Origin of the sequence: Staphylococcus kloosii, from assembly GCF_032139365.1 — a bacterium.
Taxonomy (GTDB): domain Bacteria; phylum Bacillota; class Bacilli; order Staphylococcales; family Staphylococcaceae; genus Staphylococcus; species Staphylococcus kloosii_A.
In genome coordinates, this window is the sequence record NZ_JAVTDB010000085.1 from 1 (window position 1) to 41809 (window position 41809).

The following is a 41809-nucleotide window of genomic DNA, read 5'->3' on the forward strand; positions in this document are numbered from 1 at the left end:
TTATACAGGCCGGCCTAGCTCAACTGGTAGAGCAACTGACTTGTAATCAGTAGGTTGGGGGTTCAAGTCCTCTGGCCGGCATCACATGGAGGGGTAGCGAAGTGGCTAAACGCGGCGGACTGTAAATCCGCTCCTTCGGGTTCGGCAGTTCGAATCTGCCCCCCTCCACCATTTATAATTTAATAGGGGCATAGTTCAACGGTAGAATAGAGGTCTCCAAAACCTTTGATGTGGGTTCGATTCCTACTGCCCCTGCCATGGCGGTTGTGGCGAAGTGGTTAACGCATCGGATTGTGGTTCCGACATTCGTGGGTTCGATTCCCATCAACCGCCCTTAATATTAATGGGCTATAGCCAAGCGGTAAGGCAACGGACTTTGACTCCGTCACGCGCTGGTTCGAATCCAGCTAGCCCAGTAAATTGGCGGCATAGCCAAGTGGTAAGGCAGAGGTCTGCAAAACCTTTATCACCGGTTCAAATCCGGTTGCCGCCTCCATGTGATATGCGGGAGTAGTTCAACACTTAGAACAGGTTCCTTCCCGGAACAAGGTATAGGTGCAAATCCTATCTTCCGCTCCATTTAATTTAATAATAAATGCGGGAGTAGTTCAACACTTAGAACAGGTTCCTTCCCGGAACAAGGTATAGGTGCAAATCCTATCTTCCGCTCCATTTAATTTAATAATAAATGCGGGAGTAGTTTAACTCTTAGAACAGGTTCCTTCCCGGAACAAGGTATAGGTGTAAGTCCTATCTTCCGCTCCATTCAATTTAATAACAAATGCGGGAGTAGTTTAATTCTTAGAACAGGTTCCTTCCCGGAACAAGGTATAGGTGTAAGTCCTATCTTCCGCTCTATAATTGCTTCCAAAGGGAAGTTTTTTGTTTATCTATTGGGCCGGTGTGGCGGAATTGGCAGACGCGCGGGACTCAAAATCCCGTTCCTTCATTGGAGTGTCGGTTCGAACCCGACCACCGGTATTTCATAATACTCAATTTACCTCACATAAAGTGGGGTTTTTTAATTTCTTTAATAATTTAATTTTTTATATATAAAAAGCCTCTGTATAGAGGCTTTTTTTCATGTGTTTGATGTTGATACTTTTATTTTGTTTCTTAAAGCTGTTGTTAATACTAATGATAGCCAAGTTAACACGACGACAATTTTCACTGTGATTATAGCATTTCCATTATTTATAAATATTGATGCTAATGAACTTATATTTGTATAAACAATCAGGCCACCAACCCCTATAGCAAGAATATTTATCGGTAACGATTTTACTAGCCAAGCTGATATTGGTGCTGCGATAACGCCTCCGATCCCTAAGACTATGACCAATATCCAATTTATTGAAGCCCAATTTAGAAAAATTAAAAAGCTTAGTGATGACGATATAGTTACGAAAAATTCACTTGCTGATACCGTACCGATTACATAACGCGGTTCAATTTTTTTACTCGAAAGTAACAAGGGTGTGTTAACTGGTCCCCAGCCACCGCCACCAATAGAATCTAAAAATCCTGCAATAGCTGCTTGAGGCAACAGTACAAAATTGGATACCTTTTTAAAGCCAGCATTTTTGTTTAATTTTTTATCACTTTTGAAAAGAAATTGGTAAATAATATAAATTCCTAATAATAATAGAAATACTGATATTATTGGTTTCATAAAGTCTCCGTTTACATTACTTAAAAACATTGCCCCTATAAAAGCAGCGATTGAACCTGGGATCGCTAGTTTCAATACTGAAGGTTTATGTACATTATTAAACTTCAAATGTGATGTGCCTGCTGCAGCAGTCGTTAGTATTTCTGAAAAATGCACTGTTGCTGATGCTATAGCAGGAGTAATCCCAAATGTTAATAAAATAGATGATGCTGAAGCGCCATATCCCATACCTAGTGAACCATCTACTAATTCAGCTAGAAATCCAGCTAAAGCAAATATAATAATTTTTTGCATAATAACACTCCTTTAAATTTACTTTTAACATTCTTATCAGAATACTAAGGATTAAGTCTAAAAATTTGAACTCTAACTTTATTTTGAGCTGAGTTCTGGTGAATACAAACTTTGTATTAGAATTTTCTGAATTTATATTAAAATATATTACATTTATAAATACGCCATGTCAATACTTCATTTTAGTTAAAATTTAAAATAGAAGAAAAGTTTAATTATAGGTAACTTTAACTTATATTTTTGAAATATAAAATAAAGCATGAACGTAATAATACGTTATATCTTTTATTAGAGTAATTGCATCACTTTTTTTACAAATATTTTGATTAATTTTACTTTCGGTTCAAACAATCTTTCTATCTTTACTGGTCTTCTATATAATAATTTCGAAATGTTTATATAATTTTTTTATAGTAATAAATATATATCTATGTGTTATGTACTCATTTTACTTTATTGAATAAGGGAGTAATCTATTGTGAGAAGTTATAAAGCACACATTTCAACTACAAAGCATAGGTATGCTATTCGAAAATTTAGTATTGGTATTGCTTCAATTTTAGTAGGTAGTGCACTCTATTATGGTGGTAATCAAGAAGCACAAGCATCAGAACAAGTAAGTCAAAGCAACAATGTTAGTAGTAATCCAAGTGATGTCGTACAAAGTAGTAGGGAAAATGATGTAACAAATAGCACAGGCGAAGAAGCTGTCAATGAGCTGAGCGATAATGTACATAATCAGTCTTCAAACAGTGATAATGAAAATACACAAAGCAATCATTTGCAAAAGATAAGTCAGGTTAACGAAAATAATGATTCATCAGTTTCTTCTCAATCAAGAACACAGCAAAGTCAATTAGTAAATGGAGCCATTGATAGATTGGGGGAATCACAAGTAAATAATAACCCTCAAGCGTCAAACGCAACTACTAGCACAAATGAAGCAGTTACTAATACAATACATCATGATCTTGACGTTAATCATAGTATAGAACAAAGACCTCAGCACAATGCTAATCATAGTAACGTAAATGTAGGTAAACCAAAAATATATCCAGTTCAGGTGGTTAGGAAGTCTGTGAGTGCGCAGACGAAAGATGTAGATGTATTAAAAATTGTTGAAAGTCATAGTAAATATCTTTCTGACGAAGAGCGTAAATACTTTTTAAGAATGGTTAGTCGTAATTCTTCTTTCCAACCACGTGACTGGAAGCATATTTATAGAAAAGACTATAATGGTATTTCTGCCACTGTAAACTCGAGAGTAATAGGTGCTAACAAAGTAAATATCAATAATAAAATTATTAATGCTATGTATGATTTAATAGAAAACCGTAACAATGATAGTTATTACAGAGAATTATCAGGGAAAAAAAGTGTTAATTATTATAAAATAGATAAATACATTCAACGTGAACAGGATCAACAAATTGTTAAAATACCAATAAGTAAAAGTACTAAAAAGATTTCTGAATATAAAGGTGGGAAATGGATACCTTGGAATCAACGTTATGAACAATGGGGGTTAAGAACAAACGAATCATTGAATAATAAAATAGAACAAGTTTTCGTAAAATATCGTTGGAAAGGCCAAGATTATAAAGATGTTTTAACACGAAATAATAAAGGATTTTATTGGTTTAAAGAAGATGAGAAATTTACTGTTGGTAAATCACATATAGGTGGAGGCGTAGATTTCTTTATCAAATTTAAAAAGAATGTAGTGTTAGACAAAGCTAAAGATTTACTTTGGGGTTATATTATTAGTGATACGAAAGAGAATAGAACTATGTTAGGTTCAAATATAGGATTTAAAAAATTAAACCTAGGGGAAAGTAATTTAGATACACGATTCAATAACTTTGCGTTAAATAAGTTTAAAGAAAAAATCACTACTAAATTAAATAATCCGAATAGTGTTTTTGCTACTTCGGTAGGGAATAAATCTTATTATTTGAATTTATTAAATAAAGCTACTGAAAATGTATCGAGTAGTTTAGATTATCAACGTGCAATTTTGTCATTAAATAATTTAGAAGCACGTTTAATTTCTGCAGACAATGAAGTTAAACCTACTACTTTAACTAATCAACAAGTAAGTACGGATACGCATGTAGTAGATGTATTTAAATATATTAATGCCCATGAACAACATTTAACTGATGAAGAGCGTCTCCTATTTTTACACACAGCAATACGTTATACATCATTGACAGAAATTGATTGGAATAAAGTATATAGTAAAAATTATGATACCTTATCATCAACTGCGAATACGTGTAAGTTAAATGCTGCACAAGTGACTAATATAAATAAAACGTTAAATGCACTATATGATTTAATCCAAAATCGAAATAGCGATAACTTTTATAAAGAATTGGCAAATGATTCTAAAACGGGTGGGATACAAAATCACTTCTCTGTTAAAAATACTATTCAACAAATTGAAGGACATCAAGCTTTAGAGTTTGCATTCAGTAAAAATAAGATGCAATTATCTCAAAATAAAAATGGATGTTGGCAACCGTTAAATCTTCGTTATGAACAATGGGGATTAAGAACGAATGAATCATTAAATAATAAAATAGAACAAGTTTTAGTCAAATATCGTTGGAATGGTAAAGAACAAGAAGAAGTTTTAAAGAGAAATGATAAAGGATTTTATTGGTTTAAAGAGGATGAAAAATTTGCTATTGATAAATCAAATGTAGGCAGAAGTTTAAACTATCTAATTAAATTTAAAAAAGGTGTTACTTTAGATAAAGCAAAAGATGCCGCATGGGGTTATATTATTAGTGACTCTAAAAATCTTAGTACTGTGGCGGATGCTAATATTGGCTTCGAAAAATTAACTTTTAACGTTGTAGAACAGAATTTTAATCAACAAACTATCTTAAATTTAAAACAACAATTAGTCGATCATATAAATAACCAAAGTAGTAAATTAACGTCACAAGCGAATGATGTTCAAACATATATTGATCAAGTTAACGCAATTACTGCTTCTACAGCAACACCTCAGTCGGTAGACGAAGTTAAAGCTCAACTTAAAACTGTGTTACAGCAAATTATGCAAGCAGTAGAAGCAAATGAACAACAAAATAATATTATAAAAGTGCCAAGTAATAAACGACATTTAAAATTATTTGCGCAAAGTAATAAAGATGTTAATTTCCATAGTTTCCAATCTAAAAATACAAAACCCGCCAATTCTATAAATGCGGACGGTTCATTGACTTTAAAACCTAAAGGATATTTCTTCTATAACTTAAAAACTGTTGATAAGTTGGCACCTGGTAAACAAATTAACATCAAAGTATTAGCAGATAAAGTTGATGAAACTACTAAATTTGAATATAGTGTACAGCGTAAAGATAATACGTATTTGGTAGTTGTATCTGATATACCGAAATCAAAAGAAGGATATTATGAATTGAAAAACTTTGTTGTTCCAAAAGATGCGGAAAGAATATCATTACGTTTAGATAATAGAACGGGGACTACTGAAGCACAAATTAAATCATTTACTGTGACATTAGCAAATAGTGTGACAAATGATTTATTTGAGAAAAATTTAATTGTAACACCTACCAATCAACAACATATTGGTAAATATGCTAAGCATATCAAAGATAAATACTTTTATAGTTTCCAATCATTAAAAACGGGTCCCGTTAATTCTATAAATCCTGATGGCACACTTACTATAAAACCTAAAGGGTATTTGTTCTATAGTTTAAAAGCAGTAGATCAATTAGCACCTGGTAAGACATTTAATATTCAAGTAGGTGCAACACAAGTAGATGACAATACTAAAGTAGAATATGCTATTTATGATGCGCAAAATAATTTATTAGCAAAAATTACTGATATCCCTAAAAATGAAGATGGTACGTATAAATTAGAAAATGTTGTTGTTCCTGACAATGCTAGTAGGATCGCTGTAAGAGTGGATAATAGAAAAGGTACAAGTAACACACAATTATCGGGTTTATATGTAGTGCCTGCGGATAAAATATGAAAATAAATAAATTATAAAAGACAGTCATCTGATATGCACATCAAAAGTTGGACTAATAATTTAACTTATGGGGTGCATATCAATCTTTGGCTGTCTTCTTTATTATTTTTAAAATAAATTATACTTTTTGTTAGATAATAAATTGACTGATTGCTCAGAAAATGGTAACTTAAAGTTTATTAAAATACTCGGAATAGTAAGGTTTTAGGGGGAATAGAGTTGAATAGAATGAAATTAGGCTTTTTTATGGCTGGTTATGGGCATCATGTCGCTAGTTGGAGACATCCAGACGTAGCAAAAAAAGGTACGATGGACTTAAATAGTATTATTGAAAATGTGAAAACTGCAGAACGTGCGCATTTTGATTTTGTGTTTATTTCAGATGCATTGTTTGTTGATAAAAAAACACATCCCGATTTAATGACAAGATTTGAACCTATTAATTTAATGTCAGTTATTTCTAGAGAAACGACAAATATAGGACTTATAGTGACAGCTTCAACTACATTTTCACAACCATTTTTACTTGCTCGTGATTTCGCAACTTTAGATCATATAAGCAATGGTAGAGCGGGTTGGAACATTGTCACATCTGGTGTGAATGATACGGCTCAAAATTTTAATGGCGCGCAAAATATGGAACATGATTTACGTTATGACCAAGCAGCTGAATTTGTCGATGTGACACAAAAACTTTGGCATTCTTGGGATAATGTAACTTTTGATAGAGATCAACAAAATGGTCAGTTCATTAGTAAGGAAGAACCAGAAGCGATTAATCATAAAGGACAGTTCTTTCAAGTCAAAGGCCCATTAAATGTTGAGCGTTCGCCTCAAGGTCATCCATTAATGATACAAGCAGGGTCATCGAAAAAAGGTGTAGCATTTGCATCAAAAGTAGCTGAAGTTATTTTCACTGCACAAACTGATGTAGATGATGCAACTAAATTTGCTGATGAAGTTAAAGAGAAAGTGTATCAAGAAAGAGGCGAAAATCAAGAAGTTGTAATTATGCCTGGGATATTTCCTGTTATTGGAGATACAGACGCAGAAGCAAAAGCAAATTACGAAGAATTGCAAGAATTAATACTACCGGAAATTGGTTTAGAATTATTATCTTCTTATTTAGGTGATATTGATTTGAGTGGTTATGATTTAAACACACCTTTTGAACAAATTAATTTAGACTCAGGTAATGGTATTCAAAGTCGTATAAGTATTATTCAAGCGCATGCAAGTAAACATAATTTGACTTTGGATGATGTTATGAAATCTGTTGCTGGGGCCAGAGGTCACCATATTATAATAGGTACTCCAGAAAAAATAGCAGATAATATGGAAGAGTGGTTTACTAAAGGAGCTGCAGATGGTTTTAATGTCATGCCGCCACTGATACCTACTCAGTTTGATTTATTTGTTGAAAAAGTGGTTCCTATTTTACAAGAGAGAGGCCTAGTACAAAAATCATATAATGCAGGCACATTGCGAGAAAAACTTGGTCTCGAGACTAAATAATACGTTATTTTAAAATAAAATATTTAGAACTGGTGCCTTAAATTTTAGGAAACTGGTTCTTTTTAAACTACCAATTATTATAGTAAAATTCAGACAATTATTAATGTGTTAATTAAAGAAAAACTTTAATTACTAAATTAATTGTAAGTATTTGTTTGAACTAGTTATTGGTAGTTTTATTTTTGAACAAAGGGGAGAAGTAACATGAAAATAACGTTAGCACAAATACAGCCTGACGTTGGGGATTTATCTACAAACGTTAATAATATTTGTACTATATTAACTGAGGCGAGTAGGCATCACGGTGAACTTGTTTTATTTCCGGAATTATCATTATCTGGATATGTGACGAATCAACTAACTTTAGAAGAGACAGCGATGAGCGATAGTGATTATTTAATTATGAAAATCAAACAAGTATGTAATCAAGTTAATATTGATGCCATTATCTCGTTTCCTGAACTAGCTGAACAAAATTTTTATATTACGTCGTTATACATAGACCATAATGGTGAAGTTTTAGCTAAATATCGTAAAACGCATTTATTTGCTGATGAACAAAAATTATTTACTAAAGGTGAAGATTATCCAGTTTTTAATACGCAATTTGGTAAATTAGGCATGATGATCTGTTATGATTTAGAATTTCCAGAAGTTGCGCGTTTATTAAAACTTCAAGGGGCGGAGATGATCTTAATCTCTACAGCAAACATGCAACCATATGAACATCATCAAGATGTGTATTTAATGAGTAGAGCGCTTGAAAATGAATTGCCGGTAGCAATTGCGAATCAAGTTGGCATTAATGAGCCACATCACTTTTTTGGTCATAGTGCAGTAGTTGATCATAATGGTCAATTTTTACTAAAGCTTGATAACGTTGCTCAATCGCAACAAGTTAGTGTTAATTTAAATATTAATAGAGATGCTGATTTAGATTACGTAAATAATTTACATTCTAATATTTATCAAAAACTCTCTTCAATTAAGGAGAGTGTGTAATATGGAACAAGGTAAACTACAACAGTCTTTATCCCTCTATCAAGTTATCATGTTTGGACTCGCCTATATGGCTCCGATGATTGTATTTGGAACATATGGTACATTATTTGAAACAACACAAGGCTTTGTACCTTATGCTTATTTATTTGCAACAATTGCCATGTTATTTACAGCATATAGTTACGGTCAGATGGCAAAGGCTTTCCCTTCAGCTGGATCTGCATATACATTTGTTTCGAAAAGTATGAATCGTTCATTAGGTTTTATGATTGGATGGACAATTTTACTGGATTACTTATTTTTACCACTTGTTATTTGGTTAATAGGTGCTGAGTATTTAAGTACAGCATTTCCTATCGTACCTAATTGGTGTTGGATAGTCATATTTATCATTGTTACTACATTAATCAATATTATTGGTATTAATACAACGACAACGATGAACTTGCTTATCATGGTATTTCAAATATTAGTCATCGCTATTTTTATTATTCTATGTGTATGGAGCGTCGTACATGGTATGGGTGAAGGTCATTTAGTTAGTAAAAATGTCTTCGTTTTACCACAAAGTCATATAACACCTGTTTTAGCCGGGGCCTCTATTGCATGTTATTCGTTCTTAGGATTTGACGCGGTAACAACTTTATCAGAAGAAACAAAAAATCCTGAGAAAACGATCCCAAGAGCCATAATGTTAATTACATTAATCGGTGGTTTTTTATTTATAGTAGTAGCTTACGTACTTTCAATTACTATACCTAATTTCGATGCTATTCAAAATACAGAATCAGCTGCATTTGAAATCGCTAAGATAGTAGGAGGAAACTTTTTATCAGCTTTATTCCTAAGTGGATTAATACTAGCTCAGTTTGCTTCTGGTTTATCTGCCCAAACAAGTGGTGCGAGATTATTGTATGCGATGGGTAGAGACGGCGTATTAAATAAGAAAATATTTGGTTTCGTCGGTAAAAGAAGCCAAACACCATTATTTAATTTAATGTTTATCGGTGTAGTTGGACTTATTGGTATTTTAATGAGTATTAGCACATCTACCTCATTTATTAATTTTGGAGCATTTATATCATTTACGTTCGTTAACTTAGCAGTTATTATTCACTATTTTGTCAGACAACGACAACGTAGTGGCGTAAAATTAATTCCGTACTTAATTGTTCCAATCATTGGTGTTATTTTAGACGTTAGTCTGTTCGTAAGTCTCGATAAACATGCACTAATACTAGGTTCGTTATGGACTTGTGTTGGTTTTGTTTATTTACTATGCATTACAAAATGCTTCTCAAAAGCACCACCAAGTTTATCATTTTAATATACAAAAGCTCAAAACCTCTATAGATGGTTTTGAGCTTTTATTGTATTAACTATAACTAAATTCTTTATCAATTCAATATTGTAGTTTCATAAGTAATATAATATTATTAGGTCTAAGATACATATAGAGGAGATAGTCTTATGAGCAAAACTAAAGTTGCCCCACAGCAATTTTTTATGAATATTTTAAATGCGGTAGGGGCTGGAGTTGTTATAGCCTTAATTCCGAATGCCTTATTAGGTGAATTATTAAAATTTTTTAAAGAAGGCAATGATTTATTACAAACTACATATGACATTGTCGTAGTTATACAATCGTTTATGGCATTTATTATTGGTGTTTTAACTGCCCATCAATTTAAGTTTAGTGGCGCTGGTGCAACGATGGTTGGTGTTGCTGCAATGATTGGTAGTGGTGCGGTAAAATTATCGGGAAATGGCATCTCATTGAATGGTATTGGCGATATTATCAATATCATTATCGTTGTAATGATTGCGAGCTTGTTATTTTTAATTTTACAAGACAAATTAGGCTCATTAGAAATGATCATTTTACCAGTATTGATTCCTGTAGTTAGTGGCATTATAGGATTATACACTTTACCATACGTATCCAAAGTCACTAAAGGAATAGGACATGTTATTAATTCTTTTACAGAACTCAACCCAATGTTAATGTCAGTTTTAATATGTGTGGCATATGCATTATTAATGGTGACACCAATTTCACTTGTGGCTATCGCTACTGCAATTGGTTTAAGTGGATTAGGCAGTGGTGCTGCTAATATGGGTATCGTCGCTTCATGTGTAACTTTCTTATTTGGATCTTTGAGAGTCAATTCTACTGGTGTGAATTTAGTATTAATTATTGGAGCAGCTAAAATGATGATACCAGTATATTTGAAAAATCTTATCATAGCAGTACCTTTAGCAATCAATGGTATCATATGTGGATTAGTGGCATATTTTATAAATATACAAGGAACACCGATGTCCGCTGGATTTGGTTATACCGGTCTTGTAGGACCTATCAATGCTTTCAATAGAATGTCTGGAGATCCAACTACAAACATTATATTGCTTGTTTTCGGTTACTTTATTATTCCGTTTGTAGCAGGTTTCTTCGTTCATGAGTTATGCAAAAAATTTATAAATAGATACAGTGATGAATTGTATAAATTTGAAATACCAGAACAATAATATTAGAACTAGGAAGGTTATAGCTGCAGCGCGTATACTTTCCTAGTTTTTTATATATTTTTTATGATTTCTTTTAAAAGTTATCTAAAATCTCATTGAATATATTTACGTAATTATGTATAATAATAAAATAATTGAGAAAGGGGTCATGGTTTATGAAAGTATTTGGGAAAATTATGTTGGCAGCTATTATTATATTAAGTTCAATCAGCCTTTATCTTAAGCCAACAACACATGCTGCAGAAGATAAGCAGTGGGAAAAAATAAAAAAAAGAGGAGAATTAAGAGTAGGTTTATCTGCCGATTATGCCCCTTATGAATTTGAACATAATGTTAAAGGGAAGACGCAGTATGCAGGGATTGATATTGAATTAACTAAAAAAATAGCTAAAGACAATAATTTAAAGTTAAAAATTGTAAATATGCAATTTGATAGTTTATTGGGAGCTATTAAGACAGGAAAAATTGATTTGATTATATCTGGTATGACCCCGACTCCTGAACGTGAAAAGGAAGTTGATTTTTCGAATCCGTATATGACAGTTACGCAAAAAATGATTATTAAAAAAGCGAATGAGGATAAATTAAAAACGCTAGATGACTTTACAAATAAAAGAATTGGTGTTCAAAAGCAAACACAACAGGAAACGATAGCTAATGAAGAAATCAACAATGCACAAGTACAGTCTTTAACGAGAGTTCCTGAAGTCATCATGTCATTAAAAAGTGGTAAAGTTGACGGCATGGTTATTGAAGGACCTGTTGCTGAAGCATACTTAAAACAAAACCCAGATTTAAAATTTGCAAATGGTGTTAAGTTTAAAGAGGGTGAGAAACAAACTGCGATAGCACTACCAAAACATTCACCAACATTGATGAAACAATTAAACTCAACAATTAAAGAAGTAAAAGATAAAAATTTAGTTGATAAATATAAAGATAAAGCAGCCGAAGCTATGAAAAAAGATGACGGAAACTTCTTTACTAAATATGGTAGCTTCTTCTTAAAAGGTATAGGAAATACGATTCTTGTGTCTATTGTCGGTGTCGTTTTAGGTGCATTATTTGGCGCAATTATTGCATTGTTTAAATTAAGTAAATTTAAACCACTAAGATGGTTAGCATCTGCATATATAGAATTTTTAAGAGGCACGCCATTACTCGTACAAGTGTTTTTAGTTTATTTTGGTTCGACAGCCGTTTTAGGACTTGATATTTCAGCATTGATTTGCGGTATGATTGCGCTCGTGATTAATTGTTCAGCTTACATAGCAGAAATTATCAGAGCTGGTATTAATGCTGTTGATAAAGGTCAAATGGAAGCAGCGCGTAGTTTAGGTCTATCTTATGGCCAAACGATGAAATCGGTCATTTTACCTCAAGCAATTAAAAATATATTACCGGCACTAGGCAATGAATTTGTAACTGTTATTAAAGAATCATCTATCATTTCAGTTATTGGTGTAAGTGAAATTATGTTTAATGCACAAGTTGTTCAAGGTGCATCATTCGATCCGTTCACGCCATTACTAGTAGCAGCAATATTATACTTTGTACTTACATTCACGTTATCTCGTGTCATGTATTTCTTCGAAGGGAGATTAAAAGTCAGTGATTGATATTAAAAATTTAACTAAAAATTTTGGCCAAAACGAAGTGTTAAAAGGGATAGACTTAACAGTAGAACGTGGTGAAGTAGTAGCAATTATTGGACCTTCAGGTAGTGGTAAAAGTACTTTGTTAAGATGCATGAACTTATTAGAAACTCCGACTAGTGGAGATGTAATATTTGAAGGCAACAATTTAATGGACAAACATACTCAACTTGAACAGTTGCGTCAACAAATGGGTATGGTGTTCCAAAACTTTAATCTTTTTCCACATAAAAAAGTAATCGACAATGTATTATTAGCGCCATCATTATTAAAAAAAGGTGATGCCAACGCATTGCGTAGCGATGGTTTGAAACTATTAGAAAAAGTAGGATTAGGTGATAAAGCCGATGCATATCCTGCTCAATTGTCTGGTGGTCAAAAGCAAAGAGTTGCTATTGCACGTGCCTTAGCTATGAATCCAAAAGTATTGTTATTTGATGAACCTACATCTGCTTTAGACCCTGAAGTTGTAGGAGACGTTTTGGCGGTAATGAAAGATTTAGCCAAAGAAGGGATGACAATGGTTGTCGTTACACATGAAATGTCATTTGCTAGAGATGTTAGTGATAAAGTTGTCTTTATGGCAGACGGCGTAGTTGTTGAATCAGGCACTCCAACTAAAGTATTTGACAATAGAAAACATGAGAGAACTAAGTCATTCTTAGCTCGAGTATTATAAATAAGTTTAAAAAGACAGTAATATCTTATTATTTTAAAAATAAGATATTACTGTCTTTATTTTATGTTTTTGTAATGATATTCATTTATTCTCTATACATTTGTGATGTGTTACACTAATATATGTATGTTTTTTTAATGGAGTGAGTAAATGGATATTAAGCAATTAAAACAAGATGTTATTACATACGCACATTCGATTGGTATAGATAGTATAGGTTTTACAACTGCAGATCCATTTGATGAATTAAAACAAAAACTTATAAATTATCATGAACAAGGTTATGCTTCTGGTTTCGAAGAATCAGATATTTCATTGCGTACTGAACCTAAGCTTTCATTGCCTACAGCAAGATCTATTATAGCTATCGCAGTAGGATATCCCAATAAATTAAAAGGTGCGCCTAAGAGTGTAAAAGGTGATAGAAGAGGTATGTTTGCTCGCGCGTCATGGGGTCAAGATTATCATACGATAATGAGAAATAGACTTGACAAGCTAGCTGAGTATTTAAAAACCAAAGTGCCTGACGTGGAAGTTCAATCAATGGTAGATACTGGCGTGCTATCTGATCGCGCTGTTGCCGAAAGAGCTGGTCTTGGTTTTGCGGGAAGAAATGGTTTTGTCATTAATCCCGATTTAGGTACGTGGACATATTTAGGTGAAATGCTAGTCAGTATACCATTTGAACCAGATGATCCTCTTATGGATAGTTGTGGTGATTGTACGATATGTGTAGATAGGTGTCCCACTGGTGCATTAGTAGGTGACGGTCAATTAAATAGCCAAAAATGTATTAGTTTCTTAACCCAAACCAAAGGCTACATGAAAGACGAATATCGTTATAAAATTGGCAATAGATTATATGGTTGCGATACTTGCCAACAAGTTTGTCCTAAAAATAAAGGTATCAATACGCAGCACGACGATATCGTATTAGAACCTGAAATCTTAAAACCAAGATTAGTGCCACTATTAAAAATGAGTAATAAGGAATTTAAAAATACTTATGGTCATCTAGCCGGTGCTTGGAGAGGTAAAAAGCCAATCCAACGAAATGCAATTTTAGCTTTAGCTCATTTTAAAGAAACTACAGCAATTCCTGAGTTAAAAGACGTTGCATTAAACGATCCAAGACCAATGATTCGAGGTACGGCATATTGGGCAATTGGGCAAATATTGGGTGATGAAGCAACTGAATTTATAAACGAACATTATGCTTCTGAAATTGAAGAAGTACAACAAGAAATGATTAAAGGATTAGAACAGGAGAGTTAACCTTATGACGAATCACATCGTATTATTTCAACCTGAAATACCAGGAAATACAGGTAGTATCGCTAGAACTTGTGCTGGCACATATACGCATTTACATTTGATAAAACCATTAGGCTTTAGTACAGATGATAAAATGTTAAAACGTGCTGGTCTTGATTATTGGGATAGTGTTAACATTACTTATCATGAAAGTATTGAAGCATTTTTCGACGACACTGAAGGAAATTATTATCTATTAACAAAATTTGGGAAGAAGACTTATTCCAATTTTGATTTTTCTAATAGTGCAGAAGAACATTACTTTATTTTCGGACGTGAAACGACAGGTTTACCAGATTGGGTAAAAGAAAAGTATCAAGATACTGCTTTAAGAATGCCAATGAATACTAACATCAGATCATTAAATTTATCTAATACGGCATCGATTTTAATTTATGAAGCTTTAAGACAACAGGATTTTCCAAATTTAACATAATTGATGTAATTAAAATAGTGAAATGACAAATAAAGACTTGTATAATTATGATATTAAGAATGATAAAATATACAATGATGTTAATAATGGTATAAACAATGCGTTTATCTGCTTACAAACTAGGGTAGTAGTAAAGCAATATAAGCGTCTATATTTAATGGATAACAAGGAGTGCAAACACTATGGCAATGAACTTTAAAGTTTTAGAAAATGAAAATATTGTAGCAGAATATGTAGCTGATATTTTAAGAAAACAATTCAATAATAATCCGACAACTATTGCTGGGGTACATCTTACAAAGGATAATGCGCCTGTTTTAGATGAACTAAAGAAAAATGTTGATACACACGCTGTAGATTTCAGTCAGATTAATATTTTAGATTATGATGACCATAAATCATATTATGAAGCATTGGGTGTACCGGAAGGTCAAATTTACAATATTTCATTTAGTGAAGATACTGAGTCATTTATCGGCGATAAAATCAAAACAAAAGAGAATAAAGGTAAATTAATTTTACAAGTAGCTTCAATTGATAGCTCAGGCAAATTAGATGTTAGTATTCGCCAAGGATTATTAAATGCGCGTGAAGTATTTTTAGTTGTTACTGGTAGCGATAAAAAAGAAGCGGTGCAAAAATTATACGCAGAGAATGGTAAAACAAGTTATGAACCCGCAGATTTAAAAGCGCATAGAGTGGTCAATGTTATTTTAGATGAAGCTGCTGCCGAAGGTTTACCTGAAGATGTACGTCATTATTTTACGGCAAAATTTGCGTAAGTTAATACTATGAGTTAGTTATGAGAGGTGAATTATAATGACTCATGAAAATACACATCAACATTATGAAGATGATGAAAACATTGAAAATGAAATGGTTGATGATTACTCAGATTTAGTCGAATTAGGCAAAGAAATGGAACAAATTTCGGAAGAAAATGATGAAGATAAACTTAACAAAACGCATGATCCAAAGACACGTTCCGATTTAGACTAAATATGATTAGAGCCTGAGACAATAATATTGTCATCAGGCTCTATTTTTATATCGGCAGTAGATGACTGAATTGAAAAATGCGCTTATATCCAGCTTTTCTCAACTTTAGTCATCCTTGCTGGGGCGGGAATACTAAATCTTCTTATTAAAAATAAGATTTTTGTCCTGCTCCTTTTTTATTAACTCAGCAGTCATCATTTTGTTATACATATGTTATGATTAAGACAATAAATTGGTTAAGGAGAAAATAAGAATGATAGCAAAAAATTGGAAATACATAATGGTAGCGGCTGTCGTTATTAATTTAATTTCAATAAAAGGATTCCCAATGGCAATTGGAGCGATATACTTACCTATTTTATTCAAAGTAATAAAAATGCAAATTAATTTATCTAAAGGATTAGTAGATAATGTAAATCCTAAAACATTTATTAAATCAAACCAAACTGGTGTCATTATAAGTGTTATTTGTTGTATTGTAATATCAGTTTTATTAATGAAGCCATTAAATAATTTTTATAGTAATCTAGATGGATTTTTAGGTGCATTAATAGCAATAAGTCCGTTAACAATGACCATAGGGGCGATATTATTAATATTAACAGCTATTGGCGTAATTCAAGCTGCTAAAAACTTCTATGCTCATAGTACGGTGACCGACAATAATTAAATAGAAGTATTGAGACAGAACAATTTTTCAAAATTTCATTTTGACTTATTTGTTCTGTTTTGTTGTCTCAATATAATAATTTTACGCTTATTATGAAAACGCTATATTATGTCATTGCCCGACTAAATTAATTAATGATATACTAAAGTTGAACAAAGATAATCACAGGGGGAGAGACACATTATGTCTGTAAGAATTGAACATGATACATTTGGAGAAATAGAAGTGCCAGCTAATAAATATTGGGGAGCGCAAACTGAGCGTAGTAAAAGAAATTTCCCTGTCGGCAAAGAACGTATGCCTATCGAAGTTGTTTATGGCTTCGCTCAATTAAAAAGAGGTGCAGCGCTAGCTAACCATGAATTAGGTAAATTATCCGATGTTAGAAAAGATGCAATTGTGCATGCTTGTGATCGTATTTTAAATAAAGAGTTAGACGAACATTTCCCATTAGTTGTTTGGCAAACAGGTAGTGGAACGCAAAGTAACATGAACGTAAATGAAGTTGTAAGTTATGTTGCCAATCAATACTTAGAAGAGCAAAATGAACCGGCAGATATTCACCCTAATGATGATGTGAACAAATCACAAAGCTCAAACGATACATTCCCAACAGCAATGCATGTTGCGCTGTATACTGAAATAGAAACTAAACTTGAACCAGCGCTAAAAACTTTAAGAGATACATTTAAGGATAAAGAACAACAATTCCAAGAAATTATTAAAATTGGACGTACACACTTACAAGATGCGACACCAATTAGGTTAGGCCAAGAAATTAGTGGTTGGAGATATATGTTAGATAAATGTGAAACGTTATTACATGAATCTAAAGCACATATTTTAAATCTAGCTATCGGTGGTACTGCTGTAGGTACTGGAATCAATGCGCACCCTGAATTTGGCAACAAAGTAGCGAAATTTATTTCTGAAAATACAGGATATCCATTCGTATCATCAGAGAATAAGTTCCATGCTTTAACTTCTCACGATGAAGTTGTGCAATTACATGGTACTTTAAAAGCATTAGCAGCCGATTTAACTAAAATTGCTAACGATGTACGATGGTTAGCATCAGGTCCACGTGCTGGCTTAGCTGAAATCTCTATACCTGAAAATGAACCTGGTTCATCAATTATGCCTGGTAAAGTAAATCCAACACAATGTGAAATGTTAACTATGGTTGGCGTTCAAGTTATGGGTAATGATGCAGCGGTAGGTATCGCAAGTTCACAAGGAAACTTCGAATTAAACGTTTATAAACCAGTGATTATGCATAATACATTACAATCTATTTATTTATTAGCAGATGGTATGCAAACATTTAACGATAATTGTGCAATAGGTATCGAACCTATTAACGAAAACATCGACAATTACTTAAATCAATCATTAATGTTAGTAACGGCTTTAAATCCACATATTGGTTATGAAAAAGCTGCACAAATTGCTAAAAAAGCACATAAAGAAGGCTTAACATTAAAAGAATCTGCGATACAATCAGGTCACTTAACTGAAGAACAATTTGAAGCGTGGATTAAACCAGAAGATATGGTGGACCCTAAATAATTAAGTTATTAAATAAAAACGTTACCGCGTTATAGCGGTAACGTTTTTTATAAATGTTATTTATCATCTAATGATACAGAAATAAATGTTTGTGTAAGTGGATGTGTAAATTCAATTTGATGACTGTTTAGTTTTAATTGACGTAAGGTAGAGTTTCCGTACAGTGGATCGCCTATAACGGGATGTCCAATTTGTGCTAAATGTACACGAATTTGGTGTGTACGTCCGGTATCTAATTTTAAGTCTAATTCACATACATTCTCTTCTATCATTTTAGAATCAATAATGTGCGTAATCGCACGTTGTCCGGTAGTTGAAATTCTTCTACGATTTGGATGGAACTTATCTTTGCCAATTGGCATATCAATCGTTTGAGGTTTAATAGGTAATAAACTATGAACGTGTGCTTTATATATACGTTCTATTTTATTTTCTTCTAGCATTTTATCTAATATTTTTTTCATTATTGGATTTTTAGCTACGATAAGTAAACCTACAGTTTCTTGGTCCAGTCGATGTATGGGTTCGACGTAATCACTATCAATTGTGTAAATGACATGGTTCATTAGCGTATTACTTTCTTTTAAATCATTTGGGTGTGTTTTTACACCTTTAGGTTTCATAATAACGGCAATATCTTCGTCTTCATAGTAAATTTGTGCATATCTATAACTTGGGAGATAATTACTTTTTTCGTCTGGCGTTGGGATATAGACTACATCTCCAGCATAAACCTTAGTCGTAAATGTGCTCATTTCACCATTTATTGTAATTTCTTTCGACATATTTAATAAATGTAAATCTTTTTTTGGTAATGTTAATTCTTGAAATATCTCTCTTAACGTTTTGCTATCATAGCTTTGTGGGATTGTAAATTTCATAACTTCCTCCTCAATATTCTTTATTATCATACCATATTCATATCGTTTAAAAAATTAACTTTAAGAAATATATGAGAAAGTTAACGGACTATTTTCAATAATAAAATTAACATTGTATAATGTTAATTAATTGAAAAGTGTTCAAGACTGGGGCGGTAAAATGGAAAAACCAACGCGTTTGGCATTGCTTAAAGAAATAGCAGAATTTTTAAATGAAGAGACAGAAACATATGATATGATGCAAGGCGCACTTAAATTTTTAATTAATGGTAGTGATTTTAGTACAGGTTGGATATTTTTTATTGATCATGAAGGCAATCATGAACTTGTTTCTGATACTAATCTACCAGGTGCTTTGACTAAAAATAATTGCCAATATATGCAAGAAGGTACATGTTGGTGTGTACAAGCATACAATAACGAAAAATTAACGAAGGCTTCTAATATAATTAACTGTTCACGCATCAATTTAGCCACAAAGGCACATTATGAAGAAACAGATGGTATTACACATCATGCAACAGTGCCATTAAGATCCGGGCAAGAGCAGTTTGGTCTTTTAAATGTTGCGACGCCATATACAACAAGTTATAGTGAAGAGGATTTAGAATTATTAGAATCTGTGGCATTTCAAATAGGTTCAGCTATTAAACGTATTTGGCTGACCGATCAAGAAAAAGAAGCGGCACGAATAAATGAACGGAATAGGTTGGCACGTGATTTACATGATTCAGTTAATCAAATGTTATTTTCAGTAAAATTAACTGCACATGCAGCTAAAGCAATGTCAAAAGAAGAAATGTCAAAAAAAGCATTTAACACTATTGAAGAAACAAGTCAGCAAGCCGTAAATGAAATGCGCGCTTTAATTTGGCAATTAAAGCCAATAGGATTAGAACAAGGCATAGTTAATGCTTTAACGAGTTATTGTGAAATGTTGCAATTAAATTTAAATGTCCAAGTAGAAGGTTTAATCAATGTACCAAGTTTAATCGAAGAAAATGTGTACCGTGTTTTACAAGAAGCAATAAACAATGTAAAAAAACATGCAAATACAACAGAAATAGAGCTGACTTTGAAACAACATGATAAATATTTATATATTGAAATAGCTGATTATGGTACAGGATTTAATATTCAACATAATTCACATCAAGTATCACACGGATTGAATAATATGAGACAACGTATAAAAATGATTAATGGTAAAATTAATATTCGGTCTAGTTATGGCCAAGGCACAAAAATATCATTAACCATTCCAATTTGATATTGATTGAGAGGAAGAGTAATATGCATCGAATAATACTTGTAGATGATCATCATATAGTGAGACAAGGTTTAGAGTTTTTACTATCTACAGTTGAAGATTTAGAAGTTATTGAAGGATTTTCAGATGGTCAATCATTTTTAAATTACATAGCAGAAAATGAATTACCAGATATTGTACTACTGGATTTAGTTATGCCGAATATGAACGGTATAGAAATTACTGAGAGATTAAAAACGACATATCCGCAAATCAAAATATTAGTGCTAACAAGTTATATTGACGATGAACACGTCATTTCTGCTATCGACAAAGGTGCTGACGGATACGAAATGAAAGATGTTGAGCCTGAGCAACTTATAGATTCTATTAATAGAGTTTTAAATGGAGAAAAAATCATTCATCCTCAAGCTCAAAATGTAATAGAAAGTGTTAATAACAAACCTCATATGACGAATAAACTATCTAAGAGAGAAATTGAAGTGTTGACGGAAATGGTAAAAGGTAAAACAAATAAAGAGATAGCATCGACTTTATTTGTTTCTGAAAAAACTGTTAAAACACATGTCAGTCATATATTTAATAAATTACAAGTTACTGATCGCACGAAAGCTGCAATTTATGCTATGGAAAATAAATTAATATAAAATAACGGGGCCATGTATTGATATTTTAATGCATGGTCTTTTTGTTCTTTGTATATTTATACTTCCCAAAATGTAAAATTACTATATAATATACAGTAATAACAAGGAGGGATGAAAATGAAAACAAAGAATCTTAGTATTAAAATTGTTATTGCTCTTGTTTTAGGCATTACCGTGGGTTCAATTTGTAATATTTATGCACAGTCTAATTTTGTAACTAGTATTGATAAGTATGTATTTAACGTTGTTGGACAAATATTCTTGAATTTAATATTTATGTTGGTAGTACCTGTTGTATTTGTATCTATTGTATTAGGGGTAGTAGGCGTAGGGGATCCAAAGTTACTTGGAGGCATAGGTGCAAAGACCCTCGCTTTCTTTTTATCAACGACTGCTATAGCTATCTGTATAGGAATAGCATTGGCTTTAATATTTAAACCAGGTGCTGGCCATTCGGATTTACTAAATAGTAAAGATGTAACGAAGTATCAGCAAACTTTAAACAAGCAAAATGAGGGACAAGATTCTGCGGCTAAACAAACTTTTGATCAAACATTGATTAATTTATTCCCTAAAAATCCATTACAAGCAATGTCGGAAGGAAATATGTTACAAATCATCACTTTCGCAATTTTTATTGGTGTAGGTATTATAATGGTAGGGTCCAAAGCCCAAGTCGTTCATAGGTTTTTTGAACAATTTAATGAGGTACTCATGTATGTTATTACTATGATTATGAATTTATTTGCGCCAATTGGGACGTTCGGCTTAGTTGCACATGCTTTTACAGGCGCTGGATTTGGTGCGATTAAACAGCTGGGATTATATTTTGTTATCGTACTAGCCGCACTGTTAATTCACTTTTTCGTAGTTTATGGTGCTGCAGTTAAAGTATTAGGCAAACATAGTCCTTTCGCATTTTTTAAAGGATTTTTACCTGCGATTACACTTGGTTTTAGTTCTTCGAGTTCAAATGCAGCATTACCTGTATCTATGAACTGTACTAAGAAAATGGGTGTTAGACCAGAGATAGCTAGTTTTGTTCAACCGCTAGGTGCCACAATAAATATGGACGGTACGGCAATAATGCAAGGGGTCGCTACAATATTTATTGCACAAATCTCTGGGGCACAGTTATCAGTATTACAATTAATTACGGTTGTTGTTGTCGCAGTAGTCGCTTCTATTGGTACAGCAGGGGTACCAGGCGTAGGTTTGATTATGTTAGCAATGGTTTTAAATGCTGTTGATTTAAATCCAGCAGCTATCGGTATTATTCTTGGTATTGATAGATTATTAGATATGACTAGAACTTCAGTAAATATTACTGGGGATGCCGCTTGTGCTCTAATTATTTCAAAATCAGAAGACAAAAAAATTGAACATGCTCAAGTTGAACATGCGCATAGTTAATTGAATATATTGAAAAATAAAAGCGCCTGAGACATCATATTGTCTTCAGGCGCTACTTTTATATGGGCAGTCGGTGACTGAATTGAAAATGCGCTCGTATCAAGCTGCTTTCAACTCTAGTCATCCATGCGCCAGGACGGGAATTCGAAATCTTCTTATGAAAATAAGATTTTTGGCTCGCTCTCTTTGTAACTCTTATTTTATGAAAAGACTACAGTTTTGTTGTTATTGGTAACGATTACTTTATGAAGTACATGATATTCAACTGCTTGTGATAATACAGTTGACTCAACATGACGGCCGATTTTTCTTAAATCTTGTACACTGTAACGATGGTTAACTCGAGTAACATCTTGTTCGATAATTGGACCTTCGTCTAAATCAGAAGTAACATAATGGCTCGTTGCACCTACAAATTTAACACCACGTTCCCAAGCTTGTTTATATGGGTTGGCACCAATAAATGAAGGTAAAAACGAATGATGTATGTTAATGATTTTATGTTTGTAATGACGCACAAAGTTGTCTGTAAGGATTTGCATATATTTTGCTAATACAATTAAATCTGTATGATGTTCTGCAACAATTTTAAGTATTTTATCTTCAACAACTGATTTTTCTTCATTGTTAGGTACGTAATAAAATGGAATATTAAGGTTTTCAGCAAAACGACGGTTATTTTCATGGTTACTGACGATACATACAACCTCGGCTGGAATTTCTCCACGTTCAATTCTTAATAATACTTCATTAAAAGCATGATCTTCTTTTGATACAAATAATGCGATTCTTGTATTCTCTGAACTATCAAAAAGCTCGAATGAAATATCATGTTTATGTAGTTCTTCTTCTAATACTGGTTTTAATTCCGGCACTTTATCAAATTCAAATCTTAAATATAATTTTCCCTCGTCATCATTATTATTGTATTCAGTAAAATGATCAAGATGTAATATATTAGCATCATATTTAGCAATTAAGTTTGCTATTAATGAAGTGATACCAACTTTGTCTTTACACGTTGCTAATAAAATAAATTTGTCATTCATTGCTTTCACTCCTAATTTACAAAGTAATTCAAATTATAAGTAAAAATATACTAACTGTAAAATTATATCACTCAGATATAGAAAATAGACGAATTTAAATTTATGCATGATAAGTATTGTATAATGCGCTATAATATATAGATAGTTATTTTAGTTAAAATGAGTAAAAAGTAAAAATATAGTATATTATAAAATTGAAATGTTAAGGGGACTATAGATATTTTGGAATTATTGCACATTTCTTAAAATTTTGATTATGCGACACATATGTCACAAACATTAGTAAAATATAATGAAAATTAAATTTCTCTCTTTTATTTTGATTCATAATGTATTAAGATGTAATTTGTGTTTCAAGAAGCGTGTATTATTGCAATTTCTTGTGTCCGGATAAAATTATTCTTTTATGAAAGGTAGATTAAAGTAATGGATAGACAGACTTTTACAGATTTAATTCAAACAAAATTCAAAATGGTACGTATTGAGGCGGGCTATACTCAAGATACAATGGCCCAAACAATCGGACTTTCAAAAAAGACATTAGTTCAAATTGAAAAAGAACGTGTTTTACCAAACTGGACAACTTGCGTATCAATTTGTGCGTTATTTAGAGATTCAGACGTACTAAATAGTGCCTTTGGTTGTGATCCTTTAGAAATGGTTCAAACAATATCTAGAGGTCATTGTGCATATCCTAATCATTCTACTACAAGTGATATTTATTGGAATACTGTTGATAGCAGAAACGGTTATATTTTACAAAGTAACAAAGTAAGCACTATTTACCGAGTGTTAAACCAAGAAACACAACCCATTTTTGGTACATCTAAATTAAGAGAAGCTGAAACATATTTTGGAAAAGTTTCTAAAGAGGAACTTATGCACGTATAAAACTAATATTGTGATAGAAGAATTATTCAATATTGCGAAACCCCATGTTAAATAATTTAATCACAGTCCATCTTATATGACTAAATTACCTTTAATATGATTTAGTAAAATGACGTTACCACAACTTGAATATAAAGTGGTAACGTTTTTTAATACTTTGAAAATATGATACAAATATTAGGACTAAATGCAATATAAAAAAATATAAAGGAGATTACTTATGCATGCACTATTAATCATTTTATTTATGATTGTTATTGGGGCACTCATCGGTGGTGTTACAAATATCATTGCTGTAAAAATGTTATTCCATCCGTTCAAGACATATTATATTTTTGGAAAAAGAGTACCCTTTACGCCAGGTTTGATTCCTAAACGTAGAGAAGAAATAGCTTCTAAAATTGGGCAAGTGATAGAAGAACACTTGTTAACTGAAGAAGTCATTTATGCTAAATTGAATGCACCTACATCTAGAGCAGCTATCGAAGAGTTGATCAAAGAGCAGATTCATAAATTAAAAAGCGATAATATAACAATTCAGGATATTTTAACAAAACTAGACATTAAAGATACGCAATTGATTAATGATAAAGCTACAGATTTAATATCAACTAAACTTAAACAATATTATCAGTCTAATTACAATGAAAAGTTAACTGATATCCTACCTGCAGAGGTAGAGCAACTACTCGATGACAAAGTTGCTCATCTACACGAATTATTATTTGAACGCGCATATATTTATTTAAACTCAGAAAAAGGTACTCAAGATATATCATCGATGCTAGAGACATTCTTTAATGAAAAAGGAAAAATTGTAGGTATGTTACAAATGTTTATGTCTAAAGAAAGTATCGTTGACCGTATTCAAAGTGAGTTAATTAGATTAACGAGTCATCCGAAAGCCAATGCAATTGCTAGTAAAATCATAAATAGTGAATATCAAAACTTAAAACAACAGCACTTAAATGAAGTACTTGATGACGAAAAATTTGCTCGAATGCAACAATCAGTGGCGACGTTAATCGTGAATTACCTTAATATCGATAAACAAGTCAATACACCGATTCATCAACTTATGCCTGACTTCATCAATTATTTAGAAAGCAGCGTGTCAGCTAAATTGACGAACGTTATTATTGATAATATTTGTCATCACATTACGCCAATCATGCAAAAAATTAATTTAAGTGGTATGGTTGAACAACAAATTAATACATTTGACTTAGATTATATTGAAAGATTAATCATCGATATAGCCAATAAAGAATTGAAATTAATCATGTTATTAGGCTTTATTTTAGGTGGGATTATAGGTGCATTACAAGGTGTGATTGCTATTTTTGTATAACGTAATAAAGTATGTTATTGTTATTACCGATGTGGTTAAAACACATATATATATAAGGAGTGAAGATCAATGGCAGTAAATTTATACGATCATGCAAATCAATTAGAACAAGCATTAAGAGAAAGTGATGAATATCAAGCAATCCAAAATGCTTACGCTAAAGTAAAAGAAAACGAAGAATCTAAAAAGTTATTCGATGAATTCCGTGAAACTCAATTAAGTTTCCAACAAAAACAAATGCAAGGTGAAGAAATCGGTGAAGAAGAGCTACAAAAAGCACAAGAACAAGCTCAACAAATCGAAAATGACTCAAACATTTCTGAATTAATGTCTGCAGAACAAAACATGAGCCAAATTTTCCAAGAAATTAACCAAATCATCGTTAAACCTTTAGATGAAATTTACGCTGACTAAGTGTTAAATTATATTTAATTCAAAGCTACAATGCACTTTTGTGTATTGTAGCTTTTTGTGTGTCGACTGATATGAAAATAATGTGATAAAATATAAAGATAAAAGTACGTGATAAAACAAATTGTGAGCATAAGTTAACGACATATCATTGTTGACACGTTACCTTTAAATACACTCTTTGAACAAAGGAGAACTATAATTTATGGTTAAATTTATTCATTGCGCTGACTTACATTTAGATAGTCCATTTAAATCGAGAAGTTACTTAAGCCAGTCAATATTTGAAGATATGCAGAACAGTGCTTATGAGAGTTTTAGAAAGATTGTCGACTATGCTTTAAACGAAACTGTAGATTTTATAATTATTGCCGGAGATCTATTTGATAATGAAAATAGAACATTAAGAGCAGAAGTTTTTTTAAAAGAACAATTTGAAAGATTAGAAAAAGAGCAAATTTTTGTTTACATATGTCACGGGAACCACGATCCATTATCTAGTAATATTGGTACTGAATGGCCAGGGAATGTCTCTGTATTTTCCGAAAATGTAGAAACATACCAAACTATTACTAAAAATGGCGAAGAAATTTACTTACATGGGTTTAGTTATCAAAATGATGCAAGCTATGAAAATAAAATTGATGCTTATCCTACTAGCCAAGGTCAAAAAGGTATTCACATTGGCATTTTACATGGTACTTATAGTAAGACTAATGCAAGCGACAGATACACTGAATTTATATTAGAAGATTTAAATAGTAAATTGTATCAATATTGGGCATTAGGACATATTCACGAACGACAAGAGTTAAGTGATATGCCTCAAATTCAATATCCAGGAAATATTCAAGGCAGACATTTTAAAGAACTTGGTGAAAAAGGTTTCCTTTTAGTAGAAGGAGATAATGTTAGATTAGATTCTAAATTTATTCCAACTCAATTTATTAGATTTGAAGAAGCTTCTATTGATATTAATAAAACTTCAAAGCAAGCTTTATATGAAGCTATTCAATCATTTAAAGATTCCGTTAGAAATCAAGGTAAGTCAATGTATCGATTAACTCTGAATGTTAATTCAGATACACCAATACCAACACAAGATCTTGTTCAAGTTAAAGAGATGATAGCCGATTATGAAAGAAATGAACACAATTTTGTGTTTGTTGAAGATTTTAAAGTTAATTACAATTATGAGGAAAAACATCCATTAGTTAATGAATTTTCAACAGAATTAATTGACGATAATACAGTATTTGAAAAAGCCATGTCAGATTTATATTTAAGCCCTAAAGCTTCAAAATATCTAGACAATTATACTGAATTCGATAGAAGGTCTTTAGTGGAACATGCAGAAAATCTTTTAAAGACCGATATGAGGGGTGAATAAGTTGAAAATAAAATCATTAGAAATATATGGCTATGGTAAGTTTATAGAAAGTAAAATTGATTTTAATGAAACTTTTACAGAAATTTATGGTGAAAATGAATCAGGAAAATCAACAATACAAGCATTTATACATTCTATCTTATTTGGTTTTCCCACTAAAAAAGAAAACGAACCACGTTTAGAGCCTAGATTAGGTAATCAATATGGTGGCAAATTAACTTTAATTCAATCTGATGGTTCAGAAGTAGAAGTTGAAAGAATTAAGGGCAGTGCTACTGGCGATGTAAAAGTTTACTTGCCAAATGGTGCAATCAGAGATGAAGAATGGTTGAAAAATCAATTAAATTATATTTCAAAGCGCACATATCAAGGCATCTTTTCATTTAATGTTTTAGGCTTACAAGATATTCACCGTAATATGAATGAAACACAACTTCAAGATTATTTATTACAAGCAGGGGCACTTGGTTCAACTGAATTTACAAGTATGAGAGAATCGTTGAATCAGAAAAAAGATGAAATATACAAAAAGAACGGTCGTAACCCATTAATAAATCAGCAAATTGAACAGTTAAATGATTTAGAACAACAAATTCGTGATGAAGAATCGAAGCTCACTGAATATAAAAGATATATTGATGACAAAGATAAAGCATCACGTCGTTTAGATAATTTAAAGCAAAATTTGGCGCAATTATCAAAATTGCATAGTCAAAAGCAAAAAGAAGTAGCGTTGCATGAGCAAACGCAAGAATGGAAATATTTAGAATCATCACTGAATATAGAACCAGTACAATTTCCTGAACAAGGTATCGATCGATATGAAGCGGCTAAGATTCAAACTCAAAATCTAAAAAGAGACATCGGTTTAAGAGAAGAAAAATTAGCGCAACTCGAACAAGAAAACGATAATATAGCTGTAGCTAAACAATCTGACATCGATGCGATTAACAGCCTATATCAACAAGAAAATGAAATAAAACAAAAAGAAATGGAGTTAAAATCCATAGAAAAAGACATTCAAGACAAGGAACGTGAAAAAATTGGCTTGAAATCTGATATAGGTTGGCAAGATGTTTATCATGATGTAGATAGCACAGAAGCAATGAAAAGCCATGTAAACGAGCAAATCAAAGTAAAACAAGAACAATCTGCTTATTTACAACAATTAGAACGTAGTTTAGAAGAAAATAAAATTGATACTGAAACTAACAACTCTGAATTAACAGCATTAGAGACCGATATAGTGCCTGACGAAACTTTTGAAAAGAAAAAGCAACATAGCCAACAGGTATTTGAATTACAAGAAAAAAATAATCTTTTCCAAAAGATGAGAGACGCATTTGAACTAGAACAACAAGAAAATCAAAGAAAACAAAATATGTTAAGAGTGAGTTTAATCGTCCTAGCATTAATAAGTGTAGGATTAACTATTTTCTCATTTGTATCAGCTAACGTAATATTTGGCGTGATATTTGCTATTTTAGCTGTTGTGTTCATCGTAGGCATTTTCTTTGTTAAACAGAGAACGATTGGTCACACTGAAACATTTACAAAAGAAATAGAAGATTTAGAATATCAAATTAATCATTTAGAAAATAACTATGATTTAGATTTTGATTTAGATGACCAATTCCGAATTAGAGAACAATGGCATAGTGCTGTAAAGAATAAAGAAGCACTTGAGAAAAAAGAATACTATTTAAAAAATAATATTGACCAAGCTAGACAATCATTTGATGATGCTCAACAAAATATTGATAACGTCAAAGCCAATTTATATTTGTCAGATAAAATCTCAGATGAATTAATCATTGATAGTATAAATACAATGAATAAGATTAAAGAGTACGATAACCACGTTGAAGAATTAAAACAACAACAGCAACAAATAAAACAAGAATTAGAAACGTTTTATAATCATGGGCAAGAAGTTACGAAAAATCAGTTAGTACAGTTCAATACATTATCATTCTTCCATGACATTAGACAGTGGCTAAGCAGTGCTAGAACAAATGTAGAAAAATATAACAGAAACAATGATCAAATTAATTTGATTGCAAATGAAATTAAGCAATTAAAACATCGTTTGGAAGAAAATCAAAATGTTATTTCTGAACTGTTTGCGTTTGTAAATGTTGCTGATGAAGAAGCATACTATAGACAACAAGAGCATCATAAAATTTATCATCAACAATTACAACGTTTTAATGATTTAACGAAATATCTAGAAAACCAAAATTACAGTTATGAAGATAATTCAAGATTAAGTCAAAAAACGACAGCTCAATTAGCACACGAAGACGAAGTACTATCTAAACAAGTTGATGATTACAATGATCAGTACTTAAGTATGCAATCAGAAGTAAGTGATCTTAATTCAAAAATTTCACATATGGAAACTGATAGCACCTTAGCTAATTTAAGACATAAATACCATATTTTAAAAAATAAATTGAATAATGCCGCGAAAGATTGGGCTAGTTTAAGTTATTTGCAAACTTTAGTGGATGAGCATATTCAACAAATTAAAGATAAAAGATTGCCACAAGTTATTAATGAAGCAACAAGCATTTTTAATGATTTAACGAATGGTAGTTATGTACAAGTGACATATGCTAATGATGATTTAATGGTCAAATACCAAAATGGGCAAATGTATTTACCAGTTGAACTGAGTCAATCTACGCGAGAATTACTTTATATTGCATTACGATTCAGTTTAATCATGACATTAAAGCCATATTATCCATTCCCGATTATTATAGATGATGCATTTGTACACTTTGATAAAAAACGTAAAGAACGCATGATGGATTACTTACGTAAAATACCGCAAAGTTATCAAATTTTATACTTTACTTGCGTTAAAGATTCAAGCGTACCATCTAAACAAATCGTTACATTAAATAAATTAGAGGAAGGCGGTAAATAATGCGAAATGTAGAAAAATTAAATCCAGGAGATTCAGTCAATCATTTCTTCCTTATTCATAAGGCAACACAAGGTGTAACAGCGCAAGGTAAAGATTACATGACATTGTATTTGCAAGATAAAAGTGGTGATATAGAAGCGAAATTGTGGACAGTCACTAAAGAAGATATGAAATTATTACAACCAGAAAAAATAGTACATGTTACTGGTGATGTTATTAATTATCGTGGACGTAAGCAAATGAAAATTAATAAATTTAAATTAGCTACGGAAGAAGATAATGTTAAAACGCAAGACTTCGTTGATGGGGCGCCGCTAACACCAGACGAAATTCAAGAAGAAATCTCTCATTATATGTTAGACATTGAGAATGCGAGTTTACAACGTATAACAAGACATTTAATTCGTAAATATCAAGAGTCATTTTTCACATTTCCAGCAGCGAGTTCACATCATCATAACTTTGCAAGTGGTTTAAGTTATCACGTGTTAACCATGTTAAAAGTAGCTAAATCGATTTGCGATATTTATCCTACGCTAAATCGCAGTTTATTGTATAGTGCTATTATTTTACATGATTTAGGGAAAGTTAAAGAATTGAGTGGGCCTGTAGCAACGACTTACACAGTAGAAGGAAATTTATTAGGTCATATTTCCATCGCTAGCGAGGAAGTCGCAGAAGCAGCTAGAGAGCTTAAAATAGAAGGCGAAGAAGTAATGTTATTAAGACATATGATCTTGGCGCATCACGGTAAAATGGAATTCGGTTCACCTAAATTACCTCATTTAAAAGAAGCAGAAATATTATTTTTTATAGATAATATTGATGCAAAAATGAATATGTTTGATAAAGCATATAAAAAGACAGAAAAAGGTCAGTTTACAGAACGTATTTTTGGTTTAGAAGGACGTCAATTCTATAAACCAACTTCGTTAGACTAAAAATTAAAAGCAGTGGGAGGATAGCGACATGCTATGCTCCACTTTTTTTATAATAATAAGGCTACTCACTTTATATAGAAAGTAAGTAGCCTTATTTGAAGTGCTTATATTATTGTCCGGTAGACATTGTTGCGTCACCAGCTGAAGTACCACCTGCTGATTGTTGTTGCTGTTGTTGCTGTTGCTGCTGCTGTTGTTGTTTGATTTTTTGTGGATCTAAAATAGAACCTTCAATTGCTTTCTTAATATCTCTGTCTTTATAGTCAACTTTGTACTCTTTAAGTAAAGATTTGTAGGCATCTGTAAGTAATTTAGGATCTTTTTGTACTTTCTCTTGAATTAATTTTGATTTAAGTTTACCTTTTTCTTTATCAAAGTCAGATTCTTTATCTGCTTTAATAATATGGTAACCATAATCAGTTTTAACAATTTTAGAAACATGGCCTTCTTTAAGTTTGAATAATGCTTTTTCAAACTTGCTGTCCATTTGGCCTTTGATAACGTAGCCTAAACTACCGCCTTTTTTAGCTGATGCCTTATCTTGAGATTCTTTTTTCGCAATATCGCTGAATTTATCTGGGTCTTTTTCTACTTGTTTTTGAATATCTTCAGCTTTTTTCTTCGCATCTTTGTCGGATAAACCTTGTTTATCATCTTTGTTTTCTTTAACTTTTATTAAGATATGAGAACCTTTTTTAGTATCATCTTTTATTTCTTTATCAGAAAGATTTACTTTATCAGTAAGAAGTTGTTTTTGATATGCTTGTAATTTTTTCTGTTCTTTATAGTCATCTAATGTCATGTTTTGTTGTTTAAGCATGCTCTCGAATTGGTCTTTTCCGCCATATTGTTTTTGCTCTTTACTAATATCTTTATCAATATCTTGAGCATTGACTTTGTCTTTATATTTATCGGCTAATAATTTGTTAAGTAAAATTTGGAATGAACTGTTAGCAATTTGCTCATCTCCTAATTTATTCATAACATCAGATACTTTAACGTCACCAGCTTTAGATGAAATAAGTGTGTTTTCTTTTGAATCTGTAGCATGATTGCCGCATGCGCCTAGTAAGATTGTACTAGCAGCAACAGGAATTAAGATCTTTTTAAATGATTTCATAGTTGGGAACTCCTTTTGTAATAATAACAACGTTAATATAACATAATATAGCGTTATGACCAATTATAAAGGCAAGATATAGGACTATAGTATTAGAGGATAAGACAAGATTTTCATAAATAAAAACTAAAGATCTTATACAACTCATTTGAAATTGAGTAGCATAAGATCTTTAGTGTGATTGTAATTACGATTGATTTTAAATTTTATCTTTTAAAGTTTGACGAGAATCTACCCAATTTAAGACATTAATACCAGTTTGATGTTCTTCAATATAAGAACCTTCATTTGAAAAAATAATGATTTTTAAATATAAAAAATCCATTACTGAGTACCCAACATTCAGTGCTAATATAAACATAAGATAATGACCGAATTGCGGTAATAATGATGTTAGATAGGCACAAGTCAAAGTAAGTATAATGAATGGCATAATTAAGTCTATACAGAAATAATATTTATTAACCGGTGTATTAACATAAGTGTTATAAAATGGGACGCGCTTATGTCTAACTAATTTATATTTTTTAAAAGATTTATAATAGGGCGATAAAAAGACTAAATGTATCGCTTTATGGATTGGATATAAAATTAAAACAATGATTAAAAATATTAAAAAATAACGATCAGTTAATTTAGTATCTGAAAAATAACGCATAATTTCGAAACTGACTAAAAATGTAATAATTGTCGTTACGAAACTTAAGAATGCAATTCTAGGTAACCCAAAACGCGCGTTAATATCAATTTGTCGTGAACATAAATACATACGTCATTATCTCCTTGCATTCATTTACTGATTCAATATACTTCCGTATTATCTACCTATTTAAACAGTGCGTCAAGCTAATTTTAGAACAAAAAAATAGAGTCAAGAAACATTGGCATAATAAGACTTTAGGATAGTTATTATCTTATTATGCAATGACATCGACTCTATTTATAAATAAGTTATTATTTTTCTTCTTTATCAAATGCGTGACTGATTTCTTCACCACGATTTTGTAAGTTCTCTATGTGAGATTGTAAACGTTCGATATTCGGATTAATATCAGATTGGAAGTTGCCGATGAGTTTTTTAACTTCATCGCCTATTGTGCTACCAAATTCGGTACTTTCAGATTTAATTTGAGATACATAGTTAATAATATCATTAACATTTTGTTTGATCGTATTTACTTCACGGTTAAGTTCAGATTCTGCACCAGTAGGTTGACCAGCATTACCAGCAAGTTTTTGATGGTTTTGCTTTTCTCTATTCATTAGTACAACACCAACACCAGTAGCTACACCAGCGCCTAGTCCTAATAAAACTTGAGTTGCTTTCATATATATTCTCCTCATTTCTAATATCTCAATTATTAATATTTTTCCTTACCCTTAAATTATAAGAAGTAAGCATAATTAGTCAAATTGAGCAGCTATTTCTTTTGCAATTTGAGCTTTTTGCTCATCGTTGATTGTTTCTTCATGTGTTTCCCATTTATAACCAAACCCATCAGTATCATTTTCATAACGAGGTAAGAAGTGGAAATGGAGATGGAATACAGATTGGTCTGCAAATTCTCCGTTATTTTGAATGATATTTAAACCGTCCGGATTAAAGGCTTTTTTAATCGCATTTGCAACTTTCGGTAATGCTGCGCCAATATGTTGCATTGTTTCAGCATCTGTTTCAAAAATATTAGGAGACGCTTTTTTTGGTATGAGTAAAGTATGACCTTTTGTCACTTGTGAAATATCTAAAAAAGCATATACATGGTCATCTTCATATACTTTGAAACTTGGTATTTCTCCTGTAATAATTTTACTAAAAATTGTGTCAGCCATAAAATCAACACTCCTTATATTCATCTTATGAACTATTATAGCATTCTATAGTAAACTACGTCATATATCATCTATTTGTTTATCACTAAGTCGTGATTTTTGATACAATATAGTGCATGGAGGTGTCAAATGACAGTAAAAGTTGAAAATTTAACAGGTGGTTATGGTAAAAAACCAATAATTAATGATATCAATTTTGAATTACAAGCAGGTGAAATCGTCGGCTTAATAGGATTAAACGGCGCTGGTAAAAGTACGACAATTAAACACATGCTTGGTTTATTAACTCCAATGGATGGAATATTAACCATTTCCGGCATTAATATTAATGAAGATGTTGAACAATATAGACGTAAATTATCTTATATACCAGAATCACCTGTAATATATGATGAATTAACACTAGAAGAACATATTTATATGACTGCTATGGCATATAATATAAGTAAGGAAACGGCAATGGACCGTGCACGCCCATTACTGAAAACTTTTCGTTTAGAAGACGAGTTAAATATCTTTCCGAGCCATTTTTCTAAAGGTATGAAGCAAAAAGTAATGATTATATGTGCATTTATTGTTAACCCGGATTTATACATTATCGACGAACCGTTTTTAGGTTTAGACCCATTGGGGATTCAATCAATGCTCGATTTGATGGTAGAAAAGAAAAATGAAGACAGAACAGTATTAATGAGCACTCATATTTTAGCTACTGCAGAAAAATATTGTGACCGTTTTATCATTTTAGATAAAGGTAAAATTGTAGCAGTAGGTGATTTAGATACCTTGAGAAAACAAACAGGATTACATGACAAAACATTAGATGAAATATATATTCATGTAACTCAAGGTGGGGAGCAATCATGAATCTTTCAGCACAAGGGCTCTTCAAATCTAGAAAACTAGAAATTACGAAAGAGAAACAGTATTATAATAAATTTGTATTTAACGGCCACTTCGGTATATTTTTACTTATATTACTAGGAGCCTTCATATTAGGTTATGGTCAGTTTCTTAAGTCTATTCCAGCAAATTTAAACTTCCCGTTAATCGTAGGTGTCATTTTTGCACTTACATCGTTATTTCCAATCAGAACATTACTAAAAGATGCTGATAGACTGTTTTTATTACCATTTGAAAAACATATGATTGAGTATATGAAACGCAGCTTAGTGTATAGCTACTTTTTACGATTGCCTATTCAAATATTAATGTTAGTTATTTTCTTTCCATTATTTTATGTGTTGAACCATCAAACATATATGTTTTATATTATGTTTGCCATTTTGGCTCTCGTGTATCCATTTATTGGATTGATGTTAAAGTGGGAATGGTACAAATATAAACTTGAGAGTTGGTCTATTCATTTACTACTATTTATAATTTTTCTTGCTGGTTATTATTTAGTTTTAGAAGTGAAAAGTTTTACAGCGATAACGACAATTATTATTTTAATCGCGCTTATTTATATTATGCGTTATTGCAATAAAAAAGAACTTTATCCATGGGAGAAAATGATTACTTCTGAAGCACGACATCGTATGAACTATTATAAATTTGTAAATATGTTTACAGATGTTAAGCACTTAAAAGAAACTGCAGTGAGAAGAAATTATTTAGATCCATTATTACGTATTCCAAAACGTAAGCACTTTAATGAAAATTATATGTATTTATTCTTATTTTATAGAAGCTTTATGAGAGGCAAGGATGCGTTTAATATAATCATTAGATTAATAGTTATAGCTTTAGTATTGATGATTTGGTTAAATCAAATGTTTATTTCAGCTATCATCGGCGCGTTATTTATGTATATTCTTATTTTACAAATGGCGCAGTTTTATACACAGCAAGCGTATGGATTATGGCCGCAAGTATGGCCAGTACCAGATAGTAAAGTTATAAAAGGGTATGAACAATTTTTATATAGATTAATGTTAGTGTTAGGTATCATATTAAGTATTGCCTACATTACCATACAACCAACACACTTTTATTTTGCTATTTTATTCTTTATTGTTGGTTGGCTAACAATAAATAGTGTTATCAAGAAATTAAAATACCAAGAAACATTACTTAGAGACTAAAAAAGTGGTTATTCTGATTTAAGCGTGAAACGCCGAAATCGTGAATAACCACTTTTTCATTGCTTTTAATTGTCATCAATTGGATATAAGAAGCGTTCGAAGTAACTAGAAAATTGACCACTAGAACCGAAAAATTGACTCAATGATATTTTGTCAAAATGATTGTTAAATAGTGTAGAATTTTTAAAAGTTTCGTAATTACTTCGTGAACTGAAACCAAAATAAATTTTATAAGTTAAGCCCTCTACAGGTTTTAAGAAACGGTAAGACTTAAATCCAGCAAATTGTGAGAAATCTGCAGATATACCTAATATTGTTTTTTCTAATTGATATGCATGATCGTCAGTAGTTGGAATGAATATAACGGCATAAAAATTATCTTTATTTAATTCACCTTCAGATTCTATAACATCATATGCAATAGGTTCTTTTAAAACTGTTGTATCATTAGTTTCTTCTATTATTACTGATGAATCAGAAGTAGAAAACTGTAATAAATTATGGTCTGGGTTATTAATTCTAATTTGATTTAAATAACCAAAAGTACCATATGATGCATACATTTTCATAATTTCTTAATCCCCCTTAGTTAATAAGCATGTGTTAAAGATTATAACAAAAAAGGTATATACACAATACACTTATTTAATTATTTTAAAAATTATGCTTTGTCAATAATTATAATAGATTTAGAAAAGAAAACAATAGCCAAAATAATTGTATTTATACAAATTACACAGTATGGCATTTTTATGACATTTAAGCAGAAAAAAATACGATAAGCCGTGCAATATGATATTATAAATAAGAATGATTATAATGTAGGAGGAATTAACGGTGCATAATAAAAACAATACAATACTTAATATGATAAAAGGTCAACATGTTGACCACACACCGGTATGGTTTATGCGTCAGGCAGGAAGGTCACAACCTGAGTATAGAAAACTAAAAGAAAAATATTCTTTATTTGAAATTACACATCAACCTGAGTTATGTGCATATGTTACGCATTTACCTGTAGATAATTATAATACTGACGCTGCAGTATTGTATAAAGATATTATGACACCACTACAACCAATCGGTGTAGATGTAGAAATTAAATCAGGGATAGGTCCGGTAATTCATAATCCTATAAAGTCACTTAGTGATGTTGAAAGGTTAAATGATATAGATCCTAAAAGAGACGTACCTTACGTTTTGGATACTATTAAATTATTAACAACTGAAAAATTAAATGTTCCATTAATCGGCTTTACTGGTGCACCCTTTACATTAGCTAGTTATATGATTGAAGGTGGTCCTTCAAAAAATTATAATTTCACAAAAGCGATGATGTATAGTGATGAACAAACATGGTTCGCTTTAATGGATCATTTGGTTAATATTTCCATTTCATATGTAGCAGCTCAAATCGAAGCAGGTGCTGAATTAATTCAAGTGTTTGACTCATGGGTGGGTGCATTAAATGTACAAGACTATGAATACTATATAAAACCTGCGATGACTAAATTAATTTCTGGAATTAAGGCACAATATGACGTACCTATTATTTTATTTGGCGTTGGTGCTAGTCATTTAGTTAATCAATGGAATAGCTTACCCATTGATGTCTTAGGGCTAGACTGGAGATTATCAATTAAAGAGGCAAGTGACTTAAACATCACAAAGACGTTGCAAGGTAATTTAGATCCATCTTTATTACTTGCACCTTGGGATGTAATTGAAAGTAGATTAAAAGCTATTTTAGATCAAGGTATGGATTATGGGCAACACATTTTCAATTTAGGTCACGGTGTTTTTCCCGAAGTAAAACCTGAAACTTTAAGAAAAGTGACAGAATTTGTACACAACTATACTCAAAGATAAGAGTATAATCATAATTAATGAACAGTAGTAAACGAATTTTTAAGTTTAATACAAAGGATGATAAAGCATGGTAAAAACAGTAGGACTATTGGTTATGGCTTATGGTACTCCATATAAAGAAAGCGATATTGAGGATTATTATACAGATATCAGACACGGTAAAAGACCAACAGACGCTGAATTACAAGATTTAAAAGATAGATATGAATTTATTGGGGGATTATCTCCTTTAGCTGGCACAACTGATAGACAAGCAGAAGCACTACGTGATGCGTTAAATGAAACTTATAATAATATAGAATTCAAACTATATCTTGGCCTAAAACACATTACACCTTATATTGAAGAGGGCGTTAAGCAAATGTATGAAGATGGTATTGAAGAGGCTGTAACTGTCGTTTTAGCACCACATTTCTCCAATTTCTCTGTAGGCTCGTATAATAAAAGAGCTGACAAAGAAGCGGACAAATATGGTATTAAATTAACGCATGTGGAACATTATTACCATCAAGAGCAATTCATACAATATTGGACACAGCAAATTAATAAAACATTAAATGATATTCCCGAAAGTGAACACGATGAAACTGTATTAGTAGTTTCAGCTCACAGTTTACCAAAGGGTATGATAGAAAAATCAAACGACCCATATCCTCATGAACTACATGAAACTGCAAATTTATTATCGGCGCAATCTAATATTAAACATGTAGCAGAAGGTTGGCAATCTGAAGGTAATACGGGTACACCGTGGTTAGGACCTGATGTACAAGATTTAACGCGTGAGTTATATAAAGAACATGGATACAAAAACTTTATTTATACACCAGTAGGATTTGTATGCGAACACCTAGAAGTTTTATATGATAATGATTATGAGTGTAAAGTAGTCTGTAATGAAATTGGTGCTAATTATTATCGACCAGCAATGCCAAATACGGATCCATTGTTTATTGGTGCCATCGTTGACGAGATAAAAAAATTATTTTAAGAGGTAGCGTGATTTATAGTGGCTAAAAGTGTAGCAATAATTGGAGCGGGCATTACCGGCTTATCAAGCGCATATTTTATAAAAAAGCAAAATCCTAATATTGACGTAACTATATATGAAGCTACAGATAGAGCTGGAGGAAAAATTCAAACATATAGAAAAGATGGCTATACAATTGAATTAGGTCCAGAATCTTATTTAGGTCGTAAAAAAATTATGACTGATGTAGCAGAGGAAATAGGGTTAAAAGATGACTTGATAACAAATCAAACTGGGCAATCTTATATTTATGCTAAAAATAAACTATATCCTATTCCAGGCGGCTCTATCATGGGCATTCCTACGGACATTAAACCATTTATTTCTACAAAACTTATCTCGTTACAAGGTAAGCTAAGAGCAGGTTTAGATTTAATTAAAAAGCCAACGAAAATGGATGAAGATATTTCCGTAGGTGCTTTTTTTAGAGATAGACTAGGCGATGAAGTTTTAGAAAACTTAATTGAACCATTAATGGGCGGTATTTATGGCACCAATATTGATGATTTAAGTTTAATGAGTACGTTTCCACAGTTTAAAGAACGCGAAGAACAATACGGAAGTTTAATCAAGGGTATGAAACATGAAAAAGAACAACGTATGAAGCAGCGCCAATTATATCCTGGTTCCCCCAAAGGGCAATTTAAACAATTTCGACATGGCCTAAGTTCTTTTATTGAATCTTTAGCAGCGTATGTTGAAAAATTAGGTGTTCATATTCAATATAATACACCGATTAAAGATGTTATAGTGTCACAACAAAATTACAAGTTAGTTACGAGTGAAGGCGACAAAACTTATGATGGTATTATTATTGCAACCCCACACGAAGTATTTATGAACTGGTTTAAAGAAGATCCAGCGTTAGACTATTTCAAAACAATGCAATCAACTACGGTAGCAACGGTTGTTATGGCTTTTGATGAACAAAATATTGAAAATACGTATGAAGGTACAGGGTTTGTTATTGCACGAACAAGTAATACCAATATCACAGCGTGTACATGGACGAGTAAGAAATGGCCATTTACAACGCCTGAGGGCAAGGTGTTAATACGTGCCTATGTTGGTAAACCTGGCGATACAGTAGTCGAAGATTACACGGATTCTGAAATCGTCAACATAGTTAGAAATGACTTAAGTATGATGATGAAGTTTAACGGAGATCCAGATTTTAGTATCGTAAATAGATTGCCTCATAGTATGCCACAATATCATGTTGGCCACATTAATAAGATTAAAGAGATACAAGCGCACATTGCTACTACTTATCCGAGATTACGCATTACCGGTGCTCCGTTTGAAGCGGTTGGCTTACCAGACTGTGTTGCTCAAGCACAAGAAGCTGTTAAAAGTATGTTAGTTGAATTATAAAAATTTGTTGAGGTATACCTATATACCATATGGTATATATGTAACTTCAACTTTTTAATATAAATGAGGTGGAAGACATGACTGATATCGTTATAGTACATTCAAAAATAGGGGACGCAACGAATCATTGGTATGAATGGTTACGCAACAATTTAATGTTAGAAGGGTATAACGTTACATTGTTTAATATGGCAGATGCCTATGCTAAGCCTTTAGAAGCATGGGTAAAAGCAATTGACGAACAAGTAAACATTAGTAAAAATGATACATATTTTATCACTCATGGTTATGGTACATTAGCGGGACTTAAATATTTGGAATTACAAGATATAGAACCTATTGAAGGTGTATTTATTATTTCCGGCTTTAGAGAAGATGCAACAGCTATTGACGACAATTTGTCTGTAAATACCGAGGCGTTTGACTATGAAAACATTAGAAAAAAAGCACAACAATTTTATGGTTTATGCGCAAAAGACGATAGATATATTTCATATAAAGAAACACAACGTTTAATGGAAATATTGAATGGTACATGTAAAACAACGCCTTATGGTGGTCATTTTATAGATGAAGATGGGTTCTCAACATTTATTACGTTACAAGAAAATATTCAAAAAATAATGTCTAAATAAGGTAAGGGATAGCCGAAGCTCCTATAAATGGAATGAAATAGGAAGTGTTTTAGCGTTATTGAAATCATTTTTGATGAAAATTAATATAAATTAATCACTAAAATTAAAATATTATTGTTATAATCCTTTTTTACACTAAAAACTTCGAGCAAGTTATTGACTATAGTAAGGAAAATTTATATACTTAAAAAGGCTTAAGAAACAACCCAGTTTTTGGAGCTAACATGTGAAGATAAGAGTTTTTATTAACATATATTGCTTGACTTGATAGCAACAAATATGGTATGATAATTTGGTAAGCCAATCGTAAAGCAATTAATATTATTA

General features: G+C 31.7%; 36 protein-coding genes and 10 tRNA genes. 38 read left to right on the plus strand and 8 right to left on the minus strand.

What is annotated here, in order from left to right; genetic code table 11:
- Nucleotides 1-8 precede the first annotated feature (8 nt).
- From RPL90_RS12020 to RPL90_RS12065, 10 genes are all read left to right on the plus strand, one after another.
- Nucleotides 9-81, plus strand: a tRNA-Thr gene (locus tag RPL90_RS12020).
- Between the two features lie 6 nt (nucleotides 82-87).
- Nucleotides 88-171 (plus strand) — tRNA-Tyr (locus RPL90_RS12025).
- Nucleotides 172-184: 13 nt separating this feature from the next.
- Nucleotides 185-258: transfer RNA gene (locus RPL90_RS12030), tRNA-Trp, on the plus strand.
- Nucleotides 259-260: 2 nt separating this feature from the next.
- Nucleotides 261-333: transfer RNA gene (locus RPL90_RS12035), tRNA-His, on the plus strand.
- 11 nt (nucleotides 334-344) lie between these two features.
- Nucleotides 345-416, plus strand: a tRNA-Gln gene (locus RPL90_RS12040).
- Nucleotides 417-422: 6 nt separating this feature from the next.
- Nucleotides 423-496: transfer RNA gene (locus tag RPL90_RS12045), tRNA-Cys, on the plus strand.
- Between the two features lie 8 nt (nucleotides 497-504).
- Nucleotides 505-579: transfer RNA gene (locus RPL90_RS12050), tRNA-Gly, on the plus strand.
- 18 nt (nucleotides 580-597) lie between these two features.
- Nucleotides 598-672 (plus strand) — tRNA-Gly (locus tag RPL90_RS12055).
- A gap of 18 nt (nucleotides 673-690) precedes the next feature.
- A tRNA-Gly gene (locus tag RPL90_RS12060) sits at nucleotides 691-765 on the plus strand.
- Nucleotides 766-897: 132 nt separating this feature from the next.
- Nucleotides 898-981, plus strand: a tRNA-Leu gene (locus tag RPL90_RS12065).
- 100 nt (nucleotides 982-1081) lie between these two features.
- On the opposite strand, the gene RPL90_RS12070 is transcribed toward RPL90_RS12065, so the two are convergent.
- Nucleotides 1082-1966, minus strand: coding sequence for a sulfite exporter TauE/SafE family protein (locus RPL90_RS12070; protein WP_313550014.1), 885 nt, complete (start codon nucleotides 1964-1966; stop codon nucleotides 1082-1084).
- Between the two features lie 478 nt (nucleotides 1967-2444).
- On the opposite strand from RPL90_RS12070, the gene RPL90_RS12075 reads away from it, so the two are divergent.
- The 13 genes from RPL90_RS12075 to fumC all read left to right on the plus strand — a co-directional run bounded on the left by RPL90_RS12075 (nucleotide 2445) and on the right by fumC (nucleotide 18355).
- Nucleotides 2445-5987, plus strand: coding sequence for a YSIRK-type signal peptide-containing protein (locus tag RPL90_RS12075; RefSeq protein ID WP_313550015.1), 3543 nt, complete (start codon nucleotides 2445-2447; stop codon nucleotides 5985-5987).
- Nucleotides 5988-6215: 228 nt separating this feature from the next.
- Nucleotides 6216-7502 (plus strand): LLM class flavin-dependent oxidoreductase, encoded by a 1287-nt coding sequence (locus RPL90_RS12080; RefSeq protein ID WP_313550111.1) that lies wholly within the window; start codon nucleotides 6216-6218, stop codon nucleotides 7500-7502.
- 204 nt (nucleotides 7503-7706) lie between these two features.
- Nucleotides 7707-8504, plus strand: coding sequence for a carbon-nitrogen hydrolase family protein (locus RPL90_RS12085; protein ID WP_313550016.1), 798 nt, complete (start codon nucleotides 7707-7709; stop codon nucleotides 8502-8504).
- A 1-nt stretch (nucleotide 8505) separates the two neighbouring features.
- Complete coding sequence (locus tag RPL90_RS12090; RefSeq protein ID WP_313550019.1) at nucleotides 8506-9831, plus strand: APC family permease; 1326 nt, start codon at nucleotides 8506-8508, stop codon at nucleotides 9829-9831.
- Nucleotides 9832-9974: 143 nt separating this feature from the next.
- Nucleotides 9975-11033 (plus strand): PTS sugar transporter subunit IIC, encoded by a 1059-nt coding sequence (locus RPL90_RS12095; RefSeq protein ID WP_313550022.1) that lies wholly within the window; start codon nucleotides 9975-9977, stop codon nucleotides 11031-11033.
- Between the two features lie 155 nt (nucleotides 11034-11188).
- Nucleotides 11189-12652, plus strand: coding sequence for an ABC transporter substrate-binding protein/permease (locus RPL90_RS12100; protein WP_313550025.1), 1464 nt, complete (start codon nucleotides 11189-11191; stop codon nucleotides 12650-12652).
- Complete coding sequence (locus RPL90_RS12105) at nucleotides 12645-13367, plus strand: amino acid ABC transporter ATP-binding protein (RefSeq protein ID WP_313550028.1); 723 nt, start codon at nucleotides 12645-12647, stop codon at nucleotides 13365-13367. The genes RPL90_RS12100 and RPL90_RS12105 overlap by 8 nt, the downstream gene beginning before the upstream one ends.
- Nucleotides 13368-13517: 150 nt before the next feature.
- Nucleotides 13518-14642 carry a tRNA epoxyqueuosine(34) reductase QueG gene (queG, locus tag RPL90_RS12110; RefSeq protein ID WP_313550030.1) on the plus strand — a complete coding sequence of 375 codons (1125 nt, stop codon included), beginning with the start codon at nucleotides 13518-13520 and terminating at the stop codon, nucleotides 14640-14642.
- A 4-nt stretch (nucleotides 14643-14646) separates the two neighbouring features.
- Complete coding sequence (gene trmL, locus RPL90_RS12115) at nucleotides 14647-15117, plus strand: tRNA (uridine(34)/cytosine(34)/5-carboxymethylaminomethyluridine(34)-2'-O)-methyltransferase TrmL (protein ID WP_313550033.1); 471 nt, start codon at nucleotides 14647-14649, stop codon at nucleotides 15115-15117.
- Nucleotides 15118-15299: 182 nt separating this feature from the next.
- On the plus strand, nucleotides 15300-15899 hold the full coding sequence (locus tag RPL90_RS12120; RefSeq protein ID WP_313550036.1) for a glucosamine-6-phosphate isomerase: 600 nt from the start codon (nucleotides 15300-15302) through the stop codon (nucleotides 15897-15899).
- Nucleotides 15900-15936: 37 nt separating this feature from the next.
- Nucleotides 15937-16116 (plus strand): SAS053 family DNA gyrase inhibitor, encoded by a 180-nt coding sequence (locus tag RPL90_RS12125; protein ID WP_313550039.1) that lies wholly within the window; start codon nucleotides 15937-15939, stop codon nucleotides 16114-16116.
- A gap of 253 nt (nucleotides 16117-16369) precedes the next feature.
- Nucleotides 16370-16786, plus strand: a complete 417-nt coding sequence (locus RPL90_RS12130; RefSeq protein WP_313550042.1) for a hypothetical protein — start codon at nucleotides 16370-16372, stop codon at nucleotides 16784-16786.
- Between the two features lie 183 nt (nucleotides 16787-16969).
- The gene (gene fumC / locus RPL90_RS12135; protein WP_313550045.1) at nucleotides 16970-18355 is read left to right on the plus strand and encodes a class II fumarate hydratase; all 1386 of its coding nucleotides are present in this window, start codon (nucleotides 16970-16972) and stop codon (nucleotides 18353-18355) included.
- Between the two features lie 56 nt (nucleotides 18356-18411).
- Here the strand turns inward: fumC and RPL90_RS12140 are convergent, their stop codons facing one another.
- Entirely contained in the window at nucleotides 18412-19236 is an 825-nt protein-coding gene (locus RPL90_RS12140; RefSeq protein WP_313550047.1) for an RluA family pseudouridine synthase, read from the minus strand.
- A 160-nt stretch (nucleotides 19237-19396) separates the two neighbouring features.
- Here RPL90_RS12140 and RPL90_RS12145 point away from each other — a divergent pair, with 160 nt between their 5' ends.
- From RPL90_RS12145 to RPL90_RS12155, 3 genes are all read left to right on the plus strand, one after another.
- Nucleotides 19397-20506: a GAF domain-containing sensor histidine kinase gene (locus tag RPL90_RS12145; RefSeq protein ID WP_313550050.1), complete on the plus strand. Its 1110-nt coding sequence runs from the start codon at nucleotides 19397-19399 to the stop codon at nucleotides 20504-20506.
- Nucleotides 20507-20529: 23 nt separating this feature from the next.
- The gene (locus RPL90_RS12150) at nucleotides 20530-21153 is read left to right on the plus strand and encodes a response regulator transcription factor (protein WP_313550053.1); all 624 of its coding nucleotides are present in this window, start codon (nucleotides 20530-20532) and stop codon (nucleotides 21151-21153) included.
- Nucleotides 21154-21270: 117 nt separating this feature from the next.
- A complete protein-coding gene (locus RPL90_RS12155; RefSeq protein WP_313550056.1) occupies nucleotides 21271-22566 on the plus strand; it encodes a dicarboxylate/amino acid:cation symporter in 1296 nt (431 codons plus the stop codon).
- Between the two features lie 200 nt (nucleotides 22567-22766).
- Here RPL90_RS12155 and purU read toward each other — a convergent pair whose 3' ends face one another.
- Nucleotides 22767-23615, minus strand: a complete 849-nt coding sequence (purU, locus tag RPL90_RS12160) for a formyltetrahydrofolate deformylase (RefSeq protein ID WP_313550059.1) — start codon at nucleotides 23613-23615, stop codon at nucleotides 22767-22769.
- Between the two features lie 426 nt (nucleotides 23616-24041).
- Between purU and xdrA the strand changes: the two genes are divergently transcribed.
- The 6 genes from xdrA to yhaM all read left to right on the plus strand — a co-directional run bounded on the left by xdrA (nucleotide 24042) and on the right by yhaM (nucleotide 31534).
- Nucleotides 24042-24506 carry an XRE family transcriptional regulator XdrA gene (gene xdrA, locus RPL90_RS12165; protein WP_313550062.1) on the plus strand — a complete coding sequence of 155 codons (465 nt, stop codon included), beginning with the start codon at nucleotides 24042-24044 and terminating at the stop codon, nucleotides 24504-24506.
- Between the two features lie 220 nt (nucleotides 24507-24726).
- The gene (locus tag RPL90_RS12170) at nucleotides 24727-25857 is read left to right on the plus strand and encodes a DUF445 domain-containing protein (protein ID WP_313550065.1); all 1131 of its coding nucleotides are present in this window, start codon (nucleotides 24727-24729) and stop codon (nucleotides 25855-25857) included.
- Between the two features lie 69 nt (nucleotides 25858-25926).
- Entirely contained in the window at nucleotides 25927-26271 is a 345-nt protein-coding gene (locus RPL90_RS12175; RefSeq protein ID WP_048792920.1) for a YlbF/YmcA family competence regulator, read from the plus strand.
- 202 nt (nucleotides 26272-26473) lie between these two features.
- A complete protein-coding gene (locus RPL90_RS12180; protein ID WP_313550071.1) occupies nucleotides 26474-27658 on the plus strand; it encodes a metallophosphoesterase family protein in 1185 nt (394 codons plus the stop codon).
- Between the two features lies 1 nt (nucleotide 27659).
- Complete coding sequence (locus tag RPL90_RS12185) at nucleotides 27660-30593, plus strand: ATP-binding protein (protein WP_313550073.1); 2934 nt, start codon at nucleotides 27660-27662, stop codon at nucleotides 30591-30593.
- Nucleotides 30593-31534 (plus strand): 3'-5' exoribonuclease YhaM, encoded by a 942-nt coding sequence (yhaM, locus tag RPL90_RS12190; protein ID WP_313550075.1) that lies wholly within the window; start codon nucleotides 30593-30595, stop codon nucleotides 31532-31534. The genes RPL90_RS12185 and yhaM overlap by 1 nt, the downstream gene beginning before the upstream one ends.
- A 109-nt stretch (nucleotides 31535-31643) precedes the next feature.
- Here the strand turns inward: yhaM and prsA are convergent, their stop codons facing one another.
- From prsA to RPL90_RS12210, 4 genes are all read right to left on the minus strand, one after another.
- A complete protein-coding gene (gene prsA, locus RPL90_RS12195) occupies nucleotides 31644-32654 on the minus strand; it encodes a peptidylprolyl isomerase PrsA (RefSeq protein ID WP_313550078.1) in 1011 nt (336 codons plus the stop codon).
- 199 nt (nucleotides 32655-32853) lie between these two features.
- Nucleotides 32854-33423 (minus strand): DUF3267 domain-containing protein, encoded by a 570-nt coding sequence (locus RPL90_RS12200; RefSeq protein ID WP_313550080.1) that lies wholly within the window; start codon nucleotides 33421-33423, stop codon nucleotides 32854-32856.
- A 185-nt stretch (nucleotides 33424-33608) separates the two neighbouring features.
- Complete coding sequence (locus RPL90_RS12205) at nucleotides 33609-33983, minus strand: YtxH domain-containing protein (protein ID WP_313550083.1); 375 nt, start codon at nucleotides 33981-33983, stop codon at nucleotides 33609-33611.
- Nucleotides 33984-34058: 75 nt separating this feature from the next.
- Entirely contained in the window at nucleotides 34059-34484 is a 426-nt protein-coding gene (locus RPL90_RS12210; protein ID WP_313550086.1) for an HIT family protein, read from the minus strand.
- Nucleotides 34485-34613: 129 nt separating this feature from the next.
- On the opposite strand from RPL90_RS12210, the gene ecsA reads away from it, so the two are divergent.
- Both ecsA and ecsB read left to right on the plus strand, forming a co-directional pair.
- The gene (gene ecsA, locus RPL90_RS12215; RefSeq protein WP_313550089.1) at nucleotides 34614-35351 is read left to right on the plus strand and encodes an ABC transporter ATP-binding protein EcsA; all 738 of its coding nucleotides are present in this window, start codon (nucleotides 34614-34616) and stop codon (nucleotides 35349-35351) included.
- The gene (gene ecsB / locus RPL90_RS12220; RefSeq protein ID WP_313550091.1) at nucleotides 35348-36571 is read left to right on the plus strand and encodes an ABC transporter permease EcsB; all 1224 of its coding nucleotides are present in this window, start codon (nucleotides 35348-35350) and stop codon (nucleotides 36569-36571) included. The genes ecsA and ecsB overlap by 4 nt, the downstream gene beginning before the upstream one ends.
- Before the next feature lie 65 nt (nucleotides 36572-36636).
- Here ecsB and RPL90_RS12225 read toward each other — a convergent pair whose 3' ends face one another.
- Entirely contained in the window at nucleotides 36637-37140 is a 504-nt protein-coding gene (locus RPL90_RS12225) for a signal transduction protein TRAP (protein ID WP_313550094.1), read from the minus strand.
- A 268-nt stretch (nucleotides 37141-37408) separates the two neighbouring features.
- On the opposite strand from RPL90_RS12225, the gene hemE reads away from it, so the two are divergent.
- The 4 genes from hemE (at nucleotide 37409) to RPL90_RS12245 (ending at nucleotide 41482) form a co-directional block, all read left to right on the plus strand.
- On the plus strand, nucleotides 37409-38443 hold the full coding sequence (gene hemE, locus RPL90_RS12230) for a uroporphyrinogen decarboxylase (RefSeq protein ID WP_313550096.1): 1035 nt from the start codon (nucleotides 37409-37411) through the stop codon (nucleotides 38441-38443).
- Between the two features lie 67 nt (nucleotides 38444-38510).
- Nucleotides 38511-39434: a ferrochelatase gene (gene hemH, locus RPL90_RS12235; protein ID WP_313550099.1), complete on the plus strand. Its 924-nt coding sequence runs from the start codon at nucleotides 38511-38513 to the stop codon at nucleotides 39432-39434.
- 18 nt (nucleotides 39435-39452) lie between these two features.
- Complete coding sequence (gene hemY / locus RPL90_RS12240; RefSeq protein ID WP_313550103.1) at nucleotides 39453-40847, plus strand: protoporphyrinogen oxidase; 1395 nt, start codon at nucleotides 39453-39455, stop codon at nucleotides 40845-40847.
- A gap of 77 nt (nucleotides 40848-40924) precedes the next feature.
- Entirely contained in the window at nucleotides 40925-41482 is a 558-nt protein-coding gene (locus RPL90_RS12245; RefSeq protein ID WP_313550108.1) for an RBBP9/YdeN family alpha/beta hydrolase, read from the plus strand.
- Nucleotides 41483-41809 lie beyond the last annotated feature (327 nt).

Excerpts from the sequence above, each read along its gene's own strand:
- RPL90_RS12245 (WP_313550108.1), top strand. The coding sequence starts at position 40,925 with ATGACTGATATCGTTATAGTACATTCAAAAATAGGGGACGCAACGAAT.
- yhaM (WP_313550075.1), top strand. The coding sequence starts at position 30,593 with ATGCGAAATGTAGAAAAATTAAATCCAGGAGATTCAGTCAATCATTTC.
- RPL90_RS12175 (WP_048792920.1), top strand. The coding sequence starts at position 25,927 with ATGGCAGTAAATTTATACGATCATGCAAATCAATTAGAACAAGCATTA.
- RPL90_RS12085 (WP_313550016.1), top strand. The coding sequence starts at position 7,707 with ATGAAAATAACGTTAGCACAAATACAGCCTGACGTTGGGGATTTATCT.
- RPL90_RS12140 (WP_313550047.1), bottom strand. The coding sequence starts at position 19,236 with ATGAAATTTACAATCCCACAAAGCTATGATAGCAAAACGTTAAGAGAG.
- RPL90_RS12125 (WP_313550039.1), top strand. The coding sequence starts at position 15,937 with ATGACTCATGAAAATACACATCAACATTATGAAGATGATGAAAACATT.
- RPL90_RS12070 (WP_313550014.1), bottom strand. The coding sequence starts at position 1,966 with ATGCAAAAAATTATTATATTTGCTTTAGCTGGATTTCTAGCTGAATTA.
- RPL90_RS12145 (WP_313550050.1), top strand. The coding sequence starts at position 19,397 with ATGGAAAAACCAACGCGTTTGGCATTGCTTAAAGAAATAGCAGAATTT.
- RPL90_RS12200 (WP_313550080.1), bottom strand. The coding sequence starts at position 33,423 with ATGTATTTATGTTCACGACAAATTGATATTAACGCGCGTTTTGGGTTA.
- RPL90_RS12170 (WP_313550065.1), top strand. The coding sequence starts at position 24,727 with ATGCATGCACTATTAATCATTTTATTTATGATTGTTATTGGGGCACTC.
- RPL90_RS12180 (WP_313550071.1), top strand. The coding sequence starts at position 26,474 with ATGGTTAAATTTATTCATTGCGCTGACTTACATTTAGATAGTCCATTT.
- ecsA (WP_313550089.1), top strand. The coding sequence starts at position 34,614 with ATGACAGTAAAAGTTGAAAATTTAACAGGTGGTTATGGTAAAAAACCA.
- RPL90_RS12150 (WP_313550053.1), top strand. The coding sequence starts at position 20,530 with ATGCATCGAATAATACTTGTAGATGATCATCATATAGTGAGACAAGGT.
- xdrA (WP_313550062.1), top strand. The coding sequence starts at position 24,042 with ATGGATAGACAGACTTTTACAGATTTAATTCAAACAAAATTCAAAATG.
- ecsB (WP_313550091.1), top strand. The coding sequence starts at position 35,348 with ATGAATCTTTCAGCACAAGGGCTCTTCAAATCTAGAAAACTAGAAATT.
- queG (WP_313550030.1), top strand. The coding sequence starts at position 13,518 with ATGGATATTAAGCAATTAAAACAAGATGTTATTACATACGCACATTCG.
- prsA (WP_313550078.1), bottom strand. The coding sequence starts at position 32,654 with ATGAAATCATTTAAAAAGATCTTAATTCCTGTTGCTGCTAGTACAATC.
- RPL90_RS12095 (WP_313550022.1), top strand. The coding sequence starts at position 9,975 with ATGAGCAAAACTAAAGTTGCCCCACAGCAATTTTTTATGAATATTTTA.
- RPL90_RS12210 (WP_313550086.1), bottom strand. The coding sequence starts at position 34,484 with ATGGCTGACACAATTTTTAGTAAAATTATTACAGGAGAAATACCAAGT.
- RPL90_RS12155 (WP_313550056.1), top strand. The coding sequence starts at position 21,271 with ATGAAAACAAAGAATCTTAGTATTAAAATTGTTATTGCTCTTGTTTTA.
- hemH (WP_313550099.1), top strand. The coding sequence starts at position 38,511 with ATGGTAAAAACAGTAGGACTATTGGTTATGGCTTATGGTACTCCATAT.
- RPL90_RS12090 (WP_313550019.1), top strand. The coding sequence starts at position 8,506 with ATGGAACAAGGTAAACTACAACAGTCTTTATCCCTCTATCAAGTTATC.
- RPL90_RS12080 (WP_313550111.1), top strand. The coding sequence starts at position 6,216 with ATGAAATTAGGCTTTTTTATGGCTGGTTATGGGCATCATGTCGCTAGT.
- purU (WP_313550059.1), bottom strand. The coding sequence starts at position 23,615 with ATGAATGACAAATTTATTTTATTAGCAACGTGTAAAGACAAAGTTGGT.
- trmL (WP_313550033.1), top strand. The coding sequence starts at position 14,647 with ATGACGAATCACATCGTATTATTTCAACCTGAAATACCAGGAAATACA.
- RPL90_RS12120 (WP_313550036.1), top strand. The coding sequence starts at position 15,300 with ATGGCAATGAACTTTAAAGTTTTAGAAAATGAAAATATTGTAGCAGAA.
- RPL90_RS12205 (WP_313550083.1), bottom strand. The coding sequence starts at position 33,983 with ATGAAAGCAACTCAAGTTTTATTAGGACTAGGCGCTGGTGTAGCTACT.
- RPL90_RS12225 (WP_313550094.1), bottom strand. The coding sequence starts at position 37,140 with ATGAAAATGTATGCATCATATGGTACTTTTGGTTATTTAAATCAAATT.
- RPL90_RS12100 (WP_313550025.1), top strand. The coding sequence starts at position 11,189 with ATGAAAGTATTTGGGAAAATTATGTTGGCAGCTATTATTATATTAAGT.
- fumC (WP_313550045.1), top strand. The coding sequence starts at position 16,970 with ATGTCTGTAAGAATTGAACATGATACATTTGGAGAAATAGAAGTGCCA.
- RPL90_RS12130 (WP_313550042.1), top strand. The coding sequence starts at position 16,370 with ATGATAGCAAAAAATTGGAAATACATAATGGTAGCGGCTGTCGTTATT.